This window comes from Pseudomonas sp. PIC25, from assembly GCF_002286785.1.
In the GTDB taxonomy this organism is placed as follows: Bacteria; Pseudomonadota; Gammaproteobacteria; order Pseudomonadales; family Pseudomonadaceae; genus Pseudomonas_M.
This window is the reverse complement of the sequence record NZ_MUJY01000065.1, coordinates 1-52,771: the sequence shown is the minus strand read 5'-3', so window position 1 is coordinate 52,771 and position 52,771 is coordinate 1. Positions and strand designations below refer to the sequence as shown.

The 52,771-nt window shown below is 66.0% G+C and carries 61 protein-coding genes and 1 riboswitch (1 of these 62 cut by a window edge); of the genes, 28 read left to right on the top strand and 33 right to left on the bottom strand.

The features are described 5' to 3' along the window. Together xopAG and BZL41_RS07605 are read right to left on the bottom strand one after the other, a co-directional pair. A protein-coding gene (gene xopAG / locus BZL41_RS07610) for a XopAG/AvrGf1 family type III secretion system effector (RefSeq protein WP_095598727.1) crosses the window boundary here: on the bottom strand, positions 1-383 show its 5' end (the start). It extends 1,111 nt beyond the left edge of the window; the window shows 383 of its 1,494 coding nt (coding positions 1-383); its start codon is at positions 381-383; the stop codon falls past the left edge of the window. A gap of 176 nt (positions 384-559) precedes the next feature. Beyond that, the gene (locus tag BZL41_RS07605) at positions 560-1,168 is read right to left on the bottom strand and encodes a glutathione S-transferase (protein WP_095598726.1); all 609 of its coding nucleotides are present in this window, start codon (positions 1,166-1,168) and stop codon (positions 560-562) included. An 89-nt stretch (positions 1,169-1,257) separates the two neighbouring features. Here BZL41_RS07605 and BZL41_RS07600 point away from each other — a divergent pair, with 89 nt between their 5' ends. Next, the gene (locus BZL41_RS07600) at positions 1,258-1,725 is read left to right on the top strand and encodes a MarR family winged helix-turn-helix transcriptional regulator (protein WP_095598731.1); all 468 of its coding nucleotides are present in this window, start codon (positions 1,258-1,260) and stop codon (positions 1,723-1,725) included. 5 nt (positions 1,726-1,730) lie between these two features. On the opposite strand, the gene BZL41_RS07595 is transcribed toward BZL41_RS07600, so the two are convergent. From BZL41_RS07595 to BZL41_RS07575, 5 genes are all read right to left on the bottom strand, one after another. After that, on the bottom strand, positions 1,731-2,744 hold the full coding sequence (locus BZL41_RS07595; RefSeq protein ID WP_095598725.1) for a zinc-binding dehydrogenase: 1,014 nt from the start codon (positions 2,742-2,744) through the stop codon (positions 1,731-1,733). 4 nt (positions 2,745-2,748) lie between these two features. Further along, positions 2,749-3,180, bottom strand: coding sequence for a PaaI family thioesterase (locus tag BZL41_RS07590; RefSeq protein WP_095598724.1), 432 nt, complete (start codon positions 3,178-3,180; stop codon positions 2,749-2,751). Next, positions 3,173-3,628, bottom strand: coding sequence for a nuclear transport factor 2 family protein (locus tag BZL41_RS07585; protein ID WP_095598723.1), 456 nt, complete (start codon positions 3,626-3,628; stop codon positions 3,173-3,175). Before BZL41_RS07585 ends, BZL41_RS07590 begins: the two co-directional genes overlap by 8 nt. A 248-nt stretch (positions 3,629-3,876) precedes the next feature. Next, positions 3,877-4,350, bottom strand: coding sequence for an isoprenylcysteine carboxylmethyltransferase family protein (locus tag BZL41_RS07580; protein WP_095598722.1), 474 nt, complete (start codon positions 4,348-4,350; stop codon positions 3,877-3,879). A 21-nt stretch (positions 4,351-4,371) separates the two neighbouring features. Beyond that, on the bottom strand, positions 4,372-5,265 hold the full coding sequence (locus tag BZL41_RS07575; protein WP_095598730.1) for an NAD(P)/FAD-dependent oxidoreductase: 894 nt from the start codon (positions 5,263-5,265) through the stop codon (positions 4,372-4,374). Positions 5,266-5,376: 111 nt separating this feature from the next. On the opposite strand from BZL41_RS07575, the gene BZL41_RS07570 reads away from it, so the two are divergent. Then, entirely contained in the window at positions 5,377-6,027 is a 651-nt protein-coding gene (locus BZL41_RS07570) for a TetR/AcrR family transcriptional regulator (protein ID WP_095598721.1), read from the top strand. A 233-nt stretch (positions 6,028-6,260) separates the two neighbouring features. On the opposite strand, the gene BZL41_RS07565 is transcribed toward BZL41_RS07570, so the two are convergent. From BZL41_RS07565 to BZL41_RS07555, 3 genes are all read right to left on the bottom strand, one after another. Further along, a complete protein-coding gene (locus tag BZL41_RS07565; protein WP_095598720.1) occupies positions 6,261-7,586 on the bottom strand; it encodes a HAMP domain-containing sensor histidine kinase in 1,326 nt (441 codons plus the stop codon). Continuing rightward, on the bottom strand, positions 7,583-8,326 hold the full coding sequence (locus BZL41_RS07560; protein WP_095598719.1) for a response regulator: 744 nt from the start codon (positions 8,324-8,326) through the stop codon (positions 7,583-7,585). The genes BZL41_RS07565 and BZL41_RS07560 overlap by 4 nt, the downstream gene beginning before the upstream one ends. A 63-nt stretch (positions 8,327-8,389) precedes the next feature. Further along, positions 8,390-9,187 (bottom strand): alpha/beta fold hydrolase, encoded by a 798-nt coding sequence (locus BZL41_RS07555; protein WP_095598718.1) that lies wholly within the window; start codon positions 9,185-9,187, stop codon positions 8,390-8,392. Positions 9,188-9,463: 276 nt separating this feature from the next. Here BZL41_RS07555 and BZL41_RS07550 point away from each other — a divergent pair, with 276 nt between their 5' ends. From BZL41_RS07550 to BZL41_RS07535, 4 genes are read left to right on the top strand one after another with little or no spacing between them, the layout of a single operon-like run. Beyond that, positions 9,464-10,483 carry an alpha/beta fold hydrolase gene (locus BZL41_RS07550; protein WP_095598717.1) on the top strand — a complete coding sequence of 340 codons (1,020 nt, stop codon included), beginning with the start codon at positions 9,464-9,466 and terminating at the stop codon, positions 10,481-10,483. Positions 10,484-10,489: 6 nt separating this feature from the next. Further along, on the top strand, positions 10,490-10,993 hold the full coding sequence (locus BZL41_RS07545) for a cytochrome P460 family protein (protein WP_218224475.1): 504 nt from the start codon (positions 10,490-10,492) through the stop codon (positions 10,991-10,993). Between the two features lie 25 nt (positions 10,994-11,018). After that, positions 11,019-11,723, top strand: a complete 705-nt coding sequence (locus tag BZL41_RS07540; protein ID WP_095598715.1) for a cytochrome c biogenesis CcdA family protein — start codon at positions 11,019-11,021, stop codon at positions 11,721-11,723. Positions 11,724-11,725: 2 nt separating this feature from the next. Next, positions 11,726-12,316 (top strand): thioredoxin family protein, encoded by a 591-nt coding sequence (locus BZL41_RS07535; protein ID WP_095598714.1) that lies wholly within the window; start codon positions 11,726-11,728, stop codon positions 12,314-12,316. Between the two features lie 32 nt (positions 12,317-12,348). On the opposite strand, the gene BZL41_RS07530 is transcribed toward BZL41_RS07535, so the two are convergent. Beyond that, entirely contained in the window at positions 12,349-13,029 is a 681-nt protein-coding gene (locus tag BZL41_RS07530; RefSeq protein ID WP_095598713.1) for a phytanoyl-CoA dioxygenase family protein, read from the bottom strand. Positions 13,030-13,230: 201 nt separating this feature from the next. Here BZL41_RS07530 and BZL41_RS07525 point away from each other — a divergent pair, with 201 nt between their 5' ends. After that, positions 13,231-14,070, top strand: a complete 840-nt coding sequence (locus tag BZL41_RS07525; protein ID WP_095598712.1) for a DMT family transporter — start codon at positions 13,231-13,233, stop codon at positions 14,068-14,070. A 296-nt stretch (positions 14,071-14,366) separates the two neighbouring features. On the opposite strand, the gene BZL41_RS07520 is transcribed toward BZL41_RS07525, so the two are convergent. Beyond that, positions 14,367-15,644, bottom strand: coding sequence for an acetyl-CoA C-acetyltransferase (locus BZL41_RS07520; RefSeq protein ID WP_095598711.1), 1,278 nt, complete (start codon positions 15,642-15,644; stop codon positions 14,367-14,369). 190 nt (positions 15,645-15,834) lie between these two features. Here BZL41_RS07520 and BZL41_RS07515 point away from each other — a divergent pair, with 190 nt between their 5' ends. Further along, positions 15,835-17,187, top strand: a complete 1,353-nt coding sequence (locus BZL41_RS07515; RefSeq protein WP_095598710.1) for a 3-oxoacyl-ACP reductase — start codon at positions 15,835-15,837, stop codon at positions 17,185-17,187. Positions 17,188-17,361: 174 nt separating this feature from the next. Here the strand turns inward: BZL41_RS07515 and BZL41_RS07510 are convergent, their stop codons facing one another. After that, the gene (locus tag BZL41_RS07510; protein WP_095598729.1) at positions 17,362-18,360 is read right to left on the bottom strand and encodes an AraC family transcriptional regulator; all 999 of its coding nucleotides are present in this window, start codon (positions 18,358-18,360) and stop codon (positions 17,362-17,364) included. A gap of 182 nt (positions 18,361-18,542) precedes the next feature. On the opposite strand from BZL41_RS07510, the gene BZL41_RS07505 reads away from it, so the two are divergent. The 4 genes from BZL41_RS07505 to BZL41_RS07490 all read left to right on the top strand — a co-directional run bounded on the left by BZL41_RS07505 (position 18,543) and on the right by BZL41_RS07490 (position 21,158). After that, entirely contained in the window at positions 18,543-19,397 is an 855-nt protein-coding gene (locus BZL41_RS07505) for a MaoC/PaaZ C-terminal domain-containing protein (protein ID WP_095598709.1), read from the top strand. A 68-nt stretch (positions 19,398-19,465) separates the two neighbouring features. Continuing rightward, entirely contained in the window at positions 19,466-19,771 is a 306-nt protein-coding gene (locus tag BZL41_RS07500) for a nucleotide pyrophosphohydrolase (RefSeq protein WP_084339366.1), read from the top strand. Further along, the gene (locus tag BZL41_RS07495; RefSeq protein ID WP_095598708.1) at positions 19,768-20,520 is read left to right on the top strand and encodes a methyltransferase; all 753 of its coding nucleotides are present in this window, start codon (positions 19,768-19,770) and stop codon (positions 20,518-20,520) included. The genes BZL41_RS07500 and BZL41_RS07495 overlap by 4 nt, the downstream gene beginning before the upstream one ends. Before the next feature lie 35 nt (positions 20,521-20,555). Continuing rightward, the gene (locus BZL41_RS07490) at positions 20,556-21,158 is read left to right on the top strand and encodes a DUF4136 domain-containing protein (protein WP_095598707.1); all 603 of its coding nucleotides are present in this window, start codon (positions 20,556-20,558) and stop codon (positions 21,156-21,158) included. Positions 21,159-21,165: 7 nt separating this feature from the next. On the opposite strand, the gene BZL41_RS07485 is transcribed toward BZL41_RS07490, so the two are convergent. The 12 genes from BZL41_RS07485 to BZL41_RS07430 form a co-directional block, all read right to left on the bottom strand. Next, a complete protein-coding gene (locus BZL41_RS07485) occupies positions 21,166-21,960 on the bottom strand; it encodes a cobalamin-binding protein (RefSeq protein ID WP_095598706.1) in 795 nt (264 codons plus the stop codon). Next, the gene (locus tag BZL41_RS07480) at positions 21,960-22,379 is read right to left on the bottom strand and encodes an MFS transporter (RefSeq protein ID WP_095598705.1); all 420 of its coding nucleotides are present in this window, start codon (positions 22,377-22,379) and stop codon (positions 21,960-21,962) included. Before BZL41_RS07480 ends, BZL41_RS07485 begins: the two co-directional genes overlap by 1 nt. Next, positions 22,376-22,993 (bottom strand): GTP cyclohydrolase II, encoded by a 618-nt coding sequence (gene ribA / locus BZL41_RS07475; protein WP_095598704.1) that lies wholly within the window; start codon positions 22,991-22,993, stop codon positions 22,376-22,378. Before ribA ends, BZL41_RS07480 begins: the two co-directional genes overlap by 4 nt. 190 nt (positions 22,994-23,183) lie before the next feature. Then, complete coding sequence (locus BZL41_RS07470; RefSeq protein WP_095598703.1) at positions 23,184-23,831, bottom strand: TIGR02281 family clan AA aspartic protease; 648 nt, start codon at positions 23,829-23,831, stop codon at positions 23,184-23,186. Positions 23,832-23,849: 18 nt separating this feature from the next. Next, complete coding sequence (locus BZL41_RS07465) at positions 23,850-24,575, bottom strand: ABC transporter substrate-binding protein (RefSeq protein ID WP_095598702.1); 726 nt, start codon at positions 24,573-24,575, stop codon at positions 23,850-23,852. An 8-nt stretch (positions 24,576-24,583) separates the two neighbouring features. Continuing rightward, positions 24,584-25,069 (bottom strand): phosphatidylglycerophosphatase A, encoded by a 486-nt coding sequence (locus BZL41_RS07460; RefSeq protein ID WP_256578100.1) that lies wholly within the window; start codon positions 25,067-25,069, stop codon positions 24,584-24,586. After that, the gene (gene thiL, locus BZL41_RS07455; RefSeq protein WP_095598701.1) at positions 25,062-26,030 is read right to left on the bottom strand and encodes a thiamine-phosphate kinase; all 969 of its coding nucleotides are present in this window, start codon (positions 26,028-26,030) and stop codon (positions 25,062-25,064) included. The genes BZL41_RS07460 and thiL overlap by 8 nt, the downstream gene beginning before the upstream one ends. A 50-nt stretch (positions 26,031-26,080) precedes the next feature. Further along, positions 26,081-26,569: a transcription antitermination factor NusB gene (gene nusB, locus BZL41_RS07450; RefSeq protein WP_095598700.1), complete on the bottom strand. Its 489-nt coding sequence runs from the start codon at positions 26,567-26,569 to the stop codon at positions 26,081-26,083. Continuing rightward, entirely contained in the window at positions 26,566-27,042 is a 477-nt protein-coding gene (ribE, locus tag BZL41_RS07445; RefSeq protein ID WP_084339376.1) for a 6,7-dimethyl-8-ribityllumazine synthase, read from the bottom strand. Before ribE ends, nusB begins: the two co-directional genes overlap by 4 nt. 60 nt (positions 27,043-27,102) lie before the next feature. Further along, positions 27,103-28,191, bottom strand: coding sequence for a bifunctional 3,4-dihydroxy-2-butanone-4-phosphate synthase/GTP cyclohydrolase II (ribBA, locus tag BZL41_RS07440; protein WP_095598699.1), 1,089 nt, complete (start codon positions 28,189-28,191; stop codon positions 27,103-27,105). Between the two features lie 14 nt (positions 28,192-28,205). Beyond that, positions 28,206-28,868 (bottom strand): riboflavin synthase, encoded by a 663-nt coding sequence (locus BZL41_RS07435; protein ID WP_095598698.1) that lies wholly within the window; start codon positions 28,866-28,868, stop codon positions 28,206-28,208. Positions 28,869-29,063: 195 nt separating this feature from the next. Beyond that, positions 29,064-29,213, bottom strand: a riboswitch (FMN riboswitch). A 157-nt stretch (positions 29,214-29,370) separates the two neighbouring features. Beyond that, positions 29,371-29,568, bottom strand: a complete 198-nt coding sequence (locus tag BZL41_RS07430; protein ID WP_095598697.1) for a heavy-metal-associated domain-containing protein — start codon at positions 29,566-29,568, stop codon at positions 29,371-29,373. A gap of 121 nt (positions 29,569-29,689) precedes the next feature. Between BZL41_RS07430 and BZL41_RS07425 the strand changes: the two genes are divergently transcribed. From BZL41_RS07425 to cueR, 3 genes are all read left to right on the top strand, one after another. Then, positions 29,690-30,058 (top strand): hypothetical protein, encoded by a 369-nt coding sequence (locus tag BZL41_RS07425; protein WP_095598696.1) that lies wholly within the window; start codon positions 29,690-29,692, stop codon positions 30,056-30,058. A gap of 86 nt (positions 30,059-30,144) precedes the next feature. Further along, the gene (locus BZL41_RS07420; protein WP_371916498.1) at positions 30,145-32,526 is read left to right on the top strand and encodes a heavy metal translocating P-type ATPase; all 2,382 of its coding nucleotides are present in this window, start codon (positions 30,145-30,147) and stop codon (positions 32,524-32,526) included. A gap of 13 nt (positions 32,527-32,539) precedes the next feature. Beyond that, on the top strand, positions 32,540-32,941 hold the full coding sequence (cueR, locus tag BZL41_RS07415) for a Cu(I)-responsive transcriptional regulator (RefSeq protein ID WP_084339382.1): 402 nt from the start codon (positions 32,540-32,542) through the stop codon (positions 32,939-32,941). A 123-nt stretch (positions 32,942-33,064) separates the two neighbouring features. Here cueR and BZL41_RS07410 read toward each other — a convergent pair whose 3' ends face one another. The 4 genes from BZL41_RS07410 to BZL41_RS07395 form a co-directional block, all read right to left on the bottom strand. Beyond that, positions 33,065-33,970, bottom strand: coding sequence for an EamA family transporter (locus BZL41_RS07410; RefSeq protein WP_095598694.1), 906 nt, complete (start codon positions 33,968-33,970; stop codon positions 33,065-33,067). A gap of 125 nt (positions 33,971-34,095) precedes the next feature. Then, positions 34,096-34,563: a bacterioferritin gene (gene bfr / locus BZL41_RS07405; RefSeq protein ID WP_095598693.1), complete on the bottom strand. Its 468-nt coding sequence runs from the start codon at positions 34,561-34,563 to the stop codon at positions 34,096-34,098. An 84-nt stretch (positions 34,564-34,647) separates the two neighbouring features. Next, complete coding sequence (locus tag BZL41_RS07400) at positions 34,648-35,541, bottom strand: PA4780 family RIO1-like protein kinase (RefSeq protein ID WP_095598692.1); 894 nt, start codon at positions 35,539-35,541, stop codon at positions 34,648-34,650. Positions 35,542-35,674: 133 nt separating this feature from the next. Continuing rightward, entirely contained in the window at positions 35,675-36,565 is an 891-nt protein-coding gene (locus BZL41_RS07395) for a LysR family transcriptional regulator (RefSeq protein WP_095598691.1), read from the bottom strand. 106 nt (positions 36,566-36,671) lie between these two features. Here BZL41_RS07395 and BZL41_RS07390 point away from each other — a divergent pair, with 106 nt between their 5' ends. Together BZL41_RS07390 and BZL41_RS07385 are read left to right on the top strand one after the other, a co-directional pair. Further along, positions 36,672-37,313 (top strand): NAD(P)-dependent oxidoreductase, encoded by a 642-nt coding sequence (locus BZL41_RS07390; RefSeq protein WP_095598690.1) that lies wholly within the window; start codon positions 36,672-36,674, stop codon positions 37,311-37,313. A gap of 44 nt (positions 37,314-37,357) precedes the next feature. Then, positions 37,358-37,639, top strand: coding sequence for a DUF2218 domain-containing protein (locus tag BZL41_RS07385; RefSeq protein ID WP_095598689.1), 282 nt, complete (start codon positions 37,358-37,360; stop codon positions 37,637-37,639). A gap of 14 nt (positions 37,640-37,653) precedes the next feature. On the opposite strand, the gene BZL41_RS07380 is transcribed toward BZL41_RS07385, so the two are convergent. Both BZL41_RS07380 and BZL41_RS07375 read right to left on the bottom strand, forming a co-directional pair. Further along, positions 37,654-38,835, bottom strand: coding sequence for an HD-GYP domain-containing protein (locus BZL41_RS07380; RefSeq protein WP_095598688.1), 1,182 nt, complete (start codon positions 38,833-38,835; stop codon positions 37,654-37,656). A gap of 12 nt (positions 38,836-38,847) precedes the next feature. Then, positions 38,848-42,324: a response regulator gene (locus tag BZL41_RS07375; RefSeq protein ID WP_095598687.1), complete on the bottom strand. Its 3,477-nt coding sequence runs from the start codon at positions 42,322-42,324 to the stop codon at positions 38,848-38,850. A 145-nt stretch (positions 42,325-42,469) separates the two neighbouring features. Here BZL41_RS07375 and ada point away from each other — a divergent pair, with 145 nt between their 5' ends. From ada to BZL41_RS28475, 10 genes are all read left to right on the top strand, one after another. Further along, the gene (ada, locus tag BZL41_RS07370; protein WP_095598686.1) at positions 42,470-43,525 is read left to right on the top strand and encodes a bifunctional DNA-binding transcriptional regulator/O6-methylguanine-DNA methyltransferase Ada; all 1,056 of its coding nucleotides are present in this window, start codon (positions 42,470-42,472) and stop codon (positions 43,523-43,525) included. Positions 43,526-43,581: 56 nt separating this feature from the next. Further along, the gene (locus tag BZL41_RS07365) at positions 43,582-43,821 is read left to right on the top strand and encodes a hypothetical protein (protein ID WP_095598685.1); all 240 of its coding nucleotides are present in this window, start codon (positions 43,582-43,584) and stop codon (positions 43,819-43,821) included. Positions 43,822-43,895: 74 nt separating this feature from the next. Further along, positions 43,896-44,378 (top strand): CesT family type III secretion system chaperone, encoded by a 483-nt coding sequence (locus BZL41_RS07360; protein WP_095598684.1) that lies wholly within the window; start codon positions 43,896-43,898, stop codon positions 44,376-44,378. 10 nt (positions 44,379-44,388) lie between these two features. Beyond that, positions 44,389-44,700, top strand: a complete 312-nt coding sequence (locus BZL41_RS07355; RefSeq protein WP_095598683.1) for a hypothetical protein — start codon at positions 44,389-44,391, stop codon at positions 44,698-44,700. Between the two features lie 136 nt (positions 44,701-44,836). After that, entirely contained in the window at positions 44,837-45,319 is a 483-nt protein-coding gene (locus BZL41_RS07350; protein WP_095598682.1) for a transposase, read from the top strand. A 351-nt stretch (positions 45,320-45,670) separates the two neighbouring features. Further along, positions 45,671-46,432: a phytanoyl-CoA dioxygenase family protein gene (locus BZL41_RS07345; protein ID WP_095598681.1), complete on the top strand. Its 762-nt coding sequence runs from the start codon at positions 45,671-45,673 to the stop codon at positions 46,430-46,432. A 142-nt stretch (positions 46,433-46,574) separates the two neighbouring features. Next, positions 46,575-47,051 (top strand): LEA type 2 family protein, encoded by a 477-nt coding sequence (locus tag BZL41_RS07340; RefSeq protein ID WP_371916497.1) that lies wholly within the window; start codon positions 46,575-46,577, stop codon positions 47,049-47,051. 390 nt (positions 47,052-47,441) lie between these two features. Then, on the top strand, positions 47,442-47,930 hold the full coding sequence (locus BZL41_RS07335) for a BRO family protein (RefSeq protein WP_095598679.1): 489 nt from the start codon (positions 47,442-47,444) through the stop codon (positions 47,928-47,930). Between the two features lie 143 nt (positions 47,931-48,073). Further along, positions 48,074-48,595 carry a hypothetical protein gene (locus tag BZL41_RS07330; RefSeq protein WP_095598678.1) on the top strand — a complete coding sequence of 174 codons (522 nt, stop codon included), beginning with the start codon at positions 48,074-48,076 and terminating at the stop codon, positions 48,593-48,595. Positions 48,596-48,696: 101 nt separating this feature from the next. Further along, positions 48,697-48,840, top strand: a complete 144-nt coding sequence (locus tag BZL41_RS28475; RefSeq protein ID WP_168190961.1) for a hypothetical protein — start codon at positions 48,697-48,699, stop codon at positions 48,838-48,840. 195 nt (positions 48,841-49,035) lie between these two features. Here BZL41_RS28475 and BZL41_RS07325 read toward each other — a convergent pair whose 3' ends face one another. Next, the gene (locus BZL41_RS07325) at positions 49,036-51,522 is read right to left on the bottom strand and encodes a glucose/quinate/shikimate family membrane-bound PQQ-dependent dehydrogenase (RefSeq protein ID WP_095598677.1); all 2,487 of its coding nucleotides are present in this window, start codon (positions 51,520-51,522) and stop codon (positions 49,036-49,038) included. Positions 51,523-51,800: 278 nt separating this feature from the next. Continuing rightward, positions 51,801-52,121, bottom strand: coding sequence for an antibiotic biosynthesis monooxygenase (locus BZL41_RS07320; protein ID WP_095598676.1), 321 nt, complete (start codon positions 52,119-52,121; stop codon positions 51,801-51,803). A 144-nt stretch (positions 52,122-52,265) separates the two neighbouring features. On the opposite strand from BZL41_RS07320, the gene BZL41_RS07315 reads away from it, so the two are divergent. Continuing rightward, on the top strand, positions 52,266-52,607 hold the full coding sequence (locus BZL41_RS07315; protein WP_095598675.1) for a zinc ribbon domain-containing protein YjdM: 342 nt from the start codon (positions 52,266-52,268) through the stop codon (positions 52,605-52,607). Positions 52,608-52,771 lie beyond the last annotated feature (164 nt).

The following is a 52,771-nucleotide window of genomic DNA, read 5'->3' as shown; positions in this document are numbered from 1 at the left end:
TCACGACTACCGCTGTGATAGCGCTGGTGATATTCCTGGGCTTTTTTCTTGGCGTTGTTCAGCCTCTCATCGCTGGTAAACCCACCTTTCCCATCGTGCAGGGAGGTTGTAGAGAGAAAGAACTTATTCGTGGTTTTATCGTACGCATAGGCAAGCCCCGCAAGGTATGCAGCATACTTCATGACTGGAAACCCCGGCTTTGAGCCGCCGGCACCGCCTTTCGAAGACTCCGCCGCAGTGGCCGCTACTTCATGCCCTGCTTGAGAGGCGGCCGAAACGGCCGTTTTGTGAAGTGTGGCAACCGCTTTTTGTGCCTGCTTCTGAACAGCGGTATGTTCCACCAGACTTGCAATCGCATCAAAATGACTACTCCCGATTCTCATAACGCTTCCCTCATTCCATAAATATTAAAAGGCCACCAACCCAAAATGGTTTGATGGCCCCCATAGGTGGAAATGACCGGCACAGCGTTCCATGAAGATTTGCAGCAGTCTTTCACCATCAAAAACAATTAAAACAAGATCAATCAATAGAACTTAATTTGCCCGGCAACTTCAATTCACCGGGGAACGGTCGCCTGCATCGACTCGCGGGCCGCGAACGATTCCTGAAAATTCGCCAGTTCCGGGTGGCGGTTCCGCCAAGCGAGATCGGCGAAACGAAAATCGAGGTATCCCAGCGCACAGGCCACGGCGATGTGCGCGATGCTCAGCGGCTCCCGCAACGCCTCGGCATTCGCCTCGAGCGCCGTGAGCGTTCGACGCACCTTACCCAGTTGGCCTTCGGCCCAGTCGTCCCACCGGTATTCGGCCGGCCGCACGGCTCGCTCGTAACGCACCAACAGCGCAGCTTCCATCAGGCCATCCGCCAGGGCGGCGAGGCGTAGGGTGCGCCAACGCGCGGCAGCCTCGGTGGGGATCAGGTGCGGCCGGTCGTGCAGGCTGTCGAGGTATTCGCAGATCACGCGGCTGTCGAACAGCGCTTCGCCGTCATCGGTCAGCAGCACGGGAATCTTGCCCAGCGGGTTGAGGGCATTGACCTGTTCATTGAGGGTGGTCGGCAAAACGGCGGTATCGATCAGTTCTATCCGCGGCAAGAGGCCGGCCTCGCAGGCCAGCACGCGGACTTTTCGGGCGAAGGGTGATGCCGGCGCATGGATGAGTTGCATGGGTGGACTCGCTTGGGGTGATCGTTCGGGTTGTTCTGGGGTGGGCGAAGCGCTTAGGCTTCGCCGCAGTTCAGTCTGTTGGGGGCAGCATGGTCATAGAGAAGAAGATCAACACGGCCTCGGTGCGCATGAAGTCGCTCGATCCACTCGATCACTCCCTTGAGCTGTTGCACTTCGGCTTCCACGGGCTGACGGTCGAGGCGGACCGGTTTCTCGCAACGCAGGGTCTCTCGCGCGTCCATCACCGCATCCTGTATGTCATCGCCCGTGCCGACGAAATCAACGTCGGCGAATTGGCCGCCACGCTGGGGGTGAGCAAGCAAGCGGCGCATCGCCCCCTGACGCATCTGTTCGAGCGCGAGCTGGTCTGTTACAGCCGCCAGCCGGAACGCCATCGGTTCAAATTGCTGGCGCTCACGGAGCAGGGACAGGCGTTGGAGCAGCGGGCGACCGAACTGGAGCGGCAGGCCTTGCGCGAGGCGTTTTCCTGCACCGACGCCGAGGGGCGGGAAGCCTGGGTGAAGGTGATGACGGCCCTGGCGGAGCACCTCAACTGAAGCCATCACGTGATGCGCTCGCGTACCACGATGCACTTGGCCAGCGGCTGAATCAGGGCCTCGGGCGCCTCGTCGCATGACACCACGGTCGGGCTCACCAGCAGAGGATCGCAGTGCCCGCCGCTCACCAGTTCGAACACCTTGGGGATATGCGGGCGCACATTGCAGACGCCGACCGACAGGGTGACGTCGCGCAGATACATGCCGAAGAGCGGAATCTTGGGGTCGTCGAAAAGGATGCCGATGCACGAGCAATGCCCGCCCGGCGCCAGCGCCAGCAGGCCGCGATACAGTGCCTGCGGATCGCGGGTGGCGGAGACGACCACGTCGTAACGCTCGTCGAGGACCCTATCCAGCGACACGTTGGCGCCGCTGCGCGCGGCCAGGTCGCAGCGGTAGTCGCTGTCGTCCAGGTAATCCACGCTGGCCGCGCCTGCCGCGACCGCCATTTGCACCGCCAGCACGCCGAGGCTTTCCGTGCCGCCGACGACGAGCACCCGCGCCGCCTCTCGTGCCGCGTGGGGACGGCTCGCCGCGACCCAGGCGTCGGTCAGGTTGTCGCTGGCGCTGGCGACCGCCAGGGGATTCAGGCCGGGCGGCAACGGCACCAGCATCGCATCCGCGAAGGGGACATGAACCACTTCCGAGAACAGCCCACCCCAGTGGCCGCCGGCGGGCACGCCGTAAGCGGCATGGCGCGGCACCGAGGTGCAGGCGGTGGCTCGCCCGGCGCGGCACTGGGCGCAGTACCCGCAAGCGATTTTCCACGGCACGGATACCAGATCGCCACGCCGCACGGTGGTCACCTCTTCGCCCACTTCCAGCACTTCGGCCACGCATTCATGGCCCAGCGCAAAAGGCGGTTTGAACGGCGTGACACCCGCGATCAGTCGCCGATCCAGATCGCAGGACGCCGACGCGATGGGCCTGACCAACGCACTGGCTGTGCTGGAAAGGGTGGGCGAAGGCGACTCTTCCCAAACCAACCGGCCGGGGCCGCGCACAATTAGCTCTTTCATCGCGCTAGCCTCGGATGACGAACGTGGTGGTGGCTTTGGCGTAGAGCTTGCCGGCAGCATCGAGCACCTGGGCATCGCAGATCGCCAGGCTTTTCGTGCGTTCCACGACCCAGCCCTGCACCCGGTAGGTTTCACCGACGCTCAATGGCCGCACGTACTTGACGTTGAGGTCGACGGTGGAATGGGCGGTGCTGGCTTCGAGGGTCGAGAACAGCGCCAACGCGGCCGCACCGTCCAGGCAGGTCGCCGCGAAACCGCCATGCACGGCACCCGCCGGGTTGAGGTGGCGGCTGTCGGGCCGGGCTTCCAACGTGATGCGCCCCGGCTCCACCTCTACCGCCGTCAGCCCCATGGTCTGGCCGATGGAGGGCGCGGGAAGCTCCCCACGGATCAAGGCGCGCAGGGCCTGCAAGCCCGAGGGTTCGGATTCATTCATGGACGATTTCCTCTTGCGAAGCGGCCCCATACAGCGCCGGATGAATCGCAGCCAGTTGCGCCGCGGTGTCTGGGTACTCTCGAAAAACCGTGATCAGCCCATCGCGCAGAACGAACAGATGAGCCCAGTGATTGGTGTAGCGACGCCCGGTCGCCCTCACCCGGCAATGCGCAACGCCAAACGCGACGACCCGGCCCTGATCGACATCGACCACCAGCGACTGTGCTTCGAAGGTCAGGAATTCGAGGTGCCGGTCCAGAAGCCCGACGAACCCCAGCACCCCGGCATGCCCCTGGTGCTCCCCGGCCCAAGGCATGAACGACGAAAGCCCAGGCGCCTGCCAGAGACAATCGCGGGCACAGAGACACAAGAGCCCCTGCGGATTGCGGGCGGAAAAGGCCGCATAAGCCGCCTTCACAACCTCGATCAACGCCTGACGACCTGACATACGGAACCTCGCAGCTAGCGGCCCGGGGGCTTCGGATGCGGCTAACCTATACTTGGTGAGCCATTCAGGTCAACGGTGTTGATTTGAGGAAATGGTGGGGTATTTCTTGTTGGGGGTTGGGGTTTTGGGGCCGCTTTCGGCCAAAAGCGGCCCTTGGTTATCTACGAAATCAGGGCCCATTCAGTAGCCGCGGCAAGAAAGTCGGTGTTGGTTATCAGAAGATCCCGCAGGCGGCAGCTGCGGAATAGTCAGAGCCATCGGCGAACCTCGGCCTTGTAGCGGCGATAGTCGTCGCCGAACTTAGCTTCGAGATAGCGCTCCTCGCGAGCGATCACCTGCCTCTGGATCACGATCAGCACCAACGGAAGCAAAGCCAAGGCGATCGCTCCGTCGAAGCCGACCGCAATACCGGCATAGACAAGCGCCATGCCGAGATACATGGGATTGCGGGTCCACCGATAAGGGCCGGTCGTTGCGATGAGGGTCGTTGGTCGCGACGGCGGAGCGTGGGTGCCCAGGCGCCGGAACAGTCCCGCCGCCGCAAGAATCGTCGCCGCGCCGGCAGCGAACAGCAGCGCGCCCGTCGCGACCAGCAACCACCGGTCGATGCCGAAAGAGCGCATGGCGACGAACCGCTCCGCCGCCAGCCCCAACAGCAGCGCTCCCAGATAGATGAAGGGCGGAGGGAAGCGCACCCCCGCGCTGTCCGGTTCGACGGCCATGTGCATCTCCTCTCTATGCGCTCAAGCCAGCATCGACTGCTGGGCGAAAATACCCGCCATCGCACCCTGCGATGATGCCTGGGTGACCGAGGGCAATATGGGCGTGGTGAGATCGCCGGCGGCGTAGATGCCGGGCGTGCTGGTTTGGCGGCGCTCGTCGACCTTGAGCACGACGCCGGTGGGCGTACCCATCGTGGCAAGGCCCAGCGATTCATGCAGGTTTGCGGACGGCTTGTTGCGCGGATGAGCAAACAGGATGTCGACCGCGACCGTGGGGCCGGTGTCGAGATTGACGGTAGCGATATGCCCCTGGTGATGGGCGATCTCGACGATCCGCCCGTCGACGACAGGTATGTTGCGGTGTGCCAGATCGGCCTGGATATCAGGCGCAATGTCATGACCATCGGCAAAGACAGTCAACCTGTCGGTCCAATCGAGGAACAGCCTGACCTGATTGTGCGATTGCGGGCCGGACCACACGAGACCCCAATGCTGGCCGGCGGCTTCAAAGCCGTCGCAATAGGGGCAGGGGACGATGGACGTGCCCCAACTCTCGGCAAAGCCTGGAACATCAGGCATCTGGTCGACGACGCCATAGCTCAGGATCACGCGGCGGGCCCTTAGGCTGTCGTGATCGTCAGTGACAACGCTGAAATCGTCGATTACGCCAGAAATTTTCTCCGCCCGGGCATTGACCAGTCTGACCGTTGGATAGTGCGCCAGCTGCTGCCGCGCCGCAGCCAGGATGGCCAGCGGCGGTTTATGATCGTGACCGAGCAAACCATGCGAATGACCGGCAAAGCGGTTACGCGGCTGGCTGGTATCGAGAACGATGACCTTGCGGCGGGCACGGCCGAGCTGCAAAGCGGCGGCGAGACCGGCAAAACTTCCGCCGATGATGATGACGTCATTCATGGTGATGGGCTCCGCTGGAAGGCAGGTCATAACCTAGCCTTTGGATTGCAAAATTAAGATACCGGATGGTATCGTATATCTTAAATTAAGATACTGTAAAGTACCAATATCATGACCGAAGCCATACAGAGCCGGCGCGGCCGGCCCACCAACGAGGCGCTTGCCCAAACGATACTCGACGCTGCGAGCGAACTTTTTGTGGAATTGGGTTTTCAAGCGACGACGTTGGACAAGGTCGCCCAGCGGGCGAAGATATCCAAGCTCAGCATCTATAGGCGCTTCGAGAACAAGGAGGCGCTGTTCAGCGCAGCCATCGCGGCCGGCTGCCAGCAGTCGTTTGCCCCACAGGCCCTGCTTGAAGATGCCGAAGGTTCGGTCGAAGACCAACTTATGGCGGTGGGAACATCACTTCTGCGAACGCTGTTGAGACCAGACGTCAGCAGTATCGAAGCCATGGTCATGGCCGATAAAGCGAGTCGAAACTCCCTGAGCAAGCGCCACTACGAGGCCGGCGCCGCCCATGTCATCGCCGACATCGAGGCCCTGTTGCGCCAACTTCACGCGAAGGCGCTTCTCAACGTGCCCGATCCCCTCCAAGCCGCCCGCTTGTTTGCCGCGCTCTTCAAAGGGTCCGATCTACTGATGATCGCCCGCTTCGATCAGGCGAGAGCAGAGGACGAAAACGAAATCGAATCCTATTGCCGGTCGGCCGTCGCCATGTTCGTCGCCGCGCACGGTCGCAGCGACCACGCGGGTGGATAAGCATTTAATTGCTCCGGGGCAGCTTGGCCCAGGCGTGGGTTTGCGCTTCAGGGGCCGCAGCGGAATCACAGGCTGCGTCCGATTAACTGTGGCAGTACTGGCGCAAGTGCTCAGCATCGTAGCCTGAAGCGACCATAGATTCGTAGACTCCTTCAAGCTGCTGTCTCTGGCCAGGAGCGGCTGCTATTGGCCGAAAGCAGCCACTCCCAACTCTGAACACCACCACCACCCATCTAACGAGACCGCAACTCCACAGTAGCCCGTAATCCCCCGCCTTCGCGATTGCGAAGGTGCAATTTGCCGCCCAGGGCGTGGGTGAGTTGCTGGGCGATGGCAAGGCCCAGGCCCGTGCCGCCGGTGGCGCGTCCGCGGGACTGTTCGAGCCGGTGGAAGGGTTGCAGGACCGCTTCCAGGGACTCTTCCGGAATCCCCGGCCCCCGATCCAGTACGTCGATGCAGACCGCGCCGGTCGCGTTCGTGCGCAGCGCCGCTTCGGCGCTGCCGCCGTAGGCCAGGGCGTTGTCGATCAGGTTCTGGACGATGCGGCGCAGTACCTGCGGATGCGTCTCCAGGGACGCCTGGATTTGTTCGCCGATGCGTACCGGCTTGCCGATGTCTTCGTAGTCGCCGACCAGGCTGTGCAGGAATGCTTGCAGGTCCAGGCGCACGGCTGTTCCCGTCACGGCGTTGGCGCTGCGGGCGTAGCTGACCCCTTCGCGCACCAGTTGGCTGAGGTGGGTGACGTCTTGCAGCAGACGCTGTTGCTCCGGTGTTTCGTCCATGGCTTCCAGTCGCAGTCGCAGGCGTGTGATGGGTGTCTGCAGGTCATGCGAAATCGCCGCCAGGATGTGCATGCGCTCGGCGACATGGGCGGCGACGCGGGCCTGCAGGGCGTTGAGTGCCTTGGCCGCCTTGACCACTTCCAGGGGCCCTTCCTGCGGCACCACGCTACCCGCCTGCGCCGGGTCCAGCCGCTCCGCGGCATCGGCCAGTTGCACCAGAGGCCGCGTCAGCAGGCGCACGGCCAGCAGGGCGCACCCCAACAGCAACAAGACCTGCACGCCGAGCACCCACGGCAACCAGCGCGCGACGGGCATCAATGACGGGGTGACTTCGATGGTCAGCGGCTGCCCATCGGCCAGGGTCAGTTCCACTTCGTAACGCTCCGGCGCGGACGACACCGCCCGTGGCTGCAAGGCGTAGCGATGGCGCAATGCATTGTCGATGGTGGCGGTCACCTGCCGCGAGCGGTCGCTCACCAGCGAGGTGCCGGGTTGCGCGGGGCGCAGCAGGTAGCGATAGGTGCGCCGCTCCAGCCGCGGCAGCCATTGCACGCGTTCGGCGGGCGACAGGCGTTCCAGCAGGGCGACGCTGACCGATACGTCTTCGTCCAGGTTGCTGAGCATCATCGAGCGCGTGGCGTCGGCGCGTTCATAGAACAGCAGCGAGAAGGACAGCGCATGCGCCAGCAACAGGCCGGCCATCAGGACCAGCACGAGGCGCGCGCCCAGCGTGCGCGGCAGCAAACGGCGCCAAAGCGCCGCCGTCGGCGCGCTCATGTTGCGTCACCGAACAGCACCACCGGCTGGCAGAACACATAGCCTTCGCTGCGCACTGTCTTGATGTAGGCCTGTTCCCGTGCGGCATCGCCCAGGCGCTGGCGCAGACGGCTGACCAGCAGGTCGATGGAGCGGTCGAACAGTTCCGCGTCGCGACCCTGGGTCAGGTTGAGCAGTTGGTCGCGGCTGAGCACGCGCTGCGGATGGTCGACGAAGACGCGCAGCAGGCGGAACTCCGCGCCGCTGAGCGGATACACGGTGTCGTCCTCGTCCAGCAGGTGGCGCGCGGTGGTATCCAGGCGCCATTGGCCAAAGCCGATCAGCCGGGCCGCTTCGCTCACCAGCAGGTTGGGCGGCAGCATGCGCGCACGGCGGATGACCGCGCTGATGCGCGCCAGCAGTTCGCGCGAGGAGAACGGCTTGACCACGTAATCGTCCGCGCCCATTTCCAGGCCGATGATGCGGTCGGTTTCGTCGTCGCGGGCCGTCAGCAGAACCACCGGCACGGCGCGATGCTTGCCTGCGCGCAGGTTGCGGCACAGGGTCAGGCCGTCCTCGCCGGGCATCATCACGTCCAGCACCACCAGGTCGATGTCGCTGGTGTCCAGCGCCGCGCGCATCTCCCGGCCGTCCGCGGCGAGGCTGACGCGCAGGCCGTTGCGGCGCAAGTAGTCGCCGACCATCTGGCGGATGTCGCGGTCGTCGTCGACGACCAGGATGTGGTCTGCATGGGACGTCATCTTCATCTCCGGGCATGCGGACTGCGGATGCAGTCCGACCGACGTGCAGAGTATGGCTCGCCGTCATTGACCGGACGACGCGGAGGAAGCGTCGTCCGGCTTCAGGCCGCCCGCCTCCAGGATGGCGTCGCTGATATCACCCGGTGCCGACAGCGGCGAGACATGGCTGGCATCCACCGAGCGTAGCTCGGCACCGATGCGCTGTGCGGTGGCGATCTGTAACTCGGGCGACAGCATGCGGTCCTGGCGCGAGGCCACGTACCAACTGGGCCGCGAGCGCCATGCGGCCATCGTCACGGGCTCGGACAGCGCGCTCGCCTTCAACGGCAATTGGTGCGCGTAGACCTCCTGCGCCGCGCCCGGCTCGAGGTCCTGCGCGAAGTCGGTCGCGACCGTATCCGCCGCCAGAGAGAGGAAGCCGTCGCGCTCCTGCAATTGCTGCAACCCTGGCGCGACCGGGAAGTGCTCGCCCTGCTGCGCCGAGGTCTGCCCCACGTCGGGGGCGAACGCCGCCACGTACACCAGTGCCTTCACCTTGGGGTCGCTGCCCGCCTCGGTGATGACCGTGCCGCCCCAGGAATGACCGACCAGCACGACCGGGCCCGGCGCCCCGGCGATGGCGCGCCGGGTGGCAGCCACGTCGTCCGCGAGGGAGGTCAGCGGGTTGTCCACGGCCACGGTGGGCACGCCGCGTTTGTGCAGACGCGCGATCACGTTGTCCCAGCTCGACGCATCGGCGAACGCGCCATGCACCAGGACGACCGTGGGTGCGTCCGTACGGGTGGAGGGTTCGTGCGTGTCGGCCCCGGCGGGCAGCGAGGCGAAGGCGATCAGCACGGTCAGGAAGGAAGAGCGCAGCATGGGAGGAACTCCTTATCGGGTGGAGCCCCATTGCACCGCCGCGATGTGTCGGCCTGTTGTCCCCCCATGGCGGCTTCGTATCCCACCGCATCCACGCCCGCCGTGCATACGTTTCGATACAAACCGACCCGCTTTGTATGCGTTTGTATCCGCGGCGGCTTTCCTGCCGGTTGCTGACAAATCGCCGGTTCGGCGACACGTGGCCGATACGTGCGCGGCATGCAATAGCCCCGTCGCCACAACCGATGCGCCACCACAATCTCGAGGAGAACGCCCATGCAATCGCACATCCGTCGCGCCGCCCCCATGACGTCATGGCTGCTCGCTGCCCAGGTCCTGTTCGCCAGTGCCGCCAGCGCCGCGCCCGCCCTCGGCCACGATACGGCCACCGCTCCCGCGCCGCTGGTGGCGAACCGGCAGATCGAGGCCGGCGATCTCAACATTGCCTATGCCGAACGGGGGCCAGCCAACGGAGAGGTGGTCATCCTGCTGCACGGTTGGCCCTACGACATCAACAGCTTCGCGGAGGTCGCGCCGCAGCTGGCGGCCAAGGGCTATCGCGTCATCGTTCCGCACCTGCGCGGCTACGGAAGCACGCGCTTCCTCTCGCCCGAGACGCCCCGCAACGGTGAGCCGGCGGCACTGGCCTCGGATGTGGTCGCCCTGATGGATGCCCTGAAGATTCGCCGCGCCACGCTGGCCGGCTTCGATTGGGGCGCACGCACGGCCGATATCGTGGCGGCGCTGTGGCCGGAGCGCGTCAAGGCGCTGGTGTCGGTGAGCGGCTACCTGATCGGCAGCCAGGAAGCCGGCAAGAAGCCCTTGCCGCCGCAGACCGAGCTGCAGTGGTGGTACCAGTACTACTTCGCCACCGAGCGCGGGCGTGCCGGCTACAGCCAATACACCCACGATTTCGCCAAACAGATCTGGCAGTTGGCGTCGCCGCAGTGGGCGTTCGACGACGCCACGTTCGACCGCAGTGCTGCCGCGCTGGACAACCCCGATCACGTCGCCATCGTCGTGCACAACTACCGCTGGCGCCTGGGCCTGGCCGAAGGCGAACCGAAGTACGCCGCGCTCGAACAGCGCCTGGCAAAAACGCCGGCCATCACGGTGCCGACGATCACCATCGAAGGCGATGCCAACGGCGCGCCGCATCCATCGCCGGAAAGCTACGCCGGCAGGTTCACCGGCAAGTACGAACACCGCACCTTCCGCGGCGGCATCGGCCACAACCCGCCGCAGGAAGCGCCGCAAGCGTTCGTCCAGGCCGTCGTCGACGCCATGCGGCTCTGACGGAGGATGCTCGCCATGAATCGCACCCTCGCGCTTGCCTCTACCGCTCTCGCACTGACCGTTTTCGCTGCCCACGGCAGCGAGGAGCGGCGACCGGCCGCGCCGATCTATGGCGTCGAGTTGCCCGCCGACTATCAGGATTGGCCGCTGATCGCACCGGCGCAGGAAGCGGCCCCCTTGAACGAGTTGCGCGTCGTCGTCGGCAATGCGGTGGCGATGCGCGCCTACCGCGACGGTGTGCGACCGTTCCCCGACGGCACGGTGCTGGTCAAGCGGGCCTGGAAGCATGTGCCGTCTCCCGACTTCGCACCGGCCTCCATCCCCGGCGATGCCACCACCGTGCAGGTCATGGTCAAAGACGCCAAACGCTATGCCGCCACTGGCGGCTGGGGCTACGGGCGCTTCGTCGAGGGCCAGCCCGTCGATGAAGCGCAACACCGCACCTGCCATGCCTGCCACTCCGCCCGCGTGAAAGACCGCGACTACGTGTTCACCCACCTGGCGCCGTAACTGCGCGGGCCCCACAGGCACTCCCATGATCGAATATGCATTGGCCCTCGCCGCCGGCATGGCCACCATCCTGTCTCCCTGCATTCTCCCCGTGCTGCCCATCGTGCTGGCCACCAGCGCCGGCCGAGGGCGCAGCGAGCCGCTGCTGATCATTGGCGGGTTCGCGGCGACGTTTGCCGCGGGCGGCTTGCTGATCGGCCTGCTGTCGGCCTCTTCCGGCGAACTGCAGGGCAGCATTCGCACCGCTTCGATCGTCGTGTTGCTGATCGCCGGCCTGGCGTGCTTTTGGCCGGCGCCTTTCGACTGGCTGGTGTCGCGGGTGCGCCAATGGCGCGCGGGCTACGCGCCAGCCGCAGCGAACCGCCTGCCTCTCGGCGGGCCGTCCGGCGCGCTGCTCGTCGGTGCCTCGCTGGGGTTGGCGTGGACGCCGTGCGCCGGGCCGGTGCTGGCTTCGGTGCTTTCGCTCGCCGCCAGCGCGCAGGCGCCTGCACGCTCCTCCGCGCTGCTCGGTCTCTATGCCATCGGCGCTGGCATTCCGATGCTGCTCATCGCTTACGGCGGCCATTGGGTGACGTCCCGGCTGTCGTTCCTCAAGCGCCGCGCCACGTTGTTCCGCCGAATCTTCGGCGCCGTCGCCGTCAGCGTCGGCATCCTTCAACTGCTTCAGTACGACGTACTCGTGTCGGCCTGGGCAACGCAATGGCTTCCCTCCGTTTCGCAAGGACTCTGACCATGCCCACCTTCAAATCCGTCATCGCCCTCTTGGCCGCCTGCCTGCTCGCCTCCGGCTACTCGCTTGGCGCGGCCGCCGCCAAACCCGCCCACAGGTCGCTGGCGCCAATCGCGCCGGAGTTCAGGGGCATCGACCATTGGCTCAACGGCCCGCCGCAAACCCTGGAACACCTGCGCGACAAAGTGGTGCTGGTGGAGTTCTGGACTTACTCCTGCATCAATTGCATCCGTGTACTTCCCTATGTGAAGGAATGGCATGAGAAGTACCGGGACAAGGGGTTGGTCGTGATCGGCGTGCACACCCCCGAATACGGTTACGAGAAAAATCTGGGCAATCTGCAGACCGCGGTGAAGCGCTTCGGCATCACCTACCCCGTGGCACAGGACAACGGCTATCGAACCTGGGACGCCTATGGAAACCAATACTGGCCGGCGCTGTACCTGATCGACCGGGAGGGCCGGATCGTCTACCGGCACTTCGGCGAGGGGAACTATGCGGACACCGAAGCCCAGATCCAGCGCCTGCTGGCTGCCGGGCGCAGCGAAGCAAGGGGCGACGCGACAGCAACGATTCAGGCGAACACGCCCTGAGCGACGGCCCTACGGTTGCGGTCGCCGTTGGGCTATATCGCCTCCAAGGCAAAATCCGAGGGATCGAAACGCTCGGAGCTGTCCATCCGAATCCCCCGGAGGCTCGCTGTTTCCAGATGGGAGGCGTAGAGCGGCTCCGAGAAATAGCTGATCAGCATGGAGCGGCGGCGGGCGCCGGTCGCATTCAGGCTGCCCGCGTGCACCAGATCGGCATCGAAGACTAGGATGTCGCCGGCGGCGCCTGAAAGCTGCACGGAGAGGGATTCGTCATTGAAGTCGAACGGCGGCGCTTCCCGCGCGGGACGATGGCTGCCGGGAACGATACGTGTCGCGCCGTTCCCGGGGCCATAGTCGTCGAGATAAGCCAGGGCGTTCACGCTGTCGCCGGGCCGCAGGGCCGACAAGTCGCGGTGCAACCGCTGATACCCGCCGCCCGCCAGGGGCTCGCGCCCCTCCACCTGGGCGAGGAAGAACCGTTCCCCGATCAGTTCACCGACCACCGCCAGCAGCTCCGGCAGACGACACACGGCCTGAACCGTCGGATCGATGTCCAACAGCGAGTGGCGCCAGTCCATGCCACGCGGCACCGGCCATTGGTCCGACGGCCTCACGCCCGCTTCGAACACGGCGCGAAGGTTATCCAGCCACTCGGCCGGAATCGCTCGACGGAGCAGCACATAGCCCTCTCGATGGAGTTGTTCGCGGTCAGTCATGGATTCTTCAACTCCGGCTGCCCTGCCTTCAGGTAACTCGGCTGACAGTATTCGAGCGGAGGATGTTTTACCAACCCGAAGGACACTTCCGGCCACCAAACAGACGGGCGCTCCCCCACCATCGACCAATACCGCCCCGCCTGCCCCGCTGGCTACACTCCCCGCATCACAACAACACGGCTACCCGACAACGGAGTGCCCATGCCGCTGCGTACCCTGCTGCTGACGGCCCTGGCGATGATCGCCTTTGCCGGCAATTCTCTGCTCTGCCGGCTGGCGTTGCGGGAAACGGAGATCGATGCCGCCAGTTTCACCGGGGTGCGAATCCTCTCCGGGGCGGTGATGTTGTGGCTGTTGCTGCGTTTTCGGCGGGGCGATGGAGCGCCGGCGGGGAACTGGTGGTCGGCGCTGGCGCTGTTCGCTTATGCGGCCGCGTTCTCCTTCGCCTATATCCGTCTGGATGCCGGAGCCGGTGCCTTGCTGTTATTCGGCGCGGTGCAGGTGAGCATGTTGTGCTGGGGGTTGTACCGGGGCGAGCGGCTGGGCTTGTGGGCCACGTTGGGGTTGCTGCTGGCGATGGCCGGGCTGGTGGCGTTGCTGTTGCCGGGCGCCAGTGCACCGCCCTTCGTCAGCGCGGTCCTGATGCTGCTGGCCGGTGTGGCCTGGGGGGTGTATTCGCTGCTGGGTCGTGGAGTGGCCGACCCGCTGGCGGCGACGGCGGGGAATTTCCTGAGGGCGATTCCGTTTGCCGTGGTGCTCGGGCTGGCCTGGCTCGACGGGATGCGCTGGGACGAGGCCGGCTTCGTCTACGCGCTGCTCTCCGGCGCGGTGACCTCGGGCGTCGGTTATGCGATCTGGTACACCGCGCTGCGCGGATTGCGCTCGTTGCAGGCAGCCAGCGTGCAGCTCAGCGTGCCGGTGCTCACCGCCCTGGCCGGCAGCCTGTTGTTGGACGAGACGCTGACGCTGCGGCTGGTACTGTGCAGCGTCGCGGTGCTCGGCGGCATCGCCCTGGTGTTGGGGACGCGGCAGCGCGGGTGAGCGACCTCTACGCGCCGGGCCAATGAGTTCGCCCCTGCGGGTAGCAATGGCTTTTCGTAGAAGCCCGCTCTGCTGGCGATACGTCGGTGGGGGCCGGTTCGCGAGCAAGCTCGCTCCTACAAAAAGCGCTGCGCCGAAACACTCCTGGGCCAATGAGTTCGCCCCACGGATAGCGATGGCTTTTTTGTAGGAGCCCGCTCTGCTGGCGATACGTCGGTGGGGCCCGGTTCGCGAGCAAGCTCGCTCCTACAAAAAGCGCTGCGCCGGGAACTCCCACTACGGGTCGTGCCCTTCCCTCAGCGTTCGAGAATCGCCGTCACCCCTTGTCCGCCCGCCGCGCAGATGGAGATCAAGCCGCGTCCCTGCCCCGCCGCGTCGAGCAGCTTGGCCAGGTTGGCGACGATGCGCCCTCCGGTGGCGGCGAAGGGGTGGCCGGCAGCCAGGGAACTGCCCTTGACATTGAGCTTGGCGCGGTCGATGGCGCCCAACGGGGCATCGAGGCCGAGGCGGGTCTTGCAGTAGTCGGCGTCTTCCCAGGCCTTGAGGGTGCAGAGCACCTGGGCGGCGAAGGCTTCGTGGATTTCGTAGTAGTCGAAGTCCTGCAGGGTCAGGTTGTTGCGTGCCAACAGACGCGGCACCGCATAGACCGGAGCCATCAGCAGCCCTTCGGCGCCACTGACGAAGTCCACCGCCGCCGCCTCGCCATCCTTGAAGTAGGCGAGGATCGGCAGGCCACGGGCCTTGGCCCAGTCTTCGCTGGCCAGCAGTACCACCGAGGCGCCGTCGGTCAGCGGGGTGGAGTTGGCGGCCGTCATGGTGCCACGCGGCCCTTTGTCGAAGCAGGGCTTGAGGGTGGCGAGCTTTTCCAGGCTGATGTCGGTGCGCAGGTTCTGGTCGCGGGTCAGGCCGCGGAACGGGGTGAGCAGGTCGTCGTGCCAGCCTTCGGCGTAGGCCGCCGCCATTTTCTGGTGGCTCTCGTAGGCGAGGCGGTCCTGTTCGTCGCGGGGAATCGCCCAAGTCTGCGCCATTCGTTCGCAGTGCTCGCCCATGGACAGGCCGGTACGCGGCTCGCCGTTGCGCGGGATCGCCGGGGCAAGGTGGCGCGGGCGGACTTTCAGCAGGGCCTTGATCTTGTCGCCCGTGCTCTTGCCCCGGTTGGCTTCCAGCAGAATCTTGCGCAACCCTTCATTGACACCGATGGGCGCGTCGGAGGTGGTATCCACGCCCCCGGCGATGCCGCAGTCGATCTGCCCGAGGGCGATCTTGTTGGCCACCAGGATCGCCGCTTCCAGGCCGGTGCCGCAGGCCTGCTGGATGTCGTAGGCCGGGGTTTCCGGTGCCAGGCGCGAGCCGAGCACGCATTCGCGGGTCAGATTGAAGTCGCGGGAATGCTTGAGCACCGCGCCGGCGACGACTTCGCCGAGGCGCAGGCCATGCAGGTTGAAGCGCTCGACCAGCCCTTCGAGGGCAGCGGTCAGCATCTCCTGGTTGCTCACCGTGGCATAGGCACTGTTGGAGCGGGCGAAGGGAATACGGTTGCCGCCGACGATGGCGACCCGGCGCAGCTGGGTCATGGGTGACTCCTTGCGGTTGTAGGAAGGCTGCTCGGCAGCCTCGCGGTCTTTTTAGGTAGAGAAGCCTAGCTTGCCGGCTCCACACTGCATTGGCCGGCTCGCCGACGCGCCGGGCGGCCCGGTCAATGCGTGAAACGCGCGACTGGGTAGAGTGTCCACCACTGAAGACTCATCAAGCAGGAGCCCGTTCATGTCCGATCGTTATATCGACTTCGCCAACTCCAGCTTCGGCCGCCGCCTGGTCGATGCCGTCGGCCTGCCGGCACCGGTGCGCCTGGAGCGCTGGGAGGCCGGCCACTCGCGTCCGGTGGACGGGGCGCTGCTGATCGGCGGCGGCGCCCTGGCCGAAGCGCTCGGCGATTGCTTGCCGCGCCTGACCAACGAAGTGTTCGCGCTGCAGGAGGGCTTGTACGGCCTGCCACGCTGGACTGCCGAGTACGGGCCGAAGCTGAAGGCGCTGGTGTTCGACGCCAGCGCCATCGCCAGCACCGACCAGCTCGGCCAGTTGCGCGAATTCTTCCAGCCGGCGCTCAAGGGCCTGGCGCTGTGCCCGCACATCGTCGTGCTCGGCCGGGCGCCGGAATCGCTCAAGGACCCGTTCGCCGCCAGCGCCCAGCGCGCGCTGGAGGGCTTCACCCGCTCGCTGGGCAAGGAGGTCCGCCGTGGCGGCAACGTGCAGTTGCTGTATGTCGGCAAGGGTGCCGAGGATCAACTGGAAGGCGCCCTGCGCTTTTTCCTGTCGCCGAAAAGCGCCTATGTCTCCGGCCAGGTGTTGCGCCTGTCGCCCTGCCCAGCCCAGGTGAAAGACTGGACACGCCCACTGGCCGGCAAGAAGGCCCTGGTGACCGGCGCCTCGCGCGGCATCGGCGCGGCCATCGCGGAAACCCTGGCACGCGACGGGGCCGAGGTGATCCTGCTCGACGTGCCGCCGGCCAAGGAGGCGCTGGACGCCCTGGCCGCCCGCCTCGGCGGACGCGGGGTGGCGCTGGACATCTGCGCCGAGGATGCGCCCATCAAGCTGGTCGAGGCGCTCCCGGAGGGGCTGGATATCGTCGTCCACAACGCCGGCATCACCCGCGACAAGACCCTGGCCAAGATGAGCGAGCAGCTCTGGGACTCGGTGATCGACGTGAACCTGCGCGCCCCGCAGGTGCTGACCAAGGCGCTACTGGATGCCGACAAGCTGCACGAGAACGCCCGCGTGGTGCTGATCGCCTCGATCAGTGGCATCGCCGGCAACATGGGGCAAACCAACTATGCGGTGAGCAAGGCCGGGCTGATAGGCCTCGCCCAGGCCTGGGCGCCGGCGCTGGGCAAGCGCGGCATCACCATCAATGCGGTGGCGCCGGGCTTCATCGAGACGCAGATGACCGCCGCCATCCCCTTCGCCATCCGCGAGGCCGGTCGGCGGATGAACTCCATGGGCCAGGGCGGCCAGCCCCAGGACGTGGCCGAAGCCGTGGCCTGGTTCGCCCAGCCGGGTTCCGGCGCTGTGAACGGCCAGGTATTGCGGGTGTGCGGGCAGAGCCTGCTGGGCGCGTGAGAATGGGACGGCCGAACATCGTAGGAGCGAGCTCTGCTCGCGAAGCGGGCTCGCCGAACGCACGAATCGCCAGCAGAGCTGGCTCCTACGGAGAGCGGAATCGGCGACTTCGTGTAGGGGCGAATTCATTCGCCCGAGGGGCGCGGGGCGGTCCCGAGCAATGTCGCTACCGCGTCAGACCTCGCCCTTGCCGCGCCGGCGGAATTCCACCGGGGTTTCGCCGACCCAACGTTTGAAAGCCCGGTAGAAGGTGCTCGGCTCGGAGAAGCCGGTCCGCTCGACGATGACTTCGATGCGTTCATCCGTCTTCAGCAGCAGTTCCTTGGCCAGTCGGCAGCGGTAGTCGGTCACCAGGTCGTTGAAGCGCACGCCGGCCATGGCCAGGCGCTCGCGCAGACGGCGGGCCGGCATGTTCAGACGGGCGGCGACCTGTTCCAGGGTCGCGCCGCTGTCCACCAGCAGCTCAGCGATCAGCTCACGCACCTGGCGCACCAGATCCAGGCGCTCCACCTCGGCCAATTGCCGGCGCGCCAGGGATTCATGCATGCGCAGCAGTTCCGGCGCCGCGTGGCGCGACGGTTTGCCCAGCACGGCGGCGTCGAAGACCAGCGCATAGCTGTCGGCACCCAGCCGTACCGGGCAGCCGTAGACCTCTTCGTACAGGTCTTCCGGGGCGCCTTCGCAGTGCATCAGGCGTACCTCACGCGGGGTGAAGTCGCCTTCGGTGAGTGCATCGAACAGGCGGATCACCGCCCCGGCGAGCATTTCCGGGAAGTGCCGGGTGGTATCGGACATCTGCCCCAGGGACAGAGTGGCCAGCTCGCCCTGTACGTCGAGGCGGGCATTCAGGGTATCGGAAAGCAGGCGCACGTAGCGCAGCGCATGACGCAGGCCGTCGCCGAAGGTTTCGCTGGAGAGGAACAGGTACTCGAGGAGAAGGCCGTGAAAGGCCGGCAGGTGCCGGGCCAGGTACAGGCCGACGTGTTCCTGGCCGCATTCCTCGGCCGCGGCCTTCCAGAACAGTACCTGGGCGGAATGAGGAAAACGGCCGGCCGGCAGACCGCCCGGCGGCAAGCCGACACGCCCCAACACCCGATCGGGATCGGTTCCGCTGGCACGCAGGGCGTCGATCACCGGGCGCATCAGCGCCACATCGTCGGTCAGATCACGCATCATTTCACAGCATTCTTCTTATTTGTGAGGCGGGCCATCTTATGCAGCTTTGCTGTTACGGCTCAAGGCGCGCAATGCGTCACAAAGGCAATTGACTGCACCGCCGCTGCGCCACGCCAGGCGGCCAATGTGTCCCGCCCCGGCCTGACTAAGCTTCCGGGACCACTTCAAGGAGATCGCCCATGTCCACCGATTGGCTCGACCTGCATACGCTTCCCACCCTGCCCGGCTTGTTCGTCCGCGCCGCCCTGCGCCGTGGCGTGAAGGACAAGACTCTGCCGGATCGTGGTCTGCGTTGCGAGGTGCAGGTCGATCCCCGGCACCTGGCGCGCTACCGCCAAGTCTGCGGCTTTCGCGACGATGGCCGGCTGCCGGCCACCTATCCGCATATCCTCGCCTTCCCATTGCAGATGAAGCTGCTCACCGACCCTAGGTTTCCGTTCCCCCTGCTCGGCCTGGTGCATCTGGAAAACCGCATCCGTGTGCTGCGCCCCCTCGGCGGCCTCGGCCCATTCCGCGTCAGTGTGCGGGTGGACAATCTGCAACCCCATGACAAGGGCGCGCTGTTCAGCCTGATCACCCGCCTGGAGGACCAGCTCGGCCTGCTCTGGGAGGGCGATAGCCGTATCCTTTGCCGTGCCGTGCGTCTGCCCGGCGAGCCTGTCGAACGCATCGAGGAAGCGCCGCTGCCGCTGTTGCCGGTAGATCAGTGGCCAGCCCCGGCCAACATCGGCCGGATGTATGCCCGGGTCGCTGGCGACTACAACCCGATCCACCTCTCTGCCCTCAGCGCCAAGGCGTTCGGCTTTCCTCGCGCTATTGCCCATGGTCTGTGGAACAAAGCGCGCAGCCTCGCTGCCCTGGCCGGGCACCTGCCGGATGCCGGATACGAGGTGGAGGTGCGCTTCCAGAAGCCGGTGCTGCTGCCAGCCTCGGTCAGCCTGCTGGCCAGCGAACCGGCCGCCCACGGGCAGTTCGCCTTGCGTGGGAAGGATGACCTGCCGCATATGAGCGGGGCCTGGCGGATGCTGGAGTGAAACCGGCGCCCGCCCTCTTGCACCACCCGCACATCCACCGGAAGCTATGCGGCCTCCAGGAGATGCGCATGAACCTCGACGAACTCACCCAACGCCTGCACGCCATCCGCGACCGCAATGATTGGCGCCGCTTCCACAGCCCGAAGAACCTGGCCATGGCGGCCAGCGTGGAGATGGCCGAGCTGGTGGAAATCTTCCAGTGGCTGAGCGAGGACGAATCGCGCCGCCTGCCTCCGGAAAAACTGGAGCACGCCGGCCAGGAAGTCGGCGACATCGTGCTTTATCTCCTGTTGCTCTGCGCCGAACTGGGCATCGATATGGAACAGGCGGTGCGCGCCAAACTGGCCGACAGCGAGCGGAGATTCGCCCGATGAAGGATCGCCACTTCGACGAACTGGCCACTCGCTTCGCCGAGAAGATCTACGGCGGTGCCAAGGGCGCGATCCGTCTGGCCGTGCTCCAGGCCGACTTGGCCGAAGCGCTGCCGCAACGTTCGTTGCGGGTGCTGGACGTCGGCGCCGGCCTCGGCCACATGGCCTTGTGGCTGGCCGAGCGCGGCCATCAGGTCACCCTCGCCGAGCCGGCCGAACCCATGCTCGAAGCCGCCCGCGAACGCTTCGCCCAGGCCGGGCAACCGGCCTCCTTCATCCAGGCGCCCTGGCAGGACCTGCTGGGCCAACTCACCGAGCCCTACGACCTGGTGCTCTGCCACGCGGTGCTGGAGTGGCTGGCCGAACCCCATGCCATCCTGCCCGTGCTACACCAGCTCTGCTCACCCGGCGGCTGGCTGTCGCTGGCTTTCTATAACCGTGATGCGCTGATCTACCGCAACCTGCTCAAAGGCCACTTCCGCAAGCTGCGCAAGGAGAAGTTCGCGGGCGAAGGCCAGAGCCTGACGCCCCAGCGCCCGCTGGACCCACGCGAACTGGAGGGGCAACTCGATGGGCTCTGGACGGTCGAAAGCCGTAGTGGCGTGCGGGTGTTCCACGACTACATGCCCCAGGAATTCCAGGCCCGCGCGGAGTTGATCGACCTGCTGGAGATGGAGCTGGCCTACCGGCGCCATCCGAACTTCGCCGGATTGGGACGCTACCTGCATTGGATCTGCCGTCCGGCGGCGTAGAATGCGGCGAACGGACCGTTCGCCGGAGGGAAGCCATGGCCAACCGTCTCATCCTCGTGACCCTGCTGCTCGGCCTCGCCGGCTGCCAGAGCCCGAATCCCTATACCGCCAGCTCCAACCCGCTGCCGCCGGCACCTCCGCAGGCGGCCAACACCCTCGACCTCAGCGCCTACCCGGCCGCGCCGCGTGACTATGGGCGCTACCGCAGCTGGACCTGGCTCGATGGCCGCCTGCCGGCCGGCTCGGCCTGGGCCAGCCCGGAGCAGATTCGCGAAGCCCTCAGTGCCGCCCTCGATCAGCGCGGGCTGCGTCCGGCCCAGGCCGGCGCCGCGCCCGATCTCAAGGTCAGCGCCGACATGCGCCTGGAACGCCGCCTGCGCCAGGTCCGCGAGGACTACGGCGGCTACTACGGCCACGGTCGTTACTGGAATGACTATGGCGCCTGGGGCAGCGTGCCCATCGTGCGCACCTACGAGGAAGAGGTGATCGTGGTGCGCGTCGATCTCTACGACGCCGCCGACGGCCAACCGGTATGGAGCGGTACTGGCGAGATGTACAACCGGGGCGACCAGGCCGAACGCGCCGATGCCCTGCGGGAAGCAATCAAGCGCGCCCTGGACAGCTACCCACCGGCATGATTGCCGACTAGCGCGCCTGTTCCAGCAGCTCGCACAGCCGTTCGGTCGCCTCCAGCATCTGCAGGCTCGGGCGCTCCAAGCCCCGGTCGGGTACGGCCCAGACCTGTCCATGGCGTACCGCATCCAATTGCGGCCAGGCGTTCCAACCGTCGATCAGTTTCGCTTCGCTGGCCAAAATCACCTGCGGATTGCGCGCCAGCACCGCTTCCACACTGATCTGCGGCGCCGGCTGGCGGAGGTCGGCAAAGACATTCTCGGCCCCGCAGATGCGCAGGGCATCGCTGATGATCTGCCGGCCGCCCACGGTGTACAGCGGCCGATCCCATATCTGATAGAACACCGTCAGCGGCCGCTCGCGCCGATAGCGCTGCTGCAATGCGATCAGCCGCGAGCGGAAGGTGGCGGTCACCTGGTGGGCCCGCTCGCCCCGGCCGATGCGCTCGCCGAGTTCGACGGTCTGATCGGCGAGGTCCGCCAGCCGATGCGGCTCGGCCTCGTAGAGGGGAATGCCGAGCCGGCGGAGCTGATCGCGCTGGCCGGGGCCGATGCTGTCCGGCCAGAGCAGGATGAGATCGGGGCGCAAGCGCAGCAGGCGCTCCATCTCCAACTGGCCGTAATGGCCGACCGAAGGTTTGTCCGCCAGCGCCGGCGGCCGCTCGCCACCGTCCAGTACGCCAACCAGCAGGTCTCCGGCCTCCAGCTCCAGCATCAGTTCGCTGAGGGACGGCGCCAGGCTTACCACCCGTTCGACCGCCTGCACCGGCAGGGCCAGCCAACAGAGGACGAACAGGACAGCGCGCATCAATGCAGTTGGGCCGGAATGCGGTAGAGGTAAAACAGGACCAGGCTGGCGATAGCCAGCAACATCAGGGGGATCGCCTCAAGCCCGACGAATACCGCCAGGGCGGCGATCCAGGCGGGGAGCCCGGCCGCCAGGAAGGCAATGCGCCGGCGTCGCGCCAGTTCGAGCCAGGCTGCCGGCTCTTCGGGGGTATCCAGGGCCTTCTCGGTGGCGATCAGGCCGCGCTTGTAGGCATGGAATTGCGGCAGGCTGAAGAACAACGAGGCCAGGCCGGCGACGAACAGCGGCATCTGCAACACCGGCATGATCGGATCGGCGCTGCCGAACAGCAGGCTGAAGACAAATACCGGGGCCAGGGTCAGGGCGAGCTGGCGCCACCACTCCATGGCCAGTCGGCGCCGCACTTCGCCACGGGTCATGGCTGTTCCACTTCGCCCTGGTGGAGGTTGCCGAGCAGATGACCGAGCTTGCCGGCCTTGGCCGCGAGGTACTTGCGGTTGTGCGGGTTGAGCCCGGTCTGCAACGGCTTGCGCTCCGCCACCCGCACGCCGAAGCCTTCCAGCGCGTTGACCTTGCGCGGGTTGTTGGTCATCAGCTTGAGTGCGGTGATGCCCAGGTGTTCCAGCATCGGCTTGCAGATCGCGTAGTCGCGCATGTCGGCACCGAAGCCGAGCTGTTCGTTGGCCTCGACGGTATCCGCCCCGCCATCCTGCAACTCGTAGGCGCGGATTTTGTTCAACAGGCCGATGCCACGGCCTTCCTGACGCAGATAGAGCAACACGCCCCGACCTTCGGCGGCGATGGCACGCAACGCGGCTTCCAGCTGGAAACCACAGTCGCAACGCAGACTGAACAGCGCATCGCCGGTCAGGCATTCGGAATGGAGACGACCGAGCACCGGCTCGCCATTGCTCACGTCGCCCAAGGTCAGGGCCACATGTTCCTTGCCGCTGGCTTCGTCGAGAAAACCATGCATGGTGAAAACCGCAAAGGGCGTAGGCAGTTGGGAGGCGGCGACGAAGACGACGGACACCTGAAGACTCCTGAAAATTCGGCAGGGCGGCATTGTAACAGCCGCATCGGCGAGCGGGTCAGCCTGAATTGTCGATCATAATGATCAACAACAAGCTCCAATCTGATCAGTGTGGGAATCGAACTGACGCTATCGTCAAGCACCTACTGCTTTCACTTGCCGCTTGTGGCTTGAAGCTTGCCGCTACCCCCTACATTTTGGATTCCAGCATGAGCACGCCCTGCTCCTCGCGCCAACGCACGCGGTTGAGGAAACTCATGCCGAGCAGTGCTTCGGTGGGCGAATCGCCTTCCAGCACCACGGCTTCGACGCCAAGGACTTCCAGGCCGCCGACCTTCACGCTATTGAGGTCGACCCGCCAGGCCTTGGCCGTACCGCTGGCGGTGCTCACCACCATGGGCCGGCCGTTGACGCGGAAGTCGAGGCCAAGGCGCCGGGCCTGGGCTTCGTTCATCGCCACCGAGGTGGCGCCAGTATCCACCAGGAACTGCACCGGGTGGCTGTTGATGGAGCCGGCGACCCAGTAGTGGCCACCCGCGCCCTGGGCAATGCTCAACTGGCTGCGGGTCGGTGCGGCGAAGCCCTGGCTGTATTCGCGCGTCATGCTGTAGGTGCGTTCCACGCCGTCCACCCGCAGCACGGCGCCGCGGCTGTCGGCACTGACCACCACCACCCCGCCGGGCCCGGTCTGGCCGACCTTCACCAGCTTGCGCTGGCCGTCCACGTTGAGCACGGCCGCTCCCGGGAACAGGCCCACTACCTGCACCTGGGTCTCCGCCTGGCCTGACAGCGAGGTCACCAGCAACAGGCCGGCACAGATCAGTTTGAAACGACGCATCTGGTTCCACCGAATGGGTCAATCGAAAGGGTAAGGCTGCTTCCAGCGCTCGAACATCGGCCGCAGGCGCCCGGACCGTACCAGCTCGGCCATGCGCCGGTCGAACAGCGCGGCCAACTGTCGCCCGCGTGGGCTGTCGGTGAAGCCCAGGTAGAGCGGCAACAAGGTCAGCCGGGTAACGCGGTAGGCATCCTTGTCCTCGGCCTGTTCGAGCAGTTCCTCGATCTCGGTCTGGGCATCCAGATAGTAGTCGGCATGGCCGTACGCGAGCATCGCAAGGATACTGCCCGAGCGCTGGATTTCCTGGTATTGCTTCAAATTCGGCAAGTATTGCTGGTACTCGTAGCCACGCAGCCAGACCAGCCGGTAATCGCCGATGGTCTCCAGGGTCGGTGCCGGTTTGTCTTTCAGGCCGAGCGCGCAGATGCGGTCGGCGTCGTAGTGCCAGCGCGGATAGAACGCCCCTTCGACTTCGTTGAGGTAGGAGCCGACCCAGGCATCCGCCTCGCCGCGCAGCACCAGCCCGGTGGAACGGGTATAGGGCATGCTGCGGTATTCCAGCTTGACGCCCTCGGGCTCGAAGACTTCGCGCAGCAGTTCCCAGGCCAGCCCGGTACCGTCGGCATTGGTGTGGTTTTCCCAGACCTCGCTGACCAGGCGAATGCGGTCGGGCAGCGGCTCACCGGCCAGGACCGTGGTCCAGCCGAGCATGCCCAGCAGCAGCCCGCATAACCAAGTGCGCATCGGAACCTCTACAGCACCGCCCAGACGATCAACTGCATCGCCAGCCAGGCGAAGACACCCGCCAGCACATCGTCGAGCATGATGCCGAAACCACCGTGAACGTGACGGTCGATCCAGCGGATCGGCCAGGGCTTGGCGATGTCCATCACCCGGAACACCAGAAAGCCTAGCAGCAGCCAGCCCCAGCCCTCCGGCACCAGCCAGAGGGTGATCCACATGCCGACCATTTCGTCCCAGACGATGCCCTCGTGATCATGCACCTTGAGGTCGGTGGCCACCTTGCCGCACAGCCAGCAGCCGAACAGCATGGTGACGCCGAGCATCAGCCAGTAGCCCCAGTCCGGCAGCATCTGCCAGAGCGGGATGAACGGTAGCGCGACCAGCGATCCCCAAGTGCCGGGCGCCTTGGGCAGAGTGCCCGAACCGAAGCCGAAGGCCACGAAGTGCCAGGGGTTGCGCCACACCGTGGAGGGTGCTTTTACCGTGTCAGTCACCGGCACTCCCGAAATGTTGATAGCCCCGTGCCGGTGGGTCGACGACCCGGCCCGCCACATCGAGCAGTTGAACCCCTTCGCCGGCCTCCACGCGACCGATGATCCGCACCGGCCAGCCTTCGGCACGCAGGGCGGGGAGATGTTGCTCCGGCAAGGTGAAAGCCAATAGGTAATCGTCGCCGCCGCCCAAGGCGCACTCGACGGCCCTCGACTCGCCCAGCAACGCGAGCAGCGCGGGGGAAAGCGGCAAGCGGGCGGCTTCGATCTTCAGTGCGGCCGCCGAAGCGTTCGCGATATGCCCGCAATCGGCGAGCAGCCCGTCGGAAATATCCAGCGCCGCCGTGGCGCGCTCACGCAGGGCCTGGCCCAGCGCCAGCTGCGGCTGTGGCGACCAGTAGCGGGCCAGCAAAGGCGCGGCGATCTGTTCGGGCGCGCTCATTCGTTCCAACACCAGCTCCAGCGCACCCGCCGCATCGCCGAGATCGCCACCGACGCAGAGCAGGTCGCCGGGGCGCGCACCGTCACGGGTCAGCGCCTGCCCACGCGGCACCCGGCCGAACACCGTGAGGGTCAGGCAGAGCGGGCCGCGCGTGGTATCGCCACCGATCAGTGCCAACCGGCACTGCCGGGCCATCGTATCCAGGCCACGGGCGAACGCTTGCAGCCAGTCGGCGTCGGCCATGGGCAACGTGAGCGCCAGGGTGAAACCGATGGGCGTGGCCCCCATGGCGGCCAAGTCGCTGGCGGACACCGCCAGGGCGCGCTGGCCAAGCAGGAAGGGATCGCAGGAAACGGGGAAATGCACCCCGGCGACCAGGGTGTCGGTAGACACCGCCAGTTGTTCGCCGGGCGGCAGGTCGAGCAATGCGCAATCGTCGCCGATGCCACGGGCCACGCCCTCCGCCGGCTGCGCGCAGGACGCAGCGGCGAAGAAGCGGCGGATCAGTTCGAACTCACCCATGGCTCAGACCGCCTCGGGGCCAGCCGCCATCAGCGGACAGCGGCGCCCGTTCAGCGCTTCTCGCCCCGCACTTCGGCCGCGCGCAGGCGCGGGGCCAGCTTGTCCAGCACGCCATTGACGAACTTGTGCCCGTCGGTGGCGCCGAACACCTTGGCCAGCTCGATGCCTTCGTTGATCACGACCCGGTAGGGCACGTCGACGCGGTTCATCAGCTCGTAAGTAGACAGGCGCAGGATCGCCAGCTCGACCGGGTCGAGCTCTTCCATCGGCCGGTCCAGACAGGGCACGATGGCCTCGTCCAGTTCGGTCTTCTGGCGCGGCACGCCATGCAGGATTTCATGGAAGTAGGCGCCATCGACGCCGGCGAAATCGTTGTCCACGCGGAACTGCGCTTCGATCTCGTTCAGCGCCTGGCCTGCGATGTGCCACTGATACAGAGCCTGCATGGCCAGGGTGCGCGCGACCCGGCGCTGGGCGATCTTGCCCTTTGCCGGCGGCGTCGGCTGGGCGTCCGGGCTGTCGTCTCGATTCAGGCTCACTTGGCCTCCAAGGCCGCCAGCAGGCTGACCATTTCCAGGGCGGAAAGCGCGGCCTCGGCGCCTTTGTTACCGGCCTTGGTGCCGGAACGCTCGATGGCCTGTTCGATGGTGTCGACGGTCAGAACGCCAAAGGCGACCGGCACACCGAACTCCATGGAGACCTGAGCCAGGCCCTTGGTGCACTCACCGGCGACGTATTCGAAATGCGGGGTACCGCCACGGATTACCGCGCCGAGAGCGACGATGGCGGCGTATTCGCCCTGCTGGGCGACTTTCTGGCAAACCAGGGGAATTTCGAAGGCACCCGGAGCACGGATGATGACGATGTCGTTTTCGCTCACGCCATGGCGAACCAGGGCGTCGACGGCGCCGCTCACCAGGCTTTCGACGACGAAGCTGTTGAAGCGGCCGACCACCAGGGCGAATTTGCCTTTGGGGGCGATGAAGGTACCTTCGATGGTCTTCAGGGTCATGGACGAGTCTCTTCTCTTAAAGAACGAGGGCGCGGCTCCGTCGGAGCCACGCCCTGCGGGTCATTCAGCAGGGAGGTATTCTACAACTTCCAAGTCGAAACCGGATATCGCGTTGAACTTCATCGGCGAACTCATCAGGCGCATCTTGCGCACGCCGAGGTCACGCAGGATCTGCGAACCGGCACCGACGGTACTGTAGGTGGTCGGCGTCTTGCTCGGCACGCTCTCCGCCTCGCGGATATGCGCCAGCACCGCGTCGCCTTCCAGCGGATGACCGAGCAGCAGCACCACGCCGCTGCCGGCCTTGGCCACTTCGGCCATGGCCGCGCGCAGGCTCCAGCGGCCCGGCTGGCGGACCATCAGCAGGTCGCGCAACGGGTCCATGTTGTGCACCCGCACCAGGGTCGGCTCCTCCGGGCAGATCTTGCCAAGGGTCAGCGCCATGTGCACGTCGCCTTCGACCGAGTCGCGGTAGGTCACGAGGTTGAAGTGCCCCAGCTCGCTGTCCAGCGGCTGTTCGGCGACACGCTCGATGGTGCGCTCGTGGATCAACCGGTAGTGGATCAGGTCGGCGATGGTGCCGATCTTGATCCCGTGCTGCTCGGCGAAGACTTCCAGTTCCGGGCGACGGGCCATGGTGCCGTCGTCGTTCATGATTTCGCAGATCACGCCGCTCGGCTCGAACCCGGCCATCCGCGCCAGGTCGCAGGCCGCCTCGGTGTGGCCGGCGCGCGCCAGGGTGCCGCCGGGCTGGGCCATCAGCGGGAAGATGTGACCCGGGCTGACGATATCCTCGGCCTTGGCGTTCTTCGCCGCAGCCACCTGCACGGTGCGCGCGCGGTCGGCGGCGGAAATGCCGGTGGTGACGCCTTCGGCTGCCTCGATGGAGACAGTGAATTTGGTACCGAAGCCGGAGCCGTTGCGCGGGGCCATCAGCGGCAACTTGAGCAGCTCGCAGCGCTCGCGGGTCATGGGCATGCAGATCAGGCCGCGGGCGTACTTGGCCATGAAGTTGATGTGCTCGGCCTGCACGCACTCGGAGGCCATGATCAGGTCGCCTTCGTTCTCCCGGTCCTCGTCATCCATGAGAATGACCATCTTGCCCTGGCGGATGTCTTCGATCAGTTCGTCGATGCTGTTGAGTGCCATCGTGGCGTTTTCCTTCAATTCTTCAGGTAGCCGTGTTCGGCCAGGAAACTTTCGCTGATGCCGGAAGCCTTGGGCTCGGCGGCCTTGTCGCCGAGCAGCAGGCGTTCGAGGTAGCGGGCCAGCAGGTCCACTTCCAGGTTCACCTGCCGTCCGGGCCGGTATTCGGCCATGATGGTCTCGGCCAGGGTGTGCGGGACGATGGTCAGCTCGAACTCGGCGCCATTCACCGCATTCACCGTCAGGCTGGTGCCGTCCACGGTGATCGAGCCCTTGAGGGCGATATAGCGAGCCAGCTCGCGCGGGGCGCGGATGCGGAACTGTATGGCGCGGGCGTTATCGGAACGCTCGACGACTTCGCCGACGCCATCGACATGGCCGCTGACCAGGTGGCCGCCGAGGCGACTGGTGGGCGTGAGGGCTTTCTCCAGGTTGACCCGGCTGCCGGCCTTCAGGTCGATGAAGGCGGTGCGTGCCAGTGTCTCGCGGCTGACATCGGCCCAGAAGCCGTTGCCGGGCAACTCGACCGCGGTCAGGCACACGCCGTTCACCGCGATGCTGTCGCCCAGCTTGACGTCGGAGAGGTCGAGCTTGCCGGTCTCGACGTAGACGCGGACATCGCCGCCCTTGGGGCTGAGCGCGCGAATGGTGCCGATGGCTTCGATTATGCCGGTGAACATGAAACCTCCCTCGCGGCGAACGAACGCGAACAGCGAATTATAAGCAGCGAAGCGCAGCCGGCGAGCCTGCCGGAAAGCGACCTGTCTGCGGGGTAAAACCGTCGTGGCATGGAACCGACTCCTGTTTTTGGAAAAACAGGGCTTGGATCGAAAGGGATTTTCGGTCAGGCACGCGCGGCGTGCCCTTGCAGGCAATCCCGTTCTCTCTTCATCCGGACTGTGACCGTCGGCCCCGGAATCGCACCGGGTCTGCTGACCTTGACCGTATGGACAAGCGCTCGCGGGCTAGACGCATTGCGCGCCATTACCGCCGGTGGGGAATTTCGCCCCGCCCTGAGAACGTACATCCGCCATCTGCATGGCTGGGTGGCGTTGTATCACACTTGCCGCTTGCGTGCATGGGCCGCCGGCCAATGGCAGCGACAGGAATGGCAGGGAATTCGCTCGATGAAGCGGAGGGAGAGGCCCGGCACCGCAGGCGCGGCCCGGGCCAGAGGCGTCGTCAGGCGGCGCTGACCTGATAGCCCTCTTCACGGATCGTCTCGATCAGCTCCTCCAGCGGCAACCGGCTGGCCACCCGGACTTCACCGGCGCCCAGATCGACCTGCACGTCCGCGGCCTGATCGCGGGACTGCACGGCCTCGGTGATCGCCTTGACACAATGCCCGCACGACATGCCTTGCACTTTCAATATCTGCATGATGAAGCCTCCTGGGTGAATGTACCGACAGTGTCATCCTTGCCATCGTGGCAAGGTCAAGCTTGCCCGCACACGCGGTCTCGACCAAGCTGCAGAGAGCCCCTTGTACCCAGGAGCCGTCATGCGCAACCGCTCGCTGTTCTTCGCCCTCGGGGCCGCCTGGACGGCCCTGGCCGGCGCCCAGGCACCCGTCGACTACGCGGTGCTGATCATCGCCCGCGAACGGTTGGAACTGCCCAATGCCTGCGACGTCGGCATTTACCTGCAAGACCAACTGGCCGCCCGCCTGGTCCAAGGCGAAGCGGTTTCCTTCAACCTGCCCCCCGGCCCGCTGAGCATCCGCCTCGGCACCTTGGGCTCCGGCCCGTGCAAGCCCGGTATCGAGCAGCAGACACGCCAGGACCTCCAGTTACAAGCCGGACAGATCCGCAAATACCGCCTCGCCCAGGGTGCTCAGGGGCTTTACCTGATCGAGACGCCAAGCCCATAGGGGCAAATTCATTCCCAAAAGGTTTCGGGGCTTGACCTTACCAAGGGGGCAAGGTTGATCCTAGGCGGGAACTCAAGGAGATCCCCATGGCGAGCCTCAATCTTGACCTCCCCATCAGCGGCATGACCTGCGCCTCCTGCGCCGGCCGGGTCGAACGCGCCCTGCGCAAGGTGCCCGGCGTGCAGAGCGCCACCGTCAATCTGGCCAACGAACAGGCGCGCATCGAAGCCAACGACGCCACGCTGCCGGCCCTGATCGAAGCGGTGGAAGCCGCCGGCTACGGCGTGCCCAGCCGCACCCTCGAACTGGCGCTCGGCGGTATGACCTGCGCCAGTTGCGCCGGCCGTATCGAACGCGCCTTGCGCAAGGTGCCGGGCGTGCGCGACGTGACCGTCAACCTGGCCAGCGAACGCGCGCATCTGGAACTGCTCGGCGATGTCGACGGTGCGATGCTGGTCCAGGCCGTCGAGGCCGCCGGTTATCAGGCCCGGCTGCTGGACGATGCCCAGCCGGCCGAAGACCTGGCCGAAAAGCGCCTGCGCCATGAGCGCTGGTCCGCCCTGCTCGCCCTGGCCCTGGCGCTGCCGCTGGTGATTCCGATGATCGCGGAATGGCTGGGCCTGCACTGGATGCTGCCGGCCTGGGTGCAATTCCTGCTCGCCACGCCGGTGCAGTTCGTTCTCGGCGCGCGTTTCTACGTGGCCGCGTGGAAAGCGGTGAAAGCCGGCGCCGGCAACATGGACCTGCTGGTCGCCCTCGGCACCAGCGCCGGCTACGGTCTCAGCTTGTACCAGTGGTGGGCCGCGCCGGCTGGCGTCTTGCCGCACCTGTATTTCGAAGCCTCGGCTGTGGTGATCGCCCTGGTCCTGCTCGGCAAGTACCTGGAAAGCCGCGCCAAGCGCCAGACCAGCGCGGCCATCCGTGCCCTGGAGGCGCTGCGCCCGGAACGTGCCGTGCGGGTGGTGGATGGTCGCGAAGAAGACGTCGCCATCGCCGCACTGCGCTTGGGCGACCAAGTGCTGGTCAAGCCCGGCGAGCGCTTCCCGGTGGATGGCGAAGTGCTGGAAGGCCAGAGCCATGCCGATGAGGCCCTCATCAGCGGCGAGAGCCTGCCGGTGCCCAAGCGCCCCGGCGACACGGTGACCGGGGGCGCCATCAACGGCGAAGGCCGCCTGCTGGTGCGCACCACCGCACTCGGCGGCGAGACCGTGCTGGCTCGGATCATCCGCCTGGTAGAGGACGCCCAGGCCGCCAAGGCGCCGATCCAGAAGCTGGTGGACAAAGTCAGCCAGGTGTTCGTCCCGGTGGTCTTGGTGATCGCCGTGCTGACCCTGGCCGGCTGGCTACTCGCCGACGCCGAGCTGGAGACTGCCCTGATCAATGCCGTCGCCGTACTGGTAATCGCCTGCCCCTGCGCGCTCGGCCTGGCCACGCCGACGGCGATCATGGCCGGCACCGGCGTCGCCGCACAACACGGCATCCTGATCAAGGACGCCGAGGCCCTGGAGGTCGCCCACGGTGTAACGGCCGTCGCCTTCGATAAAACCGGCACCCTCACCTCCGGTACCCCGCGCATCGCCCGTCTGAGCGCCGTCGACGGCGACGAAAGCGCTCTGCTGGCCCTGGCCGGCGCGCTCCAGCGCGGCAGCGAGCACCCGCTGGCCAAGGCGGTGCTGGACAGTTGCGCCGAGCATGGCATCGATGTACCCGCCATCCAGGACAGCCAGGCCCTGGCCGGACGCGGCATCGCCGGCAGCCTCGATGGCCGGCGGCTGGCCCTGGGCAACCGCCGTCTGCTGGAGGAAAGCGGCCTGGAACCCGACGGCCTGGCCGACTCCGCCCGCGCCTGGGAAGCCGAGGGGCGCACCCTCTCCTGGCTGATCGAGCAGGCGCCGCACCCGAGAGTGCTCGGTCTGTTCGCCTTCGGCGATACGCTCAAGCCGGGTGCCGACGAGGCCGTGGCCCGGCTGAACGCGCGCGGCATCCGCAGCCACCTGATCACCGGCGACAACCGCGGCAGTGCGCGGGTGGTGGCCGAGGCGCTGGGCATCGACGATGTCCACGCCGAAGTGCTGCCGGCGGACAAGGCCGCCACGGTCGCCTCGCTCAAGCAAGGCGGCGCGGTGGTGGCGATGGTCGGCGACGGCATCAACGACGCGCCGGCCCTGGCTGCCGCCGACGTCGGCATCGCCATGGGCGGCGGCACCGACGTGGCCATGCACGCCGCCGGCATCACCCTGATGCGCGGCGATCCGCGCCTGGTGCCGGCGGCCCTGGAAATCAGCCGGCGCACCTATGGCAAGATTCGCCAGAACCTGTTCTGGGCCTTCATCTACAACCTGATCGGCATCCCGCTGGCGGCCTTCGGCCTGCTCAGCCCGGTGGTCGCCGGCGCGGCCATGGCCCTGTCCAGCGTCAGCGTGGTCAGCAACGCGCTGCTGTTGAAAACCTGGAAACCGGAAGAGTGAGAGGGAACCCACCATGAACATCGGTCAGGCAGCGAAGCAGAGCGGACTCTCGGCGAAGATGATCCGCTATTACGAGTCCATCGGGCTGATTACCCCCGCCGGGCGCGGCGACAACGGTTACCGGTACTACAACGGCGATGACCTGCATCGCCTCGCCTTCATCAAGCGGGCGCGGGACCTGGGTTTCTCCCTCGAGGAAGTGGGCAAGCTGCTCACCCTCTGGCAGGACCGCCAACGTGCCAGCGCCGACGTGAAGGCGCTGGCCGGCGCCCATGTCGAAGAGCTGAACCGCCGGATCGCCGAGATGGTCGGCTTGCGCGACACCCTGCAGGAGCTGGTGGACCATTGCCAAGGCAACGACCGCCCCGATTGCCCAATCCTCCGCGACCTGGAGTCCGGCGGCTGTTGCCATTGAGCCTCACGGGGCCGCTGCGCGAATTCGTCCCTGCAAGGACCGGCCTTATCCTCTTTTGTAGGAGCGAGCTTGCTCGCGAAGTGGGCCTTCGCAAACGCTTCGCCAGCAACGCCCCCCTGGCGATCACGACGACGCACTCGCCGCACCACCGATACGTCCCCGTAGCCGGGCCAACGCTTCCTTCGGCAGGATGGTGATCGCCAACCCACCGAACACCAGCCCACAGGCCAGCCAACCCGCCGCATCCAACGCTTCGCCGAGGAACAGCCAGCCGGACAGCAGCCCCGACACCGGTACCGCCAGGGCGAACGGCGTCACCAGACTGGCCGGGTAGCGGCGCAGCAGGAAGCTCCACAAGCCGAAGCCCACGGTGGTCGCCACGTAGGCGATGAACAGCAGCGCGCCCACGCCGCGCCAGCCGAGCCCATCGAACGCCCCGACGATCGCCTGCGACCCTTCGAAGATGTATGACAGCGCCAGCAGCGGCAACGGCGGGATCAGGCTGACCCAACTGATCAGGCGCAGCATATCGCTGGCGCCGGAGCGCTTAGTGGCGATGTTGGCGAACGCCCAAGCCAGGGCCGCGCCGATCACCAGCAGGAAGGCCAGCAGACTGTCGCCCAAGGGCCGGTCCAGGCCGATCAGCACCAGCCCGCCCACCGCCAGCAGCATGCCGATCAATGCGCGCGGGCCGGGCCGCTCGCCGAGGAACAGCACGGCGATCAGCACGGTGAAGAACACCTGGCTCTGCAGCACCAGCGCGGTCAATCCGGCCGGCATACCCAGGCGCATGCCGACGAAGACCATGCCGAACTTGATCACCCCGAGCAGCACGCCGATCTGCACGATGCGCCAGAACGGCGCCGGTAGCGGCCCGCGCAAAAACAGCAGCGGCAAGGCCGCCAGGGCGAAGCGCAGGGCGCAGAACAGCAGCGGAGGAAAGTCCTCCAGGCCGACCTTGATCACGACGAAATTGAAGCCCCAGATCAGGGCGACCAGCAGGGCCAGCAAGGCATGGGGAAAGGACATGGGGCGCGCTCCGACAAGGCGAAGAGCACGCTAGCAGCTCGGGCAGCGGATGTATGGATACAGTTGGGGAGTAACAGCTGGAGACCAATTGCTCCCGTCGAGCAACGGGAGCGATGCCGGGACGATCAGGACATCTGCGATTGCAGGTAATTCTGCAGGCCGATGCGGTCGATCAGGCCGAGTTGCTGCTCCAGCCAGTAGGCGTGGTCTTCCTCGGTGTCCTTCAGTTGGGCCTGGAGGATGTCGCGGGTCGGGTAGTCGGCCAATTGCTCGCAGAGTTCGATACCCTTGGCCAGCGCGGCGCGGACCTTGTATTCCAGAGCGAGGTCATTGCGCAGCATCTCCGGCACGGTCTGCCCCGGGTTGATCGGCTCCGGGGTCATGTCCGGCGTGCCTTGCAGGAACAGGATGCGACGCAGCAAAGCGTCGGCGTGCTGGGTTTCCTCTTCCATCTCGTGGTTGATCCGCTCGTAGAGCTTCTCCAGGCCGAAGTCCTCGTACATTCGCGAATGCAGGAAATACTGGTCGCGCGCCGCCAGTTCGCCGCGCAGCAACTCCTTGAGATAGTCCACCACCTGTGCCTGGCCTTTCATCCGTTCACTCCCATGGGTATCGCTGAATCGCGCAAGGATCGACGTAGCGGCGGCGGCGGTCAAGCTCGCGAAAGAGGTAATGGCTCAACCGCGCAACCAGGGTGGCGTCGGCTCTTCCTTCCCGTGCGGCTGCTCGTCGTCCTTCAGCGCCGCCTCCCGGCGTGCCTGCTCGGCCAGGGCCGCCTTGATCTCGCGCATTACCGCGGCGATGTCGGCGGCATCCTCGGGCTCATTGAATTCGCCGGTCAGGCGGGTGTCCGGGGTCAGCTTGCCGGCCTCGTAGAGCGTCCACATTTCCTTCGCGTAGCGGGTATATCTCAGCTCCGGGGCGAAGCGGCCGAAGTAGGCGGACATGTTGCCCACGTCGCGCTCCAGCATGCGGAACGCATGGTTGTTGCCAGCGGCATCCACGGCCTGAGGCAGGTCGATGATCACCGGGCCGTCCGGGCCGAGCAGCACGTTGAACTCCGACAGGTCACCATGGACCAGCCCGGCGCAGAGCATCTTGACGATCTCGCCGATCATGAAGGCGTGGTATTCGCGGGCATCGTCCGGGTGCAGTTCGACGTCATTGAGGCGCGGAGCGGCATCGCCGTATTCGTCCTGCACCAGCTCCATCAGCAGCACACCGTCGAGGAAGTCGTAGGGTTTGGGCACCCGCACGCCGGCATTGGCCAGCCGGAACAGGGCTGCGACCTCGGCGTTCTGCCAGGCTTCTTCCTGCTCCCTGCGGCCGTACTTCGACCCCTTGGCCATGGCACGGGCATCGCGGCTGTTGCGGGTACGGCGGCCTTCCTGGTATTCGGCGGCATGGCGGAAACTGCGCTTGGCGGCCTCCTTGTAGACTTTGGCGCAGCGCAACTCATCGCCGCAGCGCACCACATAGACCGCCGCTTCCTTGCCACTCATCAGCGGGCGCAGCACCTCGTCGACCATCCCATCGTCGACCAGGGGCTGGATACGTTTTGGAATCTTCATCAGCTTTGCCGGGGGTCCTCTTGCCTGTACCCAGTGGCCGTTATACGGCAAATCGCCAGGGATCGCCCAGGCTGCCGACGAGAAACGGCGTCAATTTTCACAGTTCGGAACAGCCGAACGGATGCCCGACGGCTCAACGGGCCGCCAGCAGACTCTGCCGCAGGGCCTCGATGGCGTAGCGCACCTTGGCCGGCAGGGCATCGCGGCGGGGCGTGACGAGGTACAGGCCGATCGTTTCCGGTTGCCAGTCCGGCAATACCACCAGCAACTCGCCACGGGCCAGCAGGTCGCGAACCTCCGGCTCCGGTTGCAGCGAGACACCCATGCCGGCCAGGGTGAATTGGCGCCCGGCGAGGATGTTGTTGCAACCGATGCGGCTCTCCAGGCGCAGATGTTCCTCGGCGCCGCCGGGGCCTCGCAGCAGCAAGTGTTGGAAACGGTCGGTGTTCAGCCCGATCCAGTCCAGCTCGAGCAATTGCCGTGGCGTCTCCACCCAACCGCAGCGCGCCAGGTAGGACGGAGCGACGCACAACAGCATGCGCCAGTCCGTCACGTAGCGTGCCACCAGGCTGGAGTCGTCCTGGCGCCCCACACGGATGGCCAGATCGATGCGCTGCTCCACCATGTCGATCACTTCGTCGTGGAAGAACAGCCGCAGGCTGAGCCCCGGGTGAGCGAGCAGCAGGGGCGCCAGAGCCTCGCTGATCATCTTGCCGGGTAGCCCCACCGGCGCGGCGATGCGCAGCTCGCCCACCGGCGCATCGCGCAGCTCGGCCAGGCGCTGCTCGGCCTGCTGGGCCAGCTCCAGCACCTGGGCGCAGCTGCGGTAGAACACCGCGCCAGCTTCGGTCAGCGTCAGTTTGCGGGTGGTGCGGTGCAACAGGCTGACCTGAGTACTCTCTTCCAGCCGGCGGATTTGCTGGCTGACAGCCGAGGCGGTCATGCCGAGGGCTTCGGCGGCGGCGACCATAGAGCCCTTATCGACCACAGTGGCGAACAGCGCCATGCGCTTGAGCTGCTCCATCTTTAAGCTCCGCTTAACAGTGAAAGCATTTTTTGCCACTTTTTCGGCTGTTTATCCAGCAGCGATCATGGATTCCGTCTTTTCCACCGTCCATTGAGGAAACACCATGAAACTCGCCCTGATCGGTGCCAGCGGCTTCGTCGGATCGGCTCTCCTGCAAGAAGCCCTGGAGCGTGGCCATCTGGTCACCGCCATCGTCCAGCATCCGGAAAAACTGCCCTCCCACCCCAACCTCATCGCCCTCAAGGCCGACGCCTACCAGCCCGATGCCGTGGCCACGGCTGTCGCCGGGCACGACGCGGTGCTCGACGCCTTCAACCCCGGCTGGGGCAAGGAAAACATCCGCGAGCTGTTTCTCCAGGGCACCCGGTCGATCTTCGCCGGGGTCAAGCAGGCCGGCGTGAAGCGCCTGCTGGTGGTCGGCGGTGCAGGCAGCCTGTATGTCGCACCGGGGGTGCAATTGATCGACACCCCGCACTTTCCGGCCGAATGGAAGGAAGGCGCCGAAGGCGCGCGCCAGGCCCTGGAGCTGATCCGCGCGGAAAGCGGGCTGGACTGGACCTTCGTCTCGCCGCCGGCCCTGCTGGAGCCGGGCGAACGCACCGGCCGCTTCCGCCTCGGCGGCGACGAGCTGCTGATGAACGGCGATCACCCGGCGAACATCTCGGTCGCCGACCTGGCCGTGGCCATCCTTGACGAGATCGAGCAGCCAAAGCACATCCAGAAACGCTTCACCGTCGGTTACTGATCGAACCGGGCGGCCTGCCCAGGCCGCCCCAACCAGGAGTTGCCATGCCTCTCAACGCTACCGCCCATGTCCCCACCGACACACCCGGCCGCTACATCGGCCGCCTGTGCAAGCACTTCGCCCACAAGTTACCGGTCGACCATGACGAAACCAGCGGCCGTATCGAATTCGATGGAGGCGTCTGCCTGCTGAAGGCGGAAAACCAGGGCCTCAGCCTGCGCGTGGAAAGCGCTCGGGAAGAAACGCTGGAGTGCCTGAAACAAGTGGTCGCCAGCCATTTCGAACGCTTCGCCTGGCAGGAAGCGCTGCAGCTCGACTGGCGCTGAAGCGGTCCGCGCACTCACGCGGGTGGCGACAATTCGATGTTCTCCGCCAGGGAGTCCTCCATGCGCTGCAATTCCTGGCTGATGGCCTCGTCGCTATCGGCGTGGGTCCGGGCGATTTCCGCGAACTGCGGCGCTACTTCGAGGAAGGCCAACACCACTTGCGGGTCGAAATGACTGCCACTGGCGGCGCCGATCCGGGTTTCCGCTTCGTCGCTGCTGAGCGACTGGCGATACGGATGCCGGCTGGTCAGTTCGTCGTAGTAATCGGCCAGCGCCAGCAGACGCGCCGACAGCGGTATCTGCTCGCCGCGCAGCCCCTGAGGGTATCCCGAGCCATCCCAGCGCTCGTGATGGCAGTAGGCGATTTCCTTGGCGTAGGTGAGGAAGCTGGTTTCCGTGCCCAGCTTGCGCTCGGCCCGGTCCAGCGCATCGCGGCCGGCGCGGGTGTGGCTCTGCATCAGCGCCAGGTCTTCGCCCTCCAGGGGCGCCGGGCTGAGCAACAGACGGTCAGGGATCGCCAGCTTGCCGATGTCGTGCAACTGGGCCGACTTGGCCAGCAGGGCGATGCGCTCGTCGCTCAGCTCATCGCGCAGCCCGGGTACCTGCCGCGCCAGCGCGCCGGCCAGGGCCTGCATGTACAGCTCGATGCGCACCAGATGCTTGCCGTCGGGGTTGTCGCGGGTGTCGGCGAGGATCGCCATGGATTCGATCAGCGCATCGTGTAGCGCCTGGATCTCGCGGGTGCGCCGCCGAACCTCCAGCTCCAGATACTCGCTCTTGTCGCGAAGGTAGTCGGCAGCCGCCTTCAGTTGCAGTTGGGCACGCACCCGCGCCAGCAGGATCGGCGCACTGACCGGCTTGGTCAGGTAATCCTGGGCGCCGAGATCGAGGCCGTGCTGCTCGTCGTCCTCCTGGTTCATGGCGGTGAGGAAGATCACCGGGATCGCCGCGGTGACGGGGTCGGCCTTGAGCCGGCGGCAGACTTCGTAGCCGTCCATGTCCGGCATCATCACATCGAGCAGGATCAGGTCCGGCTGCGGGCTGGCCGCTGCCAGGTGCAGAGCCTTCTCACCGCTGCCGGCGACCTTGACCCGGTACCGATCGAGCAACAGCCCACTGATCCGGTCGAGGTTGGCTGGTGTGTCGTCGACCACCAGGATCAGCTCCTGGTCGGGTCTGTCGAGCATCGTATCCATACGCTCTCCGCGTCAAAGACTGATGTCCCGTTGCCGTGCCGCCACCCGCAACGCCTCCAGCGCCGTCTCGAAGTCGTAGTCGTGCAAGGCTTCGGCGATGGTCGCATAACTTTCATTTAAGGCGCTGCGCAGGGTTTCGGCCTGCTCGTCGAGCAGTTTTCCGGCGCGCGGATCGTCCGCCGAGCACAATTCCGCCAGGCGGGCGCAGAGACGGGCCAGATCCGTTTCCGGCGCCGCCGTGCCCTGCCCCTTGCCGGCTTCGGCCAGACGTGTCTCGATGGCATCGATCAGCACTTCCAGGCGGGTCGCCAACGCATCGATGGACGGCTGCAACCCGGCCGGATCGTTCCCCTGCTCCAACGCCGTTTCCAGTTCGACCGCACGCCCGCGCAATTCGTCCGCACCGAGGCCGGCGGCCAGTCCTTTGAAGGTATGCAGCAGGCGCGCCGCCGTTGTCCGGTCTCCCGTGGCCAACGCTCCACGCAGACGGGCGACGAAGGCCTTTTCGCTGGCGGCGAAGCGGCTCAACTGGGAGCGATAGAGGTCCTCGCGCCCACCAACCAGACGCAGCCCCGCCGCGACATCCACGCCGGGTAGCCCCCAGCCCGGCGCTTTCGGCATCACCGCCGCCGAGGCTATGGTTGCCTCCTCCGTACTGAGCCAGCGCGACAGCGTTGTCCACAACTCGGCGGGCGAGATTGGCTTGCCGAGGTGATCGTCCATGCCCGCCTCCAGGCAGCGCTCGCGATCCGCAGGCAGGGCGTTGGCCGTCATGGCGACGATCGGCAGGTGGCGAAAACGCTCCTGTTCGCGGATCGCCCGCGCCGCGCCGATACCATCGAGCACCGGCATCTGCATGTCCATCAGCACCAGGGCGTAATGGTCCTCGTCGTGGAGCTGGAGAAGGTCCAGGGCCACGGCGCCGTTCTCCGCCACATCCACCTGCAGGCCGCTTTCGCTAAGCAGCTCGCGGGCGACCAGTTGGTTCAGCTCGTTGTCTTCCACCAGCAGGACGCGCTGCCCGGCGAACGACGGCAATGGCGGCGGCGTTGGCGGCGGGCGCGAGCTGCGCTGGTCGGCGGCCCCGCTCAGACAGAGCAACGCCACCTCGAACAACTGGGTCGGCGTCAGCGGCTTCGCCAGAACCGCGCTGATGCCCAGCTCGACCGCGACGGGCGGCTCCTCGCGGCCGAAGGCACTGACCAGCACCACCCTCGGTGGAGTTCGCAGCCCCAGCGCGACAATGCGACGGGCGGTTTCCAGACCGTCCAGCTCGGTCATCTGCCAGTCCAGCAGTACCAGGTCAAACGCCGTGCCCTTGGCCGCCGCCTCCTGAATCCGCTGGACCGCCAGCGTGCCGGACGCCTCCGTGGCCACGCGAAAGCCCATGCTCTGGAAAATCTCGCCGAGCAGCCGGCGCGCACTGTCGTTGTCATCCACCACCAGCACCCGGCTGCCGCGCACACTCAGGCGCGGCAGCAACGGTTGCGAGGACAACGCAACGCCGAGCGGCAGGCGGCACCAGAACAAACTGCCCTCGCCCAACCGGCTCTCCACCCCGACGCTGCCGCCCATCGCCTCCGCCAGCCGCTTGCAGATCGCCAGGCCCAGGCCACTGCCGCCAAACTGGCGGGTGATGGAACTGTCGCCCTGCTGGAACGGCTGGAACAACTGGCGCTGCTGCTCCGGGTCGAGTCCGATGCCGGTGTCGCGCACACCGAGGTAGAGCAGCAGGTCGCGCTCACCCTGGCGTTCGGCGCGCAGGATCACCTCGATCTCGCCGTGCTCGGTGAACTTGATCGCGTTGTTCACATAGTTGATCAGGATCTGGCCGATCCGCAGCGGATCGCCGAGCAGCCGGCCGGGCAGGCGGTCGTCCAGGTTGAACAACAGCTCCAGGCGCTTCGCCGCCAGCTTGGGACCGACCATGTTGACCAGATCGTCCAGCAGCGACTGCAACCCGAACTCGATCCGCTCGATGGCCAGCTTGCCGGCCTCGGCGCGGGAAAAGGTCAGGATGTCGTCGATCACCCGCAGCAGGTGCTGGCCGGCCTGCTGGATCTTGTTCAGGTAGTCGCGCTGGCGCGGGTTCGGCGACGTTTGCAAGGCCAGGTGCGCCATGCCGATGATGGCGTTGAGCGGCGTACGGATTTCATGACTCATGTTGGCGAGGAAGTCCGACTTCAGCCGGGCGGCCTCCTCCGCCAGCGCCTTGGCCCGGGCCAGCGCCTGCTCGGTCTGCTTGCGCGCGGTGACGTCGTGGCTCACCGATACGCTGCCGAGTAGCTCGCCGGATTCATCGTGGAAGGCTGCGCGCTGGGTATCCAATAGCACCCTGCGGCCGTCCGGGTACTGCGCCCAACTCTCGTCGGCCTCCGCCGTACCGCTGGCCCAGGCCGCACCATCGCCCAGTTCCTGGTCGCGGCGTCCGAGCAGCGCCTCCAGCGGGCGGCCGAGCAGGGTCACGTAGGCCTGGTTGGCGCCCAGGTATCGACCGTCGGCGTCCTTGTAGCAGATCGGGTCGGGAATCGCGTTGACCAGCGCCAGCAGTACGCTGCGCTGCCGCCGGGCCTCCGCCTCGGCGCGCTGGCGCTCGCGTATCTGCACGCGCAGACGGCGGTTCCAGTACAGCATGCTGGCGATCAGCAGCAGCAGGCCGCCGGCGAACGGCCAGGCCACTTCCAGCGCCTTGCGCCAGTTGAACTCGGTGAGCGGCGGCAGCCAGCGGTCGCGGATCGCCTGGCGCTCCTGCTCGTCGAGCGCTGCCAAGGCACGGTCCATCAATTCGACCAGCTCCGGCCAGTCCCGGCGCACGGCGAAATGCAGGTCGCCGGTCTGGATGCCGGTCTCGCCACGCAGTTCGAGGTTGGTGAGGTTGTGCTGGCGAATCAGGTAGCTCGCCACGGTCATGTTGCCGACATAGGCATCAGCCTTGCCGGACGACACCAGGCGTAGCGCTTGTTCGGTGTCGGCGGTCTCGACGAACGCCACGCCGGACACCTGCTCATCGACCATCTGGCGCAGGACGAAACCGCGCTCGACGGCCACCCGTTTGCCGGACAGGTCCTTGAGCGACTGCACGGGAGAATCCTGGCGCACGAAGATCAGGTTACGGCTTCTGAGATACGCATCGCTGAACAGCAGGCGCCTCTCCCTCTCGGGGCTGTAGGCCACCGACGGCAGCAGATCGACGCGGCCGCTGGCCAAGGCTTCCAGGGCTTCGTCCCAGCCGTCCACCAGGACCAGATCGAAGTGCAGGCCGATCCGCCGGCCCAGCGCCGCCAGGTAATCCGCGCTGATACCGCCATGCCGGCCCTGCTCATCGACGATATCGAATGGCGGCCATCCTCCACGGCTCATGCCCACCCGCACCACCGGATGCGCATCGACCCAGGCCTGTTCTTCGGCCGTCAGGTCCATCCGCTCGGCGGCGGACACGGCGAAGCACAGCCAGACCAGGCCAACCATCAGCCATCCGCGAAATTCCATGGAGCGTCCTCTTCTTCCTTTCGCCACGCCGCCGCTTCCCTCAGCTTAGTCAACGCACCCAGAGAGCCGTCACTTTGAAAGTGCGATCCGGATTGGCAGCGATCGCCCTCCGGCCGACAATGACGGCAAGCCTTGGAGACCAACCATGCTCGATCCCGAACTCTGCTGGCAAGCCGTCTGCGCACGCGACGCCTCGCGCGACGGCCAGTTCGTCACCGCCGTTCGCAGCACCGGCATCTACTGCCGGCCGAGCTGCCCAGCACGGCGTCCGCGGCGGGACAACATCGAGTTCCACCCTTCTGCCGAATCCGCCGAGGCCGCCGGCTTCCGCCCGTGCCGACGCTGCTCGCCGAAAGGCGCGAGCCCGGCCGAACAGATGGACGCCCTGGTCGCCGCTGCCTGCCGTCTGCTGGAGCAGACGTCGACACCGCTCACCCTGGCACAACTGGCGGCGCGGATCGGCCTGTCTCCGTCGCATCTGGCGCGCGCCTTCAAGACGCGTACCGGCCTGACGCCAAAGGCCTGGGCCGATGCCCACCGCCGCGCCCGTCTGGAAGCGGAGCTGCCGCAGGCACCCTCAGTGCTCGCCGCGGCGCTGGAGGCCGGCTACTCCGGCACCCGCGCCCTCTACGAACGCCCCGGCGCCCTGAGCCCGGCCCAGCAGCGCCGCCAGGGCGCCGGCGAAGCCCTGCGCTACGCCATCACCCCCTGTCCACTTGGCCTTCTGCTCCTGGCCGCCAGCGAAAAAGGCGTCTGCGCCCTGCTGTTCGGCGACGACGAAGCCTCGCTGGAGGACGACCTGCGCCACCGCTTCGCCGCCGCCCGATTGCAACGTGACGATGCCGGGCTCGGCGATTGGCTGCACTCGGTCGTCGCCCAACTGGAAGAGCCGGAGCGCGCCGCCCGCCTCCCGCTGGACCTGCGCGGAACTGCGTTCCAGCAGCGCGTCTGGCGTGCCCTGACCCAGATTCCGAGCGGCGAGACCCGCCGTTACGGCGAACTGGCCGCCAGCCTCGGCACCCACGCCCGCGCCATCGCCCGTGCCTGTGCCAGCAACCCGGTCGGCCTGCTGGTGCCCTGCCACCGGGTGGTGGGCGGCGACGGCGCACGCCTCGGCTACCGCTGGGGCGCACAGCGCAAGGCGGCGCTCCTCGACGGCGAACGGGCCGTCCTGCGCGAAGCGGAGCCGGAAGCGGGCTGACGCGGGAACTCCCGGCGGCCCGGTGGTCCCAATCGTAGGAGCCCCGGAGACCGCCCATGCACGAACTCAAACGCTACCGGATCGACTACCGGCTGAATGGCCAGCCGGCCTCGCTGATCCTTGACGAATTCCACGAGCCCACCCTCGACCAAGTCCGCCTGCGCCTTCTGCACGAACACACCCGCGAGCCGCGCGTGGTGGAAGACGCGCCCTGGGAACAGAACTGTCGCCCCAGCCTGGAAAGCCGGGCCGATGAGGTCGGGCTCAGCGATATCCGCATCCAGCCGCTGACCTGAACACCCGCCCGGAACTCTTTCGCTGTCGGCGCCACACACGAGCCGTATGTCGGAAACGAAAGCAGGGAGCGGCCATGCAGCCGATCGAGGCGAAAGAACAACTGGACCAGTGGCTGCGTCGACGCGGCATCATCGTCGCCATGGAGACGAAGGATGACCGTCACTTCGTTTGCACGGCCGAGGGCGAGGAGTGCCTGCTCTGGCTGCCCGAGATGGACACCACGCTGTTCATCTTCACCCTGGTCGAACGCCTGACCATGCCCAAGGACAACGACCTGCTCATGCTGTCGATGGCGCTCAACCTCGAACCGACCCGCACCGGCGGCGCCTCGCTCGGCTACAACCCGGAATCGAAACAGCTCATGCTGCGCAGCGTTCACAACATGACCGCCCTGGACGACGTCGCGCTCGACCGCATCCTGGAGCAGATGACCAAACTGGCCGGCGCTCTGCGCCTGTACCTCGACGCTTTCCGCAACCAGCGCTCCGATACGCGCCACGCCAGCCGAGGCCCGCTGCTCACCCCCGGCTTCCACTCCCCCCGCTTGTTCACCTGAGAGGCCCCGCATGGCAACGTCGCCCATCGGGCCCACTCACGGCACCGGGATATCTTCCTCTCACGAGGGGGTTTCGAGTCCCTCGCTGCGACCCGGCTCACCGGAAGCCTTCGCCCACTTCCGGCCCCACGCCCAGGGGCCGATGATGCGCCTGGATGGCTCTGAGGACATCGACTTCGACGAGCACTCCGCCTTGCCACTCGATAGCGCGGACCTGCCCCCTCCAGAAGAAGTCGAGGCGCAGCACCGTTCGCTATGCGCCCTGCTGCCGGAGTTGATGGGTTCTCTTGCGTTGTTGCGTGACAAACCCTCCTCATCCTGACGATGGAAAGAAGCGCCAGCATCCCAAGCGGCGCCTCTCATCGTAGGAGCAAATTCTTCGCGAAACGGCCTCCCTCAACAGACACGAGACCTGATATTTCCTAGCATCCGCCTTGAATTACTACAGGGGCAACGGAATGCCTTCATATACTCAGGCCCGCAGCCACTCACTACGCCTCGGTCGCTACTCCGAGGCCGGGCGGAGCTACCTCCTCACGACGGTTACCCACCACCGGCTTCCTCTGTTCAACGATTTGCGCAACGGTCGCCTGCTCGTACACGAAATGCGCCGCTGCGAGCAGGAGGGCCTGGTCGATTCCCTTGCGTGGGTGGTCATGCCCGACCATTTGCACTGGCTGCTCACGTTGAACAGCGGCACCCTTGGCCAGATGATGAAACGCTTGAAAGCCCGCAGCAGCCTCGCCTTGAAACGCCGGCAGAGTTCAAGTGGCTCGATATGGCAACCCGGGTTCCATGATCATGCGTTACGCCGAGACGAGGATCTTCAAGCAGCGGCCCGATACATCGTCGCCAACCCCTTGAGAGCGGGCTTGGTCAAACGAATCGGCGACTACCCATTATGGGACGCGATCTGGCTTGAAAACGGCTATGAAGGCTGAGTTTCCATCGGCTCGCCCACTATTTACCGGTCGGCAGTTCGATTTATCGCGAATGAATTCGCTCCCACAGAACCCAACCCGCTGCGTGTAGGAGCGAATTCATTCGCGAAAAGGAATAACTAGCTGAACGGTGGGCACAAACGCCGCGCAAAAAAAAGCGCAGCTTATGGCTGCGCCGGGTGCTCCGCCCATGCGGAGCCAAAGAAGCAGGAGGTTGGAACACCGCTTGTGGCGACGTTCCGGTTGCGCCGATGGAAGCAGCGCGTGAATCGGGGGCGATGGTACGGGTCGAACCTTTCACCAAGCTGTCGATCCGCAGCCATACTGCTGAAAGCCCCCGACGAGCCCGCCATGCAGCCGACACCCGAATCCACCGCCCGGCACCTGCGCGCCCTGCACGAGCAAGGCTTCGTCCTGCTGCGCGGCGTGCTGGACAGGGCGCAGATCACCGGGCTGCGCGCCGCCATCGACCGCTTGCGACCGATCCACTGGGACTACACCGGCCTGGTGGACCACTACAAATGCGTGTTCAACCGCGATCCGCTGTGGCTGCCTTACCTCGACAGGCCCGGCGTGATCGAACTGGCGGAAGCCGGCCTGGGCGCCGACTGCCACGTGATCGGCCAGACCGCCTGGCGCAGTCACCCTGGCTTCATCGGTGCCGATCTGCATGTGGATTATCTGGTGATGGAGCTGCCGGAAAGTCTGCTGGCCGATCCGTCGTTCGAGCTACCGATGCAAATCTGCACGGCCATGTTCTACCTGGACGACATCGACGAAGCCCTTTGCCCCACCCTGGTCATCCCCGGCAGCCACCGCGCCGGACGCAAGCCCCGCGAGGGCGAGGCCGACTGGCATGGCCGGGCACCCGAGCCGGTGCTGTGCCAGGCCGGCGACGTGCTGTTCCTGCGTAGCGAGCTGTGGCATGCCGGCAGCCGCAACCGCACACCGGACCGCAGCCGCTACCTGCTGCAAGTGCACTATGGCCGACGCATGGTGGCGCAGAAGTTCTCGCCCTACCTGCATTGGCGCTTCAACCCGGAGGTCCTGGCCGCCTGCACGCCCCGGCAATTGCGGCTGCTGGGGGATCATGGGGAGGCGGAGTATGACTGAGGGTGTCAGGAGTGAAGTGTGAGGGGTGAGGTGTAGAGGCGGTCTCAGCCATGGCGAGCGGCAACCGCTACGCTGAACAGGACGGAGCAAACGCTCCACCAGCCTGTCCACTGTTTGAGTCCAGCCGATGCGGAAAATCGCCATGTCCGTTCTTGCCCGCTCCCTCATCCTTTTGGCCCTGTTGGGGCTGAGCGCCTGTAGCACACTGAGCCCGCGCGATCCGTTGCACATCGACCTGGTCGGCCTGGAGCCCTTGCCTGGCCAAGGGCTGGAGGTGCGTTTCGCGGCGAAGCTGCGGGTGCAGAACCCGAACGAGACGGCCATCGACTACAACGGCGTGGCGCTGGAGCTGGACATCAACGGCCAGCCCCTGGCCAGCGGTGTCAGCGATCAGAGCGGGCAGGTGCCACGCTTCGGCGAGACGGTGCTCAGCGTGCCGATCACCATTTCCGCGTTTTCTGCGGTGCGCCAGGCCTGGGGCATCGCCGGCTATACGCCCGGCCAGGGCCTGCCGTACGTGCTGCGCGGCAAGCTGGCCGGCGGCCTGTTGGGAACACGGCGGTTCACGGACAAGGGCGTAGTGAAGTGGCCGGAACCGGCTCCGGCCGTGCGGCCTTAGCGTGGCGCGGCTCGATCTGTCGAGCCGGCCCTCACGCCCGCCCCCCTCTTCGCGACATCGTTCGGAAAATTACCAACTCGCAACGGCCTCGCCTTGCCAGCCCAGGAGGCGGCCCCTATCCTGCGCGGGTCACGGTCAATCCCGTGGCCGGGTTTGACAGCCTGAAAGCAAGAGGCGCGGTGCGCCTCAGGGTGCATGCGAAAACGGCGGACGTTTTTGCAGGCCCCCGTATGCTTGCGGCTTTATGCTGCACCTTCTGTGGCAGATCGCGCGGGGAGACCCTTCGGGGTCTGCCGGGTTCTCTTGCCTCGGTCTGTCAACCCCGTGCGGTCTGCCTCCCTATGATTGACAGCGTGGGGGGCGGAATCCTGACAGCAAGAGGAACCCATCATGCAAGAAGCGCTTACGCCTCTGATTTTCCACCGCCACACCAACCCACTCCGTGCCGTGATACTCGACGATCAACCCTGGTTCGTCGCAACCGACTTCGGCCGCCTGATCGGCGAGCGCCGTACCGAACGCCTCTGCCGGCGCATGGACCCCGACCAGCTCCGCACGGTGCGCCTGCGTCATACCGACGACAGCGAAGAAGACGTCCTGGCCCTCAGCGAATCCGGGCTCTACAAAACCCTGTTCCGTTTCCACCACCCGGAGCATCGAGCCCTGCGCCTGTGGCTCAACCGCGATGTGATTCCCCTCCTGCGCGACCACTACCGCGCCACCGGCAACCAGCCGCGCCGCCTGCTCATGACCTGGGCCAACACCCGTGTCGGCGTGCTCGACTGGCAGGGCGAAATCTGGGTCCCGCTCAACGCCCTGCCTACCTTCACCGCCTGCACCGATAAACCCAAGCGCCGTTGGCCGCGTCTGCTGTATTGACGGTTTGTCGGTCCCCCCTCTCCACTCATGTGAGAGGGGATCAGATTCGAAACGCCGCAGCGAACGAAGGGACCTCGAATACGCCTCAGTTTTCCACTCGCCTCCAGGCAGCATCTGGCCGTCGCATGCCATGGAACGCCCCGATGCCTTTCAATCCCATCCTCTCGCTCTGCCTGCTCTGCCTCCCTTGTCTGGCCCTGGCCTCGCCCGAGAGCGAACGCCTGCAAAGCTTCTCCGCCGAGCGCCTTACCCATGCCAAAGTGGAAGCCGAGGCCCGCTACCTGGACTGCACCGCCCCCGGCGCGCCCGTGCTGTCAGCCGATACCTTCGAGGGCTTAGCGCTAAGCGACGAAGAGAAGAAGCTCGCCCTGCTCTACTTCCATGCCCGCGCACGGCGCGCCTGTACCGAGCGGACCGACACCGCTCTGCTGGTGGCAAGCCAACTGGCGAGGGAGGCCGGGCTGCCGGAGTACGCCAGGGCCGATGACCCGCATGCAGAACGGGTCGCCGCAACCCTTGCCGAGTTGTACAGCGAACAGGAATACAAGGCGCGTTACTGGGCGGTGCCAGAACCCAAGCGAGAGAAGCTGGAGCGAATCGACGCACTGCAACGACGCTTCGACCTCATCGAGACCGCCCGTGCGGTCGGCCTGCCGTTGCCGTAGACAGCCGGCCGAACGGTTTTCGGCGATCTGATCGGGCCGGGGAAACATTCATGACCGGGTGCAGTCGACTGGAAAGGCTCAACCATTCCCGAGGACTCGCCATGAAGCTGAAATTCCCTGCCACCCTTTTCGCCGCGCTGCTGCTCGCCGGCTGCTTCGACAGCTCCGATGCGGACAAGAGCAGCGAATCGAGCCAGGAGAAAGCCTCCGTCCAGATGCAGCAGAAGGACGACGCCGAGCAGTAGCGACGATTCGCCAGCAGAGCTGGCTCCTACGGAGCGTACCGGCACGCACCTGTAGGAGTGGATTCATCCACGAAGGGAGTTGTCGGTTATCGCGAATGAATTCGCTCCCACCACGGAGGCCGTTGTCCTGCCTGTGTAGGAGCCAGCTCTGCTGGCGAAGCGTCTGTCTCGCGCCTACGAGCCCGGCCTTGCTTCCTATTTCTTCGGCAACGCATAGGCCATCACATAGTCCCCCTGGCGCGTGCCCAGCGAGCCATGGCCACCGGCGACGATCAGCACATACTGGCGGCCATCCTTGCCGGTGTAGGTCATCGGCGTGGCCTGGCCGCCGGCTGGCAGGCGGCCTTCCCAGAGCTGTTCGCCGGTGCGCACGTCATAGGCGCGCAGGAACTGGTCCAGCGTCCCGCCGAGGAAAGCCACGCCACCAGCCGTGGTGACCATCCCACCCAGGCTCGGCACGCCCATGGGCAGGGGCATCGGGATGGGTGCGTTGTCGCGCACGGTGCCGTTCTTGTGCATCCAGAGGGTTTCGTTGGTGGTCAGGTCCACCGCCGCCACGTAGCCCCAGGCCGGCGCCTGACATGGCAGGCCAAGGGGCGACAGCAGCGGCTGCAGAATCACACCGTAGGGCGCGCCCTTGTTGGGTTGTACGCCCTCGGTCTCGCTCTTGCGCTCCGGGCCGTCCTCCACTTGCGCGCTCGGCACCAATTGCGAGGTGAAGGCCATGTAGCTGGGGTTGAGCACAGCGATCTGGCGCACCGGGTCGACGGAAATACCGCCCCAGTCGAACACCCCGAAATTACCCGGGTAGACCAGCGAGCCCCGTAGCGACGGCGGGGTGAAAATGCCCTCGTAACGCAGCGAACGGAATTGAATGCGACAGAGCATCTGGTCGAACGGTGTGCCGCCCCACATGTCCGTTTCGCGTAGTTCCGGTGGCGTGAAACTCAGTTCGGAAAACGCTTGGGTCGGCGCCGTGAAATCGCCCTCCACTGCACCCTGCGGCACCGGCCGCTCGTGGATCGGCACGATGGGCTCGCCGTTGCTGCGGTCCAGCACGTAGAGGCTGCCCTGCTTGGTGGAAGCCAGCAGCGCCGGCCGCGTGCCCTGGTCGGTCTGCAGGTCCATCAGAGTCGGTTGGCCGCCGACATCCATGTCCCACAGGTCGTGGTGGACGAACTGCCGGGTCCAGCGCACCTGCCCGGTGGCGATGTCCAGGGCGGTGATCCCGGCGCTGTATTTCTCGGAGGCCGGCGTGCGGTTGCCGCCCCACTGGTCCGGGGTCTGGTTGCCCATAGGCAGGTAGATCATACCGAGCTGCTCGTCGACACTCATGATCGACCACATGTTCGGCGAGTTGCGGGTGTAGGTCTGGCCTTCCGGCAGCGGCGTGGTGACGTCCGGGTTGCCGCTGTCCCAGTTCCACACCAGGCGACCGCTGCGCACGTCGTAGGCACGGATCACCCCGGAGGGCTCGTCAATGGAGACGTTGTCGGTCACGTGGCCGCCGATGATCACCAGATCGCGGGTCACCGCCGGCGGCGAGGTGGAGTAGTAGCCGCCGGGCTGGAAATCGCCGATGCCGGTGGCGAGGTCCACCGAGCCGTTATCGCCGAAGTCCGGGCAGGTCTTGCCGGTGTCGGCGTTGATGGCGATCAGGCGGGTGTCCGCCGTCGGCAGGAACAGCCGGCGCGGGCAGGGATTTTCCATTGGCGCCGGGGCGGGGGCGTCGACCGAGGGCAGTGCGGCCCCGGCCGGGGCTTCGGTGGCCGGAACGCCCTCGGCCAATGCGGTTTCATCGGCCGGCACCTGCCGGGGCGTGGCGGCAGGCTGGCCCGCGTAGGTCGCCTCGTCGTGATAGGCCACGCCCCGGCAGGTCATGTGTGCCCAACCCTTGAAGCTGTCGGCATCCTGGGTGCTGAGTTTGGGGTCGAAGCGCCAGATTTCCTCGCCGGTATCCGGGTTCAGGGCGATCACCTGACTGTGTGGTGTGCACACGTAGAGCATGCCGTTGACCTTCAGCGGGGTGTTCTCCGCCGTGGTTTCCTGTGGATCGCCGGGACCGGGGATATCGCCGGTGCGGTAACTCCAGGCCAGCTCCAGGTCGCCGGCGTTCTCCGGGGTGATCTGGTCCAGCGGTGAATAGCGGTCGCCGAAAGGGCTACGCCCATAGGACGGCCAGTCACCCGGTTCGATGGCCGGCGCGCTACTTTCCACCGCGGCCATCTCGCGCTCCAACGCGCCTTCGATCCGTCCGGGATGGGTGAACAGGCTGGCCAGCGCCACCAGCCCGGCGATCACCACCGCGCTGGCCAGTCCCCAGCCTGCCCCGGTGAAACGCGAGGCTCCCCGAAACACCGGCAGCAGCAGAAGCAACCCGAGGGCGAACCACAACGCCAGGCGCGGCACCAATTGCCACCAGTCGAGCCGCACCTCGTAGAGCGCCCAGAGCGTCGAGCCGAAGAGGAACAGCGCATACAGCCCAACCGCCGCCGCATGCCCGAGGAACAGCAGGATGCCGCACAGCACCAGGGTGATACCGGCGATCAGGTAATAGAGCGAGCCGCCCAGCATCGCCAGCTTGATGCCACCGGCGAGCAGCAACACGCCGAACAGCACGAAGAGAATGCCCAGGGCCTTGCCCGGCCCCGTGGCGCGGGGAGAGAGGAGTTCTGCGTTCATGAGTTCAGTCCACCCCTGGATGATGTGGCCGCGCCGGAGGATTCGGAACGGGGGCACAGAAGCCGCACCCTGTTTTTTCAGAACCCCCGAATGCGTCAATCGTTCAACGGGTGACAGGCCAGGGTACCGTTAGCTCCCGGCACGAAAGCAGACTCGTAGCCGGATAAACGAAGTGCACTCCGGGAACCGGTTCTCCCGGATTGCGCCAAGGCTTATTCGGGCTACAAGGAGCGATTCATTCGCCCGGTGGGCCCACTGGCGGCCAACCGGCTCCGACCTCACCGGCGCTGACATACCACTCGCTCCGGCCGGAAATGCCCCATGAAGGTCAGCGATTCGATGGCCTCCATGTACGGCTGGAAGCGTGGATCGCCCGCGGCGAAAGCGTCAGCAGCGGCCTGGGCGTGTTCGAGGCTGTCCCACTCGGCGATGTCGAGAAAAACGCCCCGCCGCTCCAGCGGCAGGTAGCCGTAGAACGCCAGCAATCCGGGGAAGTCTTCGAGGACCTTGCGCAAGCCGGCGCGCAGTTCGGGAATGCGCTGTTCATGGCCCGCTTTCACCGTGAACAGGGCTACTTCGAGAATGGGTGCGTCGAGCATGGGGAGTCGTCCGTGTGAGTGATCGAGGGCCCAGGCTACGAGCCTCCTCCTGACAACCTTCTGTCAGCAGCGCAACGCGGCGCACCACAACCGGCAAAGGGCCTATACAATGTGCGGCTTTTCGCCAACCCAGAGGAAAATCCCGTGAGCACTCTGCCGCCCTGCCCGAAATGCAACTCCGAATACACCTACGAAGACGGCACGATGCTCATCTGCCCCGAGTGCGCTCACGAGTGGTCCGCCACTGCTGCCGAAGCCGTCCCGGAAGGCGACAAGGTGATCAAGGACTCCGTCGGCAACGTCCTGCAGGACGGCGACACCGTCACCGTGATCAAGGACCTCAAGGTCAAGGGCTCGTCCCTGGTGGTGAAAGTCGGCACCAAGGTGAAGAACATCCGTCTGGTCGACGGCGACCACGATATCGACTGCAAGATCGACGGCATCGGCGCGATGAAGCTGAAGTCGGAGTTCGTGAAGAAGGTGTGATCCGTGATCGTTCCCACGCTCCGCGTGGCAATGCAGGCCCAGACGCTCTGCGTCTGTGGGACGCGGAGCGTCCCGGGAGGCATACCCACGCAGAGCATGGGGACGATCAGTTTTTTCGTGAGCCCGAGCATTCGATCGTTCCCACGCTCCGCGTGGGAATGCAG

What these genes read in the sequence shown, in the direction of transcription:
- BZL41_RS07365 (WP_095598685.1), top strand. Translation starts at nt 43,582, where the DNA reads ATGCACGAACTCAAACGCTACCGGATCGACTACCGGCTGAATGGCCAG.
- BZL41_RS07425 (WP_095598696.1), top strand. Translation starts at nt 29,690, where the DNA reads ATGCGCAACCGCTCGCTGTTCTTCGCCCTCGGGGCCGCCTGGACGGCC.
- BZL41_RS07320 (WP_095598676.1), bottom strand. Translation starts at nt 52,121, where the DNA reads ATGCTCGACGCACCCATTCTCGAAGTAGCCCTGTTCACGGTGAAAGCG.
- BZL41_RS07350 (WP_095598682.1), top strand. Translation starts at nt 44,837, where the DNA reads ATGCCTTCATATACTCAGGCCCGCAGCCACTCACTACGCCTCGGTCGC.
- BZL41_RS07575 (WP_095598730.1), bottom strand. Translation starts at nt 5,265, where the DNA reads ATGAATGACGTCATCATCATCGGCGGAAGTTTTGCCGGTCTCGCCGCC.
- BZL41_RS28475 (WP_168190961.1), top strand. Translation starts at nt 48,697, where the DNA reads ATGAAGCTGAAATTCCCTGCCACCCTTTTCGCCGCGCTGCTGCTCGCC.
- cueR (WP_084339382.1), top strand. Translation starts at nt 32,540, where the DNA reads ATGAACATCGGTCAGGCAGCGAAGCAGAGCGGACTCTCGGCGAAGATG.
- BZL41_RS07340 (WP_371916497.1), top strand. Translation starts at nt 46,575, where the DNA reads ATGTCCGTTCTTGCCCGCTCCCTCATCCTTTTGGCCCTGTTGGGGCTG.
- ada (WP_095598686.1), top strand. Translation starts at nt 42,470, where the DNA reads ATGCTCGATCCCGAACTCTGCTGGCAAGCCGTCTGCGCACGCGACGCC.
- BZL41_RS07520 (WP_095598711.1), bottom strand. Translation starts at nt 15,644, where the DNA reads ATGACCCAGCTGCGCCGGGTCGCCATCGTCGGCGGCAACCGTATTCCC.
- BZL41_RS07525 (WP_095598712.1), top strand. Translation starts at nt 13,231, where the DNA reads ATGCCGCTGCGTACCCTGCTGCTGACGGCCCTGGCGATGATCGCCTTT.
- BZL41_RS07485 (WP_095598706.1), bottom strand. Translation starts at nt 21,960, where the DNA reads ATGCGCGCTGTCCTGTTCGTCCTCTGTTGGCTGGCCCTGCCGGTGCAG.
- BZL41_RS07395 (WP_095598691.1), bottom strand. Translation starts at nt 36,565, where the DNA reads ATGGAGCAGCTCAAGCGCATGGCGCTGTTCGCCACTGTGGTCGATAAG.
- BZL41_RS07345 (WP_095598681.1), top strand. Translation starts at nt 45,671, where the DNA reads ATGCAGCCGACACCCGAATCCACCGCCCGGCACCTGCGCGCCCTGCAC.
- BZL41_RS07360 (WP_095598684.1), top strand. Translation starts at nt 43,896, where the DNA reads ATGCAGCCGATCGAGGCGAAAGAACAACTGGACCAGTGGCTGCGTCGA.
- BZL41_RS07500 (WP_084339366.1), top strand. Translation starts at nt 19,466, where the DNA reads ATGAACCTCGACGAACTCACCCAACGCCTGCACGCCATCCGCGACCGC.
- BZL41_RS07355 (WP_095598683.1), top strand. Translation starts at nt 44,389, where the DNA reads ATGGCAACGTCGCCCATCGGGCCCACTCACGGCACCGGGATATCTTCC.
- BZL41_RS07570 (WP_095598721.1), top strand. Translation starts at nt 5,377, where the DNA reads ATGACCGAAGCCATACAGAGCCGGCGCGGCCGGCCCACCAACGAGGCG.
- BZL41_RS07530 (WP_095598713.1), bottom strand. Translation starts at nt 13,029, where the DNA reads ATGACTGACCGCGAACAACTCCATCGAGAGGGCTATGTGCTGCTCCGT.
- BZL41_RS07545 (WP_218224475.1), top strand. Translation starts at nt 10,490, where the DNA reads ATGCTCGCCATGAATCGCACCCTCGCGCTTGCCTCTACCGCTCTCGCA.
- ribBA (WP_095598699.1), bottom strand. Translation starts at nt 28,191, where the DNA reads ATGGCACTCAACAGCATCGACGAACTGATCGAAGACATCCGCCAGGGC.
- BZL41_RS07580 (WP_095598722.1), bottom strand. Translation starts at nt 4,350, where the DNA reads ATGGCCGTCGAACCGGACAGCGCGGGGGTGCGCTTCCCTCCGCCCTTC.
- BZL41_RS07430 (WP_095598697.1), bottom strand. Translation starts at nt 29,568, where the DNA reads ATGCAGATATTGAAAGTGCAAGGCATGTCGTGCGGGCATTGTGTCAAG.
- BZL41_RS07550 (WP_095598717.1), top strand. Translation starts at nt 9,464, where the DNA reads ATGCAATCGCACATCCGTCGCGCCGCCCCCATGACGTCATGGCTGCTC.
- BZL41_RS07480 (WP_095598705.1), bottom strand. Translation starts at nt 22,379, where the DNA reads ATGACCCGTGGCGAAGTGCGGCGCCGACTGGCCATGGAGTGGTGGCGC.
- BZL41_RS07390 (WP_095598690.1), top strand. Translation starts at nt 36,672, where the DNA reads ATGAAACTCGCCCTGATCGGTGCCAGCGGCTTCGTCGGATCGGCTCTC.
- BZL41_RS07470 (WP_095598703.1), bottom strand. Translation starts at nt 23,831, where the DNA reads ATGCGTCGTTTCAAACTGATCTGTGCCGGCCTGTTGCTGGTGACCTCG.
- BZL41_RS07375 (WP_095598687.1), bottom strand. Translation starts at nt 42,324, where the DNA reads ATGGAATTTCGCGGATGGCTGATGGTTGGCCTGGTCTGGCTGTGCTTC.
- BZL41_RS07495 (WP_095598708.1), top strand. Translation starts at nt 19,768, where the DNA reads ATGAAGGATCGCCACTTCGACGAACTGGCCACTCGCTTCGCCGAGAAG.
- thiL (WP_095598701.1), bottom strand. Translation starts at nt 26,030, where the DNA reads ATGGGTGAGTTCGAACTGATCCGCCGCTTCTTCGCCGCTGCGTCCTGC.
- BZL41_RS07385 (WP_095598689.1), top strand. Translation starts at nt 37,358, where the DNA reads ATGCCTCTCAACGCTACCGCCCATGTCCCCACCGACACACCCGGCCGC.
- BZL41_RS07420 (WP_371916498.1), top strand. Translation starts at nt 30,145, where the DNA reads ATGGCGAGCCTCAATCTTGACCTCCCCATCAGCGGCATGACCTGCGCC.
- BZL41_RS07325 (WP_095598677.1), bottom strand. Translation starts at nt 51,522, where the DNA reads ATGAACGCAGAACTCCTCTCTCCCCGCGCCACGGGGCCGGGCAAGGCC.
- BZL41_RS07410 (WP_095598694.1), bottom strand. Translation starts at nt 33,970, where the DNA reads ATGTCCTTTCCCCATGCCTTGCTGGCCCTGCTGGTCGCCCTGATCTGG.
- BZL41_RS07505 (WP_095598709.1), top strand. Translation starts at nt 18,543, where the DNA reads ATGTCCACCGATTGGCTCGACCTGCATACGCTTCCCACCCTGCCCGGC.
- BZL41_RS07540 (WP_095598715.1), top strand. Translation starts at nt 11,019, where the DNA reads ATGATCGAATATGCATTGGCCCTCGCCGCCGGCATGGCCACCATCCTG.
- BZL41_RS07605 (WP_095598726.1), bottom strand. Translation starts at nt 1,168, where the DNA reads ATGCAACTCATCCATGCGCCGGCATCACCCTTCGCCCGAAAAGTCCGC.
- BZL41_RS07585 (WP_095598723.1), bottom strand. Translation starts at nt 3,628, where the DNA reads ATGTCAGGTCGTCAGGCGTTGATCGAGGTTGTGAAGGCGGCTTATGCG.
- BZL41_RS07335 (WP_095598679.1), top strand. Translation starts at nt 47,442, where the DNA reads ATGCAAGAAGCGCTTACGCCTCTGATTTTCCACCGCCACACCAACCCA.
- BZL41_RS07560 (WP_095598719.1), bottom strand. Translation starts at nt 8,326, where the DNA reads ATGACGTCCCATGCAGACCACATCCTGGTCGTCGACGACGACCGCGAC.
- BZL41_RS07380 (WP_095598688.1), bottom strand. Translation starts at nt 38,835, where the DNA reads ATGGATACGATGCTCGACAGACCCGACCAGGAGCTGATCCTGGTGGTC.
- BZL41_RS07400 (WP_095598692.1), bottom strand. Translation starts at nt 35,541, where the DNA reads ATGAAGATTCCAAAACGTATCCAGCCCCTGGTCGACGATGGGATGGTC.
- BZL41_RS07435 (WP_095598698.1), bottom strand. Translation starts at nt 28,868, where the DNA reads ATGTTCACCGGCATAATCGAAGCCATCGGCACCATTCGCGCGCTCAGC.
- bfr (WP_095598693.1), bottom strand. Translation starts at nt 34,563, where the DNA reads ATGAAAGGCCAGGCACAGGTGGTGGACTATCTCAAGGAGTTGCTGCGC.
- BZL41_RS07535 (WP_095598714.1), top strand. Translation starts at nt 11,726, where the DNA reads ATGCCCACCTTCAAATCCGTCATCGCCCTCTTGGCCGCCTGCCTGCTC.
- BZL41_RS07600 (WP_095598731.1), top strand. Translation starts at nt 1,258, where the DNA reads ATGGTCATAGAGAAGAAGATCAACACGGCCTCGGTGCGCATGAAGTCG.
- BZL41_RS07515 (WP_095598710.1), top strand. Translation starts at nt 15,835, where the DNA reads ATGTCCGATCGTTATATCGACTTCGCCAACTCCAGCTTCGGCCGCCGC.
- BZL41_RS07510 (WP_095598729.1), bottom strand. Translation starts at nt 18,360, where the DNA reads ATGCGTGATCTGACCGACGATGTGGCGCTGATGCGCCCGGTGATCGAC.
- BZL41_RS07565 (WP_095598720.1), bottom strand. Translation starts at nt 7,586, where the DNA reads ATGAGCGCGCCGACGGCGGCGCTTTGGCGCCGTTTGCTGCCGCGCACG.
- BZL41_RS07465 (WP_095598702.1), bottom strand. Translation starts at nt 24,575, where the DNA reads ATGCGCACTTGGTTATGCGGGCTGCTGCTGGGCATGCTCGGCTGGACC.
- ribE (WP_084339376.1), bottom strand. Translation starts at nt 27,042, where the DNA reads ATGACCCTGAAGACCATCGAAGGTACCTTCATCGCCCCCAAAGGCAAA.
- BZL41_RS07555 (WP_095598718.1), bottom strand. Translation starts at nt 9,187, where the DNA reads ATGCTGCGCTCTTCCTTCCTGACCGTGCTGATCGCCTTCGCCTCGCTG.
- BZL41_RS07330 (WP_095598678.1), top strand. Translation starts at nt 48,074, where the DNA reads ATGCCTTTCAATCCCATCCTCTCGCTCTGCCTGCTCTGCCTCCCTTGT.
- BZL41_RS07590 (WP_095598724.1), bottom strand. Translation starts at nt 3,180, where the DNA reads ATGAATGAATCCGAACCCTCGGGCTTGCAGGCCCTGCGCGCCTTGATC.
- BZL41_RS07595 (WP_095598725.1), bottom strand. Translation starts at nt 2,744, where the DNA reads ATGAAAGAGCTAATTGTGCGCGGCCCCGGCCGGTTGGTTTGGGAAGAG.
- BZL41_RS07490 (WP_095598707.1), top strand. Translation starts at nt 20,556, where the DNA reads ATGGCCAACCGTCTCATCCTCGTGACCCTGCTGCTCGGCCTCGCCGGC.